General features: G+C 60.9%; 51 protein-coding genes (1 of these 51 running past the window's edge). 16 read left to right on the top strand and 35 right to left on the bottom strand.

Going from position 1 to position 57,671, the window contains the following annotated elements; genetic code table 11:
* The 10 genes from ACZ25R_RS00290 to pcaD all read right to left on the bottom strand — a co-directional run.
* Positions 1–444: the 5' portion of an ABC transporter ATP-binding protein gene (locus tag ACZ25R_RS00290; protein ID WP_472459619.1), read on the bottom strand. 276 nt of this gene lie to the left of the window's left edge; 444 of the gene's 720 nt are visible here — the first part of the coding sequence; its start codon is at positions 442–444; its stop codon lies off the left edge, out of view.
* The gene (locus tag ACZ25R_RS00285) at positions 425–1,189 is read right to left on the bottom strand and encodes an ABC transporter ATP-binding protein (RefSeq protein WP_472459618.1); all 765 of its coding nucleotides are present in this window, start codon (positions 1,187–1,189) and stop codon (positions 425–427) included. The genes ACZ25R_RS00290 and ACZ25R_RS00285 overlap by 20 nt, the downstream gene beginning before the upstream one ends.
* The gene (locus tag ACZ25R_RS00280) at positions 1,186–2,193 is read right to left on the bottom strand and encodes a branched-chain amino acid ABC transporter permease (RefSeq protein WP_472459617.1); all 1,008 of its coding nucleotides are present in this window, start codon (positions 2,191–2,193) and stop codon (positions 1,186–1,188) included. The genes ACZ25R_RS00285 and ACZ25R_RS00280 overlap by 4 nt, the downstream gene beginning before the upstream one ends.
* Position 2,194: 1 nt before the next feature.
* Positions 2,195–3,058, bottom strand: a complete 864-nt coding sequence (locus ACZ25R_RS00275) for a branched-chain amino acid ABC transporter permease (protein ID WP_223615893.1) — start codon at positions 3,056–3,058, stop codon at positions 2,195–2,197.
* 225 nt (positions 3,059–3,283) lie between these two features.
* Positions 3,284–4,456: an ABC transporter substrate-binding protein gene (locus tag ACZ25R_RS00270; protein ID WP_472459616.1), complete on the bottom strand. Its 1,173-nt coding sequence runs from the start codon at positions 4,454–4,456 to the stop codon at positions 3,284–3,286.
* Positions 4,457–4,586: 130 nt separating this feature from the next.
* On the bottom strand, positions 4,587–5,660 hold the full coding sequence (locus tag ACZ25R_RS00265; protein ID WP_472459615.1) for a 3-carboxy-cis,cis-muconate cycloisomerase: 1,074 nt from the start codon (positions 5,658–5,660) through the stop codon (positions 4,587–4,589).
* Positions 5,661–5,663: 3 nt separating this feature from the next.
* Complete coding sequence (pcaG, locus tag ACZ25R_RS00260) at positions 5,664–6,278, bottom strand: protocatechuate 3,4-dioxygenase subunit alpha (protein WP_472459614.1); 615 nt, start codon at positions 6,276–6,278, stop codon at positions 5,664–5,666.
* Positions 6,278–7,018, bottom strand: coding sequence for a protocatechuate 3,4-dioxygenase subunit beta (gene pcaH, locus ACZ25R_RS00255; RefSeq protein ID WP_472459613.1), 741 nt, complete (start codon positions 7,016–7,018; stop codon positions 6,278–6,280). The genes pcaG and pcaH overlap by 1 nt, the downstream gene beginning before the upstream one ends.
* Before the next feature lie 12 nt (positions 7,019–7,030).
* The gene (gene pcaC / locus ACZ25R_RS00250; RefSeq protein ID WP_472459612.1) at positions 7,031–7,435 is read right to left on the bottom strand and encodes a 4-carboxymuconolactone decarboxylase; all 405 of its coding nucleotides are present in this window, start codon (positions 7,433–7,435) and stop codon (positions 7,031–7,033) included.
* A complete protein-coding gene (gene pcaD, locus ACZ25R_RS00245) occupies positions 7,432–8,238 on the bottom strand; it encodes a 3-oxoadipate enol-lactonase (RefSeq protein ID WP_472459611.1) in 807 nt (268 codons plus the stop codon). The genes pcaC and pcaD overlap by 4 nt, the downstream gene beginning before the upstream one ends.
* 99 nt (positions 8,239–8,337) lie before the next feature.
* Here pcaD and pcaQ point away from each other — a divergent pair, with 99 nt between their 5' ends.
* Positions 8,338–9,285 carry a pca operon transcription factor PcaQ gene (pcaQ, locus tag ACZ25R_RS00240; protein WP_223615900.1) on the top strand — a complete coding sequence of 316 codons (948 nt, stop codon included), beginning with the start codon at positions 8,338–8,340 and terminating at the stop codon, positions 9,283–9,285.
* Here pcaQ and ACZ25R_RS00235 read toward each other — a convergent pair.
* Complete coding sequence (locus tag ACZ25R_RS00235) at positions 9,258–10,031, bottom strand: APH(3')-II family aminoglycoside O-phosphotransferase (protein ID WP_472459796.1); 774 nt, start codon at positions 10,029–10,031, stop codon at positions 9,258–9,260. The two genes, pcaQ and ACZ25R_RS00235, sit on opposite strands and share 28 nt — an antisense overlap.
* A gap of 97 nt (positions 10,032–10,128) precedes the next feature.
* Positions 10,129–11,301 (bottom strand): 4-hydroxybenzoate 3-monooxygenase, encoded by a 1,173-nt coding sequence (gene pobA / locus ACZ25R_RS00230; RefSeq protein ID WP_472459610.1) that lies wholly within the window; start codon positions 11,299–11,301, stop codon positions 10,129–10,131.
* Between the two features lie 112 nt (positions 11,302–11,413).
* Here pobA and ACZ25R_RS00225 point away from each other — a divergent pair, with 112 nt between their 5' ends.
* Positions 11,414–12,292, top strand: coding sequence for a helix-turn-helix domain-containing protein (locus tag ACZ25R_RS00225; protein WP_472459609.1), 879 nt, complete (start codon positions 11,414–11,416; stop codon positions 12,290–12,292).
* 12 nt (positions 12,293–12,304) lie between these two features.
* Here ACZ25R_RS00225 and ACZ25R_RS00220 read toward each other — a convergent pair whose 3' ends face one another.
* A complete protein-coding gene (locus tag ACZ25R_RS00220) occupies positions 12,305–13,060 on the bottom strand; it encodes an IclR family transcriptional regulator domain-containing protein (protein ID WP_472459608.1) in 756 nt (251 codons plus the stop codon).
* A gap of 180 nt (positions 13,061–13,240) precedes the next feature.
* Between ACZ25R_RS00220 and ACZ25R_RS00215 the strand changes: the two genes are divergently transcribed.
* Genes ACZ25R_RS00215 through pcaF form a run of 3 tightly spaced genes read left to right on the top strand, consistent with a single transcriptional unit; the run spans position 13,241 to position 16,091 of the window.
* Positions 13,241–14,101: a CoA transferase subunit A gene (locus ACZ25R_RS00215; protein WP_472459607.1), complete on the top strand. Its 861-nt coding sequence runs from the start codon at positions 13,241–13,243 to the stop codon at positions 14,099–14,101.
* An 11-nt stretch (positions 14,102–14,112) separates the two neighbouring features.
* A complete protein-coding gene (locus ACZ25R_RS00210; RefSeq protein WP_472459606.1) occupies positions 14,113–14,886 on the top strand; it encodes a CoA-transferase subunit beta in 774 nt (257 codons plus the stop codon).
* Positions 14,886–16,091 carry a 3-oxoadipyl-CoA thiolase gene (gene pcaF, locus ACZ25R_RS00205; RefSeq protein ID WP_472459605.1) on the top strand — a complete coding sequence of 402 codons (1,206 nt, stop codon included), beginning with the start codon at positions 14,886–14,888 and terminating at the stop codon, positions 16,089–16,091. Before ACZ25R_RS00210 ends, pcaF begins: the two co-directional genes overlap by 1 nt.
* A 22-nt stretch (positions 16,092–16,113) precedes the next feature.
* On the opposite strand, the gene galE is transcribed toward pcaF, so the two are convergent.
* The 11 genes from galE to ACZ25R_RS00150 form a co-directional block, all read right to left on the bottom strand.
* The gene (gene galE, locus ACZ25R_RS00200; protein WP_472459604.1) at positions 16,114–17,133 is read right to left on the bottom strand and encodes a UDP-glucose 4-epimerase GalE; all 1,020 of its coding nucleotides are present in this window, start codon (positions 17,131–17,133) and stop codon (positions 16,114–16,116) included.
* A 130-nt stretch (positions 17,134–17,263) separates the two neighbouring features.
* Entirely contained in the window at positions 17,264–18,451 is a 1,188-nt protein-coding gene (locus ACZ25R_RS00195; RefSeq protein ID WP_464664312.1) for a polysaccharide pyruvyl transferase family protein, read from the bottom strand.
* Between the two features lie 38 nt (positions 18,452–18,489).
* Positions 18,490–19,818, bottom strand: a complete 1,329-nt coding sequence (locus ACZ25R_RS00190) for a glycosyltransferase family 4 protein (protein ID WP_464664314.1) — start codon at positions 19,816–19,818, stop codon at positions 18,490–18,492.
* Positions 19,815–22,058 carry a hypothetical protein gene (locus ACZ25R_RS00185; protein ID WP_472459603.1) on the bottom strand — a complete coding sequence of 748 codons (2,244 nt, stop codon included), beginning with the start codon at positions 22,056–22,058 and terminating at the stop codon, positions 19,815–19,817. The genes ACZ25R_RS00190 and ACZ25R_RS00185 overlap by 4 nt, the downstream gene beginning before the upstream one ends.
* An 11-nt stretch (positions 22,059–22,069) precedes the next feature.
* Positions 22,070–22,858: a hypothetical protein gene (locus tag ACZ25R_RS00180; RefSeq protein ID WP_464664317.1), complete on the bottom strand. Its 789-nt coding sequence runs from the start codon at positions 22,856–22,858 to the stop codon at positions 22,070–22,072.
* A gap of 21 nt (positions 22,859–22,879) precedes the next feature.
* A complete protein-coding gene (locus tag ACZ25R_RS00175) occupies positions 22,880–24,142 on the bottom strand; it encodes a glycosyltransferase family 4 protein (protein ID WP_472459795.1) in 1,263 nt (420 codons plus the stop codon).
* A complete protein-coding gene (locus tag ACZ25R_RS00170; protein WP_472459602.1) occupies positions 24,139–24,981 on the bottom strand; it encodes a class I SAM-dependent methyltransferase in 843 nt (280 codons plus the stop codon). Before ACZ25R_RS00170 ends, ACZ25R_RS00175 begins: the two co-directional genes overlap by 4 nt.
* The gene (locus ACZ25R_RS00165; RefSeq protein ID WP_472459794.1) at positions 24,978–27,239 is read right to left on the bottom strand and encodes a glycosyltransferase family 2 protein; all 2,262 of its coding nucleotides are present in this window, start codon (positions 27,237–27,239) and stop codon (positions 24,978–24,980) included. The genes ACZ25R_RS00170 and ACZ25R_RS00165 overlap by 4 nt, the downstream gene beginning before the upstream one ends.
* Before the next feature lie 76 nt (positions 27,240–27,315).
* Positions 27,316–28,029, bottom strand: coding sequence for a calcium-binding protein (locus ACZ25R_RS00160; protein ID WP_464664321.1), 714 nt, complete (start codon positions 28,027–28,029; stop codon positions 27,316–27,318).
* A gap of 291 nt (positions 28,030–28,320) precedes the next feature.
* Entirely contained in the window at positions 28,321–29,739 is a 1,419-nt protein-coding gene (locus ACZ25R_RS00155; RefSeq protein ID WP_464664323.1) for an HlyD family type I secretion periplasmic adaptor subunit, read from the bottom strand.
* The gene (locus ACZ25R_RS00150; RefSeq protein ID WP_223615917.1) at positions 29,736–31,505 is read right to left on the bottom strand and encodes a type I secretion system permease/ATPase; all 1,770 of its coding nucleotides are present in this window, start codon (positions 31,503–31,505) and stop codon (positions 29,736–29,738) included. Before ACZ25R_RS00150 ends, ACZ25R_RS00155 begins: the two co-directional genes overlap by 4 nt.
* Positions 31,506–31,705: 200 nt before the next feature.
* On the opposite strand from ACZ25R_RS00150, the gene ACZ25R_RS00145 reads away from it, so the two are divergent.
* From ACZ25R_RS00145 to ACZ25R_RS00105, 9 genes are all read left to right on the top strand, one after another.
* Positions 31,706–32,275, top strand: coding sequence for a MarR family transcriptional regulator (locus ACZ25R_RS00145; RefSeq protein ID WP_223615929.1), 570 nt, complete (start codon positions 31,706–31,708; stop codon positions 32,273–32,275).
* Between the two features lie 41 nt (positions 32,276–32,316).
* A complete protein-coding gene (locus tag ACZ25R_RS00140; protein WP_346308361.1) occupies positions 32,317–33,537 on the top strand; it encodes a glycosyltransferase family 4 protein in 1,221 nt (406 codons plus the stop codon).
* A gap of 264 nt (positions 33,538–33,801) precedes the next feature.
* Entirely contained in the window at positions 33,802–35,307 is a 1,506-nt protein-coding gene (locus ACZ25R_RS00135) for a DUF6212 domain-containing protein (protein WP_472459601.1), read from the top strand.
* Positions 35,297–37,984 carry a glycosyltransferase gene (locus ACZ25R_RS00130; RefSeq protein ID WP_472459600.1) on the top strand — a complete coding sequence of 896 codons (2,688 nt, stop codon included), beginning with the start codon at positions 35,297–35,299 and terminating at the stop codon, positions 37,982–37,984. The genes ACZ25R_RS00135 and ACZ25R_RS00130 overlap by 11 nt, the downstream gene beginning before the upstream one ends.
* A 28-nt stretch (positions 37,985–38,012) precedes the next feature.
* Entirely contained in the window at positions 38,013–39,188 is a 1,176-nt protein-coding gene (locus tag ACZ25R_RS00125) for a polysaccharide pyruvyl transferase family protein (RefSeq protein WP_223615921.1), read from the top strand.
* 46 nt (positions 39,189–39,234) lie between these two features.
* A complete protein-coding gene (locus ACZ25R_RS00120) occupies positions 39,235–40,410 on the top strand; it encodes a polysaccharide pyruvyl transferase family protein (protein ID WP_223615922.1) in 1,176 nt (391 codons plus the stop codon).
* Between the two features lie 62 nt (positions 40,411–40,472).
* Positions 40,473–41,570: a glycoside hydrolase gene (locus ACZ25R_RS00115; RefSeq protein WP_472459599.1), complete on the top strand. Its 1,098-nt coding sequence runs from the start codon at positions 40,473–40,475 to the stop codon at positions 41,568–41,570.
* Positions 41,567–42,751, top strand: a complete 1,185-nt coding sequence (locus tag ACZ25R_RS00110) for an SGNH/GDSL hydrolase family protein (RefSeq protein ID WP_464664332.1) — start codon at positions 41,567–41,569, stop codon at positions 42,749–42,751. The genes ACZ25R_RS00115 and ACZ25R_RS00110 overlap by 4 nt, the downstream gene beginning before the upstream one ends.
* Positions 42,752–42,824: 73 nt before the next feature.
* The gene (locus ACZ25R_RS00105) at positions 42,825–44,042 is read left to right on the top strand and encodes an adenylate/guanylate cyclase domain-containing protein (RefSeq protein WP_472459598.1); all 1,218 of its coding nucleotides are present in this window, start codon (positions 42,825–42,827) and stop codon (positions 44,040–44,042) included.
* Between the two features lie 62 nt (positions 44,043–44,104).
* Here the strand turns inward: ACZ25R_RS00105 and ACZ25R_RS00100 are convergent, their stop codons facing one another.
* The 6 genes from ACZ25R_RS00100 to ACZ25R_RS00075 all read right to left on the bottom strand — a co-directional run bounded on the left by ACZ25R_RS00100 (position 44,105) and on the right by ACZ25R_RS00075 (position 49,016).
* Positions 44,105–44,248, bottom strand: coding sequence for a hypothetical protein (locus tag ACZ25R_RS00100; protein WP_163364476.1), 144 nt, complete (start codon positions 44,246–44,248; stop codon positions 44,105–44,107).
* Positions 44,249–44,404: 156 nt separating this feature from the next.
* A complete protein-coding gene (locus ACZ25R_RS00095) occupies positions 44,405–45,241 on the bottom strand; it encodes an oxidoreductase (protein ID WP_472459597.1) in 837 nt (278 codons plus the stop codon).
* A gap of 160 nt (positions 45,242–45,401) precedes the next feature.
* Positions 45,402–46,412 carry an IS30 family transposase gene (locus ACZ25R_RS00090; protein ID WP_464664934.1) on the bottom strand — a complete coding sequence of 337 codons (1,011 nt, stop codon included), beginning with the start codon at positions 46,410–46,412 and terminating at the stop codon, positions 45,402–45,404.
* 128 nt (positions 46,413–46,540) lie between these two features.
* Positions 46,541–47,323: an SDR family oxidoreductase gene (locus tag ACZ25R_RS00085; RefSeq protein WP_472459596.1), complete on the bottom strand. Its 783-nt coding sequence runs from the start codon at positions 47,321–47,323 to the stop codon at positions 46,541–46,543.
* A 26-nt stretch (positions 47,324–47,349) separates the two neighbouring features.
* Entirely contained in the window at positions 47,350–48,543 is a 1,194-nt protein-coding gene (locus ACZ25R_RS00080) for an aminotransferase class V-fold PLP-dependent enzyme (protein ID WP_472459595.1), read from the bottom strand.
* 2 nt (positions 48,544–48,545) lie between these two features.
* Entirely contained in the window at positions 48,546–49,016 is a 471-nt protein-coding gene (locus ACZ25R_RS00075; RefSeq protein WP_472459594.1) for a RidA family protein, read from the bottom strand.
* Positions 49,017–49,158: 142 nt separating this feature from the next.
* On the opposite strand from ACZ25R_RS00075, the gene gcvA reads away from it, so the two are divergent.
* A complete protein-coding gene (gene gcvA / locus ACZ25R_RS00070; protein ID WP_472459593.1) occupies positions 49,159–50,088 on the top strand; it encodes a transcriptional regulator GcvA in 930 nt (309 codons plus the stop codon).
* Complete coding sequence (locus ACZ25R_RS00065) at positions 50,078–50,812, top strand: glutathione S-transferase (RefSeq protein ID WP_472459592.1); 735 nt, start codon at positions 50,078–50,080, stop codon at positions 50,810–50,812. Before gcvA ends, ACZ25R_RS00065 begins: the two co-directional genes overlap by 11 nt.
* Here ACZ25R_RS00065 and ACZ25R_RS00060 read toward each other — a convergent pair.
* The 5 genes from ACZ25R_RS00060 to ACZ25R_RS00040 form a co-directional block, all read right to left on the bottom strand.
* Positions 50,809–51,744, bottom strand: a complete 936-nt coding sequence (locus ACZ25R_RS00060) for a precorrin-2 dehydrogenase/sirohydrochlorin ferrochelatase family protein (protein WP_472459591.1) — start codon at positions 51,742–51,744, stop codon at positions 50,809–50,811. The two genes, ACZ25R_RS00065 and ACZ25R_RS00060, sit on opposite strands and share 4 nt — an antisense overlap.
* Positions 51,716–54,370 carry a nitrate reductase gene (locus ACZ25R_RS00055; protein WP_472459590.1) on the bottom strand — a complete coding sequence of 885 codons (2,655 nt, stop codon included), beginning with the start codon at positions 54,368–54,370 and terminating at the stop codon, positions 51,716–51,718. Before ACZ25R_RS00055 ends, ACZ25R_RS00060 begins: the two co-directional genes overlap by 29 nt.
* A 6-nt stretch (positions 54,371–54,376) precedes the next feature.
* Positions 54,377–54,706, bottom strand: coding sequence for a nitrite reductase small subunit NirD (gene nirD, locus ACZ25R_RS00050; protein WP_472459589.1), 330 nt, complete (start codon positions 54,704–54,706; stop codon positions 54,377–54,379).
* A gap of 4 nt (positions 54,707–54,710) precedes the next feature.
* A complete protein-coding gene (nirB, locus tag ACZ25R_RS00045) occupies positions 54,711–57,176 on the bottom strand; it encodes a nitrite reductase large subunit NirB (protein ID WP_472459588.1) in 2,466 nt (821 codons plus the stop codon).
* A 1-nt stretch (position 57,177) separates the two neighbouring features.
* A partial coding sequence (locus tag ACZ25R_RS00040) for an ABC transporter ATP-binding protein (protein WP_472459587.1) occupies positions 57,178–57,671 on the bottom strand: 494 nt, incomplete at its 5' end.

Genomic DNA, 57,671 nt, shown 5'->3' with positions numbered 1-57,671 from the left:
GATGGTGCGGGCCGTGGACAGCATCTGCTGTTCGCCGCCCGACAGTTTTGAGCCGGAATTGGCACGCCGTTCGTAAAGGCGCGGAAACATGTCATAGGCTTCCTGCAATGCGCTGCGCGGCCGGCCCTTCAGCCCGACGAACAGATTCTCCTCCACCGTCAGCGATGGGAAAATCGCCCGCGACTGCGGAACGAAACCGAGCCCGCTCCAGGCGCGCGCGGCGCTATCCAACGCGGTCAGGTCGCTGTTGCCGAGTTTGATGGTCCCGTCATAGCGCTTCGTCTGTCCGGCAAGCGTTGCGAACAGTGTCGTCTTGCCGACACCGTTGCGGCCGAGCACGGCCACGCGTGACCCCGCCGCTACCGTGAAAGAGATGTTCTCGATCACCCGCGTCGAGCCATAGCCCGCGCACAGGTTTTCCACTTCAAGCTGCGCTGCTGGCATGGGCATAGCTCCCCAGATAGGCTTCGCGCACCCGCGCATCTTCGGTCACGTCGCGCGGCGAACCATCGAAGATGACCGTCCCTGCGGCGAGCACCACGACCCGCTTGGCAAAGCGGAAAACGAGATCCATGTCATGCTCGATCATCAGCACCGCGAGATCGTCAGGCAGTTGCGCAAGCGCATTTTCGATCAGGAACGTATCGCTGTGCGGCACGCCCGCCGCCGGTTCATCCAGCAGCAGCACCTTCGGGCGTAGCGCCATCGCCAGGGCAATTTCCAGGAGGCGCTGCTGGCCATAGGCAATCGCGCCCACCGGCACGGATGCAAGCGCACCGAGATTGAGCGTTTCAAGGATGCCGCGCATTTCGCGCATGACCTGCGGCATGGCATGAAAATTCCCGGCCATGCGCCCGGATTTGCCCTCGCGCTGCAGGATGGCCAGCGCCACATGCTCCTCGGGGGTCATTTCCGAGAACAACCGGGTGACCTGAAAGGAACGCACGAGCCCGGCACGCACACGCCGCATCGGACTGAAGCGGGAGATATCCTCACCATCCATCAGCACCCGTCCGGAACTCGCCTGCAGGTGCCCGGTCACCAGATTGACGAAGGTGGTTTTTCCCGCGCCGTTCGGGCCGATCAGCGCCAGCCGGTCTCCCCGCGCCATGGACAGCGAAACATCCCGGGTGACATCCAGCCCGCCGAAGGATTTTTTCAGCCGTTCGACTGCAAAGACCGCACTCATGGATTGCTCCTTGCAAAACGTCTGGCGAGATCTGCCGCCGTGCCATAGAGCCCCTTCGGTGCGAAGAGCACCACGGCAATCAGCAGGGCGCCGACAATGGTCAGCCAGTGGAACGGGTTGGCGGCGGAGACCACGTGTTCGAACCACATGAACACGACCGTGCCGGCAAGCGCGCCAAAGAGCGAGCCCGCGCCGCCCAGCACCAGCATGACCAGCGCCTCGGCCGAGTTGGTGAAGCTCAGGCTGTCGAGCCCGACGACCTGCGTTGACACCGCATTGAGCGCACCGCCAATGCCGGCAACGGCGCCCGATATCACATACATCCTGATCAGGCTCGCCTTGACCGAAGCGCCCATGGCGCTGACGCGGACAGGGTCCTGGCGGATACCGCGGCACAACATGCCGAAGGGCGCGCGCACGAGGATACGCAGGAGAACAAAGACAGCGATGAGCAGGACGATACCGAAGACGTAGGCCGTCCGCCCCCAGAGATCGAAGGCAAAGAGCCCAAGCAGCGGATCGGGTGCGATGCCGGAAAGGCCGTCGCTGCCGCCGGTATAGGTGGACGCCTTGTTGGCCGCTTCATGGAAGAGGTGAATGACCGCAATGGACAGGACCAGTTGGGCAAGGCCATGGCCGCGCAGGATAACGACGCCGGAGACAAGACCGGCTACGGCTCCGGCGATCGCGCCAATACCGATCATGCTCAGCGGTTCGGTGATGCCAAAGGTGACGGCAGCAATGCCTGCCGCATAGGCGCCCGCACCGAACAATGCAGCGTGGCCGAGGGTTGCAACACCGCAATAACCCGTGACGAGGTCAAGCGACAGCACCAGCAGCATGATGGCAATGATACGCGTCAGCAGCGCCAGATTGTCCGGAAACAGGACGTAGCCGCCGATAGCAGCCAGGAGGATGACGGCAACGCCGATAAGATCACGCTGCCATGGCCTGCCCGTGCGGACAGCCGGAGCGGCGGACGGGGAGATGTCGGTGGCACTCATGTCATTTCGCCCTTCCGAGAAGGCCGCGCGGAAACACCCAGACGATGGCAATCACCGCGAGATAGAAGAAGAATTCGCCATATTCGGGCACGAGATAGCGCCCTGTCGTGTCGATGGCGCCAAGCAGAAGGCAGGCAATGAGGGCGCCCGGAATGGAACCGGCACCGCCGACCGAAACGACAACGAGGAAGGTCACCATATAGCGCAGCGCATAATAGGGCTCGACGGGCAAAAGTTCCGCACCGATCACGCCACCGAAGGCAGCAAGCCCCACGGCGAGGGCAAAGCTTGCGGCATAAACGATCCGCGTGCGCACGCCGAGCGAAGCGGCCATGGCGGTGTTGTCGACGGAGGCGCGCAGCTTGACCCCAAACGAGGTGCGCTCGATGAGGAACCACAGGCCGAGCGCCACGGCGACGCCGCAAGCAATGGCAAACAGCTTGTGCGCGGCAATGGTACGGAAGCCGAGATTGACCGGACCCTGCAGGTCGGCCGGAAGGGGAATGGTTTTCAATGTCGGGCCAAAGACATAATTGGCAAGGCCGATGACGCAGAAGGTGATGCCGATGGTCATCAGCACCTGCGTCAGTTCCGGCGCGCCATAGATGCGGCGATAGAGGAAGCGCTCCAGCGGAATGGCGATGACGATCGTGCCGATGACGGCGAGAATGATGGCAAAACCGTAGCCGAGCCCCAGATCGCGCGCCGCATAGGACGCGATATAACCGCCGATCATGGCGAAGGCGCCATGGGCGAGGTTGACGACGCGCATCAGGCCCATGGTCACGGACAGGCCGATGGAGATGATGAAAAGCACCATCCCGTAGGCAAGCGCATCGACGCCTATGCTGAAGAAAACCTGCATCAGATCATCCCGGTCACGGAAAGAAGGCTATCACCCCCCTCTGGGCTTCCGCCCATCTCCCCCACAAGGGGGGAGATCACATCGGCATCTGCACTTGTACTGACTTTGCGATGTCTCAGAACTGACTGAAACAGTGATGCAGGCTGATCTCCCCCCTTGTGGGGGAGATGTCCGGCAGGACAGAGGGGGGTGCCTGAATCAGATAGATTTCGCATCGGCTATCGCCTACTTGGCCACAGCCAGACCGGGGTCGGGCTGTTTCTCGAATGTCTTGATTTCCTTGTTGTAATAGGCGCCGTCGCTGCCCTTGGCGACTTCGCGCAGATAGATATTCTGCGTGATGTGCCGGGTTTCCGGATCGATGGACACCGGCCCGCGCGGGCTTTCCCAGGCAAGACCCTTCACCGCATCGACTGCCTTCTTGGCATCCTGCTTGCCGCCGGTGGCTTCGATCATCTTGTAGATGACATGCATGCCGTCATAGGCGCCGACTGAAGGGAATGAAAGTTCCGCCGGATTGCCGATGGCCTTGCGCGCCGCCTCGACAAAGGCCCTGTTCTCGGGCGAGTCATGCGCAATGGCATAGTGGAACGTGGTGAGGATACCGAGCGCCGCATCGCCAAGCGCCGGCAGATCGGATTCCTGCGTCAGATCGCCGGGCGCAAGAAACTGCACACCCGCTTCCTTCAGGCCGTTCTCATTATAGGCTTTGACAAAACCCAGCGTCGTCGGACCCGATGGCAGGAAAGCAAAGACGGCCTGCGCCCCGGAATTGCGCACGCGCTGCATGACCGGGCTGAAATCATTGGTCGACAGCGGCATGCGGATGGATTCGACGACCTTGCCGCCCTCCTTCTCGAAGGTGGTCTTGAACGCGTTTTCCGCATCCACGCCCGGCCCGTAGTCGCTGACCACGGTGATGGCTTTCTCGATACCGCGCTCGCGGGCGATTTTGGCCATGGGTGCGGACGTCTGCCAGGTGGTGAACGACGTGCGCACCACATAGGGGCTCTTGGTGACAATGGCCGATGTCGCCGCATTCATAACCACCAGCGGCACATTGGCCTGCTGCAGCAGCGGCGTGACAGCCATGGCATCGGGGGTGAAATAGAAACCCGCGAGATATTGCACGCCCTCCTTCACCACCAGTTCCTGTGCCAGCGCCTTTGATTGCGCGGGATCGGCCTGCGGCACGTCGCGGTACAGCACTTCGATGGTGTCATTGCCGATCTTGTTGCCATGGGTAGCGATATAGGCGTCAATGCCGGCCTTGAAGTTCTTGCCCTGAATGGCGAACGGGCCCGAGAACGGGCCGACCACGCCAATCTTGATCACATCGGCATAGGCCACACCGCCAAGCAGGACGGCTGCCGCTGCAGCCAGAATAAGCTTTTTCATCATTCCTCCCTTTGATCCCCTGCCGGCCAGATCATTCTCCTCATCTGGTCCGTTTGGAATGTTTCGTTCAATGTCTCATACCGGTTGGTAATGTAAAATGAAAACTATGCGCTATTGCATAATCCCTGAGTTATGATTGTTCCGGCGACTTGCCGTTTCCGAGCCCCGTTATGGAAGACAACACGCTGCTCGTCGCCTGCAGCGATGTCGCTGATGCCATGACCATGGACGGCAGGATCATCCACTCCAGTGTCCACGCCGCGCCGGACCGCTCCTGCTCGTGCACCAGCGCCTGGTGCATGCCGGAAAGCTGCGTGGCGTTGTAGCGGGCGAGTGTGACAAGCAGTTCAGCCTGAACAGGATTCTGCTTGTGCGGCATCGCCGATGAACTTCCACCGCCACGAAGGCTGATCTCGCCGCCGGATTGTGCAAGCAAGGCAATATCCTGCCCGATTTTCCCCAGACTGCCCGTCACGAGCGAAAGGAAACCGGCGAAATCGGCGATACGGTCGCGCTGGCTGTGCCACTGCGGCGCGTTATGCAGGCCAAGCGCCGCGGCAAGGCGCTGTCGAACGGCGTTCGCCTTATCGCCAAGCTTATCCAGCGTGCCCGCTGCGCCCCCCAGTTGAATGACCGGAAAAGCCCGGGTGAGAAAGGTTAGCCGTTCCCTGTCGCGAAACAAGGGTGCCCGCCACGCGTCGATGCGATCATGCACCGTGATGGGCATAGCCGCCTGCATGCGTGTATGCCCCATCAGGCTGTTGGCGCCAAAGGCAGCCTCGAGCCGATGCAACCCCGCAATCACGTCGTCCATCCCCTCGGCAAGACCGGCAATGGCAGGCTTCAGCCGGATCATCAGGCTCGTATCGATGACATCCTGACTGGTTGCGCCGAAATGCAGGGCGTTCCGATGTTCCTCGGGAATGACAGCCCGCAGCTGCCGCATCAGCTCCGGCACGACGACACCGTCGCGGGCGGTCGCGGCCTTCAAAGCCATCATATCAGGCACGAAAGACCGGCAGGCTGTTGCAATTGCCCGCGCGGCATCGGCGGAGATGACCGCTTCATCCGCCTGTGCCTGCGCCAGTGCCGCCTCGAAATCGAGCATCGCGGCAATATCGGCGCTGGCGGAAAACCAGTCCGCCGCCGCCTGCGCGCCGAGAAGGCCGGAGAGAAACGGATGATCGAAGGGCGAGATACTCATCAGTCAGATATCGAAGAAGACAGTTTCCTTCTCCCCCTGCAGATGGATATCGAAATGATAGGCCGATCCTTCCCGGCGTGCGAGAAGCGTCGGCACGCGGTTGCGGTGCTCGATGCGCTGCAGCACCGGGTCTTCGGCGTTCGCGGCCTCCTCGTCGGCAAAATAGAGCCGGGTCTGCAGGCCGATATTGATGCCGCGCGCCACGATCCACAGCGTCACGTGCGGTGCCATCAGCCTGCCGTCCTTATAGGGCACACGGCCGGGCCTGATCGTCTCGAACACATATTCGCCGGTTTCCATATCCGTCGGGCAGCGGCCCCATCCGGTGAAATTCACATCGGCTGTACCGCGCATTTCCGAGGGGCTGTTGTACAGTCCCGCAGCATCCGCCTGCCAGATTTCCACCAGCGCATCGCGCAGCGGTGTTCCGGTTCCGTCAAAAATCCGGCCGCGCAGCGTGATACGTTCGCCCAGCGTCCGGTCATTGACCATGGCAACGCCAAGATCCATGTCGTAAACGCCCGTGATACCCGAGAAATTCGGCGTGCAGCCGATATGCACATAGGGTCCGGCGGTCTGCGACGGCGTTTCCTTGAGAAAACCCAGCGACTGAACCATCAATTGCCCTCCATCCGGTTCTCGAACAGCGTGGAACGGCGCCCGCGCAGCACGATATCAAACTTGTAGGCCCGCGCATCCATGGGGATGGTGTTCTGGCGGTCGAGCGCAGCGATCAATTGTTCGATGGCCGCCTTGTCGGGGATCGATTTGACGATGGGGCATTGCCAGATCATCGGATCGCCCTCGAAATACATTTGCGTGATCAGCCGCTGGGCAAATCCGTGCCCGAAAACGGAAAAATGGATATGGGCCGGACGCCAGTCATTGACGCCGTTCGGCCAGGGATAGGCGCCGGGCTTGACCGTGCGAAACCGGTAATAGCCATCCTCGTCCGTGATGGTCCGGCCGCAGCCGCCAAAGTTCGAATCGAGCGCCGCGAGATAACCTTCGCGCTTGTGGCGGTAGCGTCCGCCGGCATTGGCCTGCCAGAATTCGAGCAGCGCACCCGCCACGCCGACACCGCGTTCGTCCACCACACGGCCATGCACGATGATACGCTGACCGATGGCGCTTTCACCCGGCCGGGCAAAATTGTGGATCAGGTCCGCATCCAGTTCGCCGAGCAGCGCATGCCCGAACACCGGACCGGTGATTTCCGACAGTGTATTGTCGAGCGACAACAGCGCTCGTTGCGGCGAGCGGACAACACTTGTCTTGTAATCCGGCGTATAGGCAGGCGGATGCCATTGCCTGTCGCGCTGGAAGAATGCTCCGGTTTCCGGTTTTCTATTGGACACAGTTGCCTCCCGTCACGCGGCCCGTTCGGCCTCGAGTTCCTTATAGACCTGCTTTGCCAGCTTGATGGCATGGTTTGCCGCCGGAACACCCGCATAAATTGCAACATGCAGCAGGACTTCGCAAATATCGTCCTGTGTCGCGCCCGTATTGGCCGTCGCGCGGATATGCATGGTCAATTCGTCATCCTGGCCGAGCGCAGCCAAAAGCGCGATGGTGACAATCGAGCGTTCGCGCTTCGTCCAGCCGGGCCGCGACCAGACATGCCCCCACGCTGCCTCGGTGATCAGTTCCTGGAAGGGCTGATCGAAATCGGTCTTGGTGGTTTCCACCCGGTTGACATGCTCTTCGCCCAGCACGACGCGGCGCGTGGCCATGCCCTGCAGATAACGACGCGATGGGGCAGCCGTATCCGTCATGATTTCCCTCCAAGCTTGAATTCATCGACAAAGGCCCTGATCACGGCGACCAGCGTTTCCGGCTGTTCGACACAGGGAATATGGCCGGCATCCTTGATCACTTCGTAACGCGCACGCGGGATGAGCTTTGCCAGTTCGAGCACCAGATCCGGCGGTGTCGAGCCGTCCTGGTCCCCGACAATGCAGATGGCCGGCACCGCGATGCGCTTTGCCGCTTCGGTGAAATCCGCATCGCGCAGCGCCGCGCATGTACCGCCATAACCGTCGGCCGACTGGCGGATAAGCATGTTGCGGTAGCCGGTCAGATCATTGGCCCGCTCCTGGTGGAAGGCCGGGGTGAACCAGCGCTGCAGGATCGTATCGGCAATGGATGCGATGCCATTCCGGGTCACGGCATCGATGCGCGCATTCCAGAATTCGGCCGTACCGATCCTGTGCGCGGTATCGCACAGGACCAGAGCCTGCACCAGTTCCGGTCGTTTCGCATAAAGTCCCTGCGCCACGAGCCCGCCGACGGACAGACCGCAGATGACGGCATCCTTGACCGAGAGGTAGTCGAGCAATCCCGCGAGATCACCGACATGATCATCGATGCTGTAAGGAGACGCTCCCAGATCGGAAAGGCCATGTCCGCGCATGTCATAGGTGACGACGGCAAACTCTCCGACCAGACGCACGATCACGTCACGCCAGATGCGAAAATCCGTACCGAGGGAATTGGCGAAAACCAGCACGGGCTTGCCTGCGGGCGCGCTGATCAACTGGTAATGCAGCGTGACGCCATTGATGTGAGCAAATTGCACCGAAATCCTCCCGGTCAGTTATGTCGATAATGGATTATGCATTTGGTTCAGTAAAATGATATCTTGCCGCATTCGCTTAACCCCGGGGTTATGAAATATATGATCGACGGCCGTATCAAGTTTCGCCACCTGCAGACTTTTCTCGAAGTTGCCCGCCAGAAAAGCGTGATGAAGGCCGCGGCGATCCTTCATATCAGCCAACCGGCCGTCACCAAAACCATTCGAGAAATGGAAGAGGTGCTCGGGGTTGCCATGTTCGAGCGTGACGGGCGCGGCATCCGCATCACCCGGTTCGGCGAGGTTTTCCTGCGCTATGCCGGAGCGGCGATCACCGCGCTGCGGCAGGGCATCGATTCCGTCAGCAACGAGCAGTCGGGCGAGGGGATTCCCGTCCGGGTGGGTGCCTTGCCGACGGTTTCCACCCGCATCATGCCGCAGGCCATCAGCCTGTTCCTGCAGGAGAAGACACAGAGCCGGCTGAAAATCGTCACCGGCGAAAATGCCGTGCTGCTCGAACAATTGCGGCTCGGCGATCTTGATCTCGTGGTCGGACGGCTGGCGGCGCCGGAAAAAATGACCGGCTTTTCCTTCGAACATCTCTATTCCGAACAGGTGGTGTTTGCCGTCAGTGCCCGCCATCCGCTGCTCAATGCCAGCGAGGACATTTTCAACCGCCTTGCCGAATTCCCGGTGCTGATGCCGACGCGGGCATCGATCATCCGGCCCTTCGTCGACCGGTTCCTGATTGCCAATGGCGTGGCCAAGCTGCCGCATCAAATCGAGACGGTCTCCGACGCTTTTGGCCGGGCTTTCGTCCGCTCCCATCAGGCGGTGTGGATCATTTCCGCGGGGGTGGTTGCCGGGGACGTCGCCGACGGGGCGCTTGCGCTGCTGCCCATCGACACGACCGAGACAAAGGGACCGGTTGGCTTGACAACCCGCGCGGACGTTACCCCGTCATTGCCGCTGATGATCCTGATGCAGACCATCCGCGAGGCGGCAGGGGAGATGAAACCGGATCAGAAAAACTCGTCGAGCAGCCGGTAATAAGCCAGCCTTGCCGGATCGGGCTGCATCAGGCCGTAGCAATCCAGAAAAAGCTCCACCCTTTCGTCGCCGAAATTATCCGCAATGCTGCGGCACGCCAGCGCAATATCCTGGTAGCGATCGGCAAGACCAAGCCGGCCACAGTCGATATAGCCGGTAAAGATGCCATTCCCGGCCATGAAATTCGGCAGGCAGGCATCGCCGTGGGTCACAACGACATCCGCGGTCTCGGGCCTTTCCGCCACAAGCCGGCTGAAAAGTTCGGATGCCGTCTTTCCCAGCATATCGTCGTCGAAATCCGTCTCGTCCACCAGCCCGGCCTGCATGCGGGCCCGCGCCGCTTCAATGCGCCCGTCAAGCCGGTGATCGAACGGACAGGTCGCGGGATCAAGCGCATGCAACTGGCGCAGCGCTCCGGCAAAAATCCGGATGCGCGTTTCGATGGACAAAGAACCGGCCGAGGCAAGATCTTCACCGGAAACCCCGCTCATCAGCAGCCAGAAGCGGCCCGCATGGGCGCCCTCGAAGAGAACATCGGGGCAGGGCATATCGCGGGAAGACAGCCAGCGAAGCCGCGCCGCCTCATCGGGCAACTCACCGTAAGGGCTAACGGCTTCGACCTTGATGAAGAGCCGGGGTAAGCCTTCGCCTTGCAGCATGAAAACCTGCGCATCGGAACAGCCGAGCGCATCGCGGTTCCAGCTGTAGCCCGCGACGAGAGCCTGCAGTTGTGGCGGCACAAGCATCGCGTCCGGCGGATTTGTTGTCGCGGTCATGGGAATTTCCGGTTTCAGGCGTATTCTTCAGGCACGCATATGCGGGCGGTGGAACCGAAGCAATAACCTAAAACGGCAGTCCCACATAGTTCTCGGCAAGCGCGGTCGACGCAGCCCGGGAGTGGGTGAGATAATCGAGTTCGGCCTCCTGTATTTTCTGGCCGAATGCGCCGGTATCGGGAAAGCGATGCATCAGCATCGTCATCGACCAGGAAAACCGGACGGCTTTCCACACGCGCAAGAGTGCACGGCGCGAATAGTCGTCAAGGGTCGCCGTGCTCCTATCGGCATAATAGTCGCGCAGGCCTTCAAAGAGATAATGCACGTCACTGGCCGCCAGATTGAGACCCTTTGCCCCCGTCGGCGGCACGATGTGGGCGGCATCGCCAGCCAGGAACAGGCGGCCGAAGCGCATGGGTTCGGCCACGAACGAGCGAAGCGGCGCGATGGACTTTTCAAATGACGGGCCTGTTGTGACAGCAGCCGCATCCTCTTCCGGCAGCCGGCGCCGCAACTCGTCCCAGAACCGGTCGTCGGACCAGTCCTCCACCCTGTCGTCCAGCGGGCACTGCACGTAATAGCGGCTGCGCGTCAGGGAGCGCATCGAGCACAGTGCAAAGCCGCGTGGATGGTTGGCATAGATCAGCTCATGTGCCGCCGGGGGCACCTCTGCCAGAACACCGAGCCAGCCAAAGGGGTAGGTGCGTTCGAACGTCCGGATCGCCTCCGCCGGCACGGACCGGCGGCTGACCCCATGGAATCCGTCGCACCCGGCAATGAAGTCGCAATCGATGCGGTAAGGTTTGCCGTCCTTTTCGAAGGTGACGAACGGCTTTTCCCGGTCGAAATCATGGATGGCAACGTTCTGCGCCCCGTAAAATGCCGGCGCACCGGTCGCCTCGCGCTGCTGCATCAGATCCCGCGTCATCTCGGTCTGCCCGTACACCGTCACCCGCTTGCCGCCCGTCAGGTCGAACAGATCGATACGATGATTGCGCCCGTCGAACGCCAGCGAAAAGCCGTCATGCGGCAGGCCTTCTGCATGCAAACGGGCGCCGGCGCCTGCCTCGTCGAGCAGCCGCACCGTGCCTTCTTCCAGCACTCCGGCGCGCACGCGCCCCAGAATATGCTCCTTGCCCGACCAGTCGAGGAGGATGTTGTCGATACCGGCCCGGGTCAGAAGCTGACCGAGCAGAAGCCCGGCAGGTCCAGACCCGATGATAGCCACGTGCGTGCGCATGATGCCTCCCAGCATGAAATAATTGCGCAAGGCTAGCGGCAGCACGCATCTGAACAATGGACTTCTCAGGCAAAAAACAGGACAATCTGAACATTGGGGACGGGAGGAACCGATGAGCGGCGCAGTACCAACCTATGATCTCTACGGCGAAAACCATCCGAAACGGCCGGATTTCTGGCTGCATTGGGAGACAATCGCCTCCAGAAGCCAATTGCACAATTGGGAGATCAAAACCCATCGCCATGCGGCATTCTTTCAGATTTTGTACTTTCGCGGCGGAACCGGCGATGCGGTTTTCGGCGCGCACAGCCATCCCATACAACCACCGGTCATGATCACCGTGCCGCCGCAATGCGAGCATGGCTTCCGGTTTTCCCGGGATATGGATGGCATGGTCATCACCATGCTGGCCGCGCGCTTCGGGTCTTCCGGCCGCACCATCTGCGACGCCGGCATGCGGCCGCGATTGATTTCGCTCGTACCCGATCACGCCGATGCAGCATTTCTGACGCACAGTCTCGAACGCCTGTGCGCCGAGCTGGTATCGGGCGGCGCCTTTCACGACGATCTGGTGGAATCCTATCTCAAATCCATCGTTCTTCTCGCGGCGCGCATGACGGCCCCGGAACTGCCGCCCGGCGGTGAAAGCTCCGGTACGGAGGAGCGCCTGAAACTGCTGAACATCATGGTCAACCGGCATTTCCGCGAACATCGCCCGGCGGAATTCTATGCCGGACACCTCGGTTTGTCGGCAACCCATCTCAACCGCATCGTCAAGGCGGCGACGGGGCAAAGCACCAATGGCCTGCTGGCACGCCGCCTTGCAGATCAGGCGAAGCGCGATCTGGTGTTCACCTCCGCCAGTATCAAGCAGATCGCCTATGATCTCGGCTTTGCCGATCCGGCTTATTTCACCCGGTTTTTCACCCGGGAGACCGGCACGACACCCCGGCAGTACCGCACCGAGCAAAGCGCCAGAATGGCTGTCTGAACCGACGGCCTGTCATACCAGCACTGCGGCGATGGTATCGCGGGTCGATTGCATGACCGGCAGATAACGCTCGATCATTTCCGCGATCGCCACGCGTGGTGCCTGCGCGCCGACATTGATGGCGGCGATGGTCATGCCGCGCGTGTTGCGCACGGGAACCGCGATGGAGCACAGCCCGATCTCCAGTTCCTGGTCGATCACCGCGTAGCCCTGCGCCCTGACGGTGCGCACTTCATCCATCAGGTCCGGCAGCGCGGTCTTCGTGCGCGGCGTGTTCGCCGGGCGGTTGCTGCCTGCAAGGATTCGCAGTGCGTCGTCATCGCTCATCGCCGCGAGCAGGACCCGGCCCATGGAGGAACAATAGGCGGGAAGGCGGCTGCCGGGATTGAGATTGATCGACATCACACGCTTGTGCGAGGCACGCGCGATGTAGACGATCTCGTTGCCGTCGAGCACCGAAGCCGAGGCGCTTTCACCGGTTTTTTCCGACAGCTGGTCGAGAAAGGGCTGCATCAGCCGGGGCAGGGGTGTCGATGACAGGTAGGAATGGCCAAGACGCAGGATGCGCGGCGTCAGCGTGAAGAATTTTCCGTCATACTCCGCATAGCCAAGCTGTGTGAGCGTCAGCAGGCAGCGGCGGGCCGTGGCGCGCTCCAGCCCGGTCATCCGCGCAATATCCGTGATCGACAGGCGTGTATTGACCGCATCAAAGGCCTCGATGACGGAGAGCCCCTTGGCAAAACCACTGATGAAATCCGTTTCACGCATCCACACCTGCCTTATCCGCTGCATTTCCGCACAATTTGTGCGATATACGAACAAATGTCAAATAACGCACAAAATCATTGACGGGCGGAACGCGACGGGACTACGCCATGGGGACAGATGGAGGTTTGCATCGGATGCCGGCGATCGCCGTGCTTCGGGAACAGCGACAGGGAGAGAGACGTGGCAAAAATCTGCACGCTTGCCGAAGCCATAGGGGACAATGTCAGGGATGGCGATACACTCGCCATGGAAGGGTTTACCCACCTCATTCCCTATGCCGCCGGACACGAGATCATCCGGCAGGGCCGCAAGGAGCTCTTCCTCGTGCGCATGACGCCCGACCTCATCTACGACCAGCTGATCGGTGTCGGCGCGGCACGCGGCATGAAGTTCTCCTGGGGCGGCAATCCCGGTGTGGGTTCGCTGCACCGCTTCCGCGACGCGGTGGAAAACCAGTGGCCGCGGCCGCTTGAGATCGAGGAACATTCGCACGCGGCCATGGCCAATGCCTATGAGGCGGGTGCGGCCAATCTGCCGTTCGCCGTGCTGCGCGGCTATATCGGCGCTGACCTTGCCAAGGTCAATCCGAACATCCGGTCGGTCACCTGTCCCTTCACCGGTGAGGTGCTGGCCGCCGTTCCCTCCATCCGTCCAGACGTGTCGATCATCCACGCCCAGCGTGCCGACCGGCAGGGCAATGTGCTGATCGAGGGCATCTCGGGCGTGCAGAAGGAGGCGGTGCTGGCGGCCAGCCGTTCCATCGTGACGGTGGAGGAAATCGTCGACGAGTTGAACCCGCCATCGCCCAATGCAGTCGTCCTGCCCCGATGGGCCATCAATGCCGTCGTGCATGTGCCGGGCGGCGCCTACCCCTCCTATGCGCATGGTTACTACCAGCGCTCCAATGCCTTCTACATCGCCTGGGACAAGATCGCCCGCGACCGCGACAGCTTTACCGCGTGGATCAGCGAGAACGTTCTTGCCGGCAAGCCGGAAGATTTTGCCCGCCACGCCGTCCGGCGTGCGGCGAATGCAGCGTGAGGAGCAAGACCATGACCCAGGATTTCACCCCCACGGAAATGATGACCATCGCGGCTGCCCGCGCGCTGAGCAATGATGATGTCTGCTTTGTCGGGATCGGCGCACCCTCCGCCGCCTGCAATGTGGCGCGGCTGACCCATGCGCCTGACATCACGCTGATCTACGAAAGCGGCACCATCGGCACCAAGCCGGATGTGCTCCCGCTTTCCATCGGCGACGGCGAACTCTGCGACACCGCCTTGTTCACCGTGTCGGTACCGGAAATGTTCCGCTACTGGCTGCAGGGCGGGCGCATCACCACCGGATTTCTCGGTGGCGCGCAGATCGACCGCTTTGCCAATCTCAACACGACGGTGGTCGGCCCTTATGATGCACCGAAAGTGCGGCTGCCCGGCGGCGGCGGCGCACCGGAAATAGCCAGCAATTGCGGCCAGATTTTCATCACCATGGCGCTGACCAATCGCGGCTTTGTCGATCATCTCGATTTCATCACCTCGATGGGGCATGGCGAGGGCGGCGATCATCGCGCACGCCTCGGCATGAAAACCAGAGGGCCGACCCGGGTCATCACCGACCTGTGCATTTTCGAGCCTGATCCGGTCACCAAGGAGCTGACCGTGGTGTCGATCCACAGGGGTGTGACACGCGGACAGATCGAAGAGAATTGCGGCTGGCCCGTCCGGTTTGCTAAGGAGATCGTGGAAACGCCAGTCCCCACTGCAACCGAACTTTCCGTGCTGCGCGATATCAATGCGCGTACGAAACGCGCTCACGAGGCCGCCTGATGTCTGAAGCCTATATCTGCGACTATATCCGCACGCCCATCGGCCGCTTCGGCGGCGCCTTAGCCTCCGTCCGCACCGACGATCTGGGCGCCATTCCGCTGAAAGCCCTGATAGAGCGCAATCCCTCCGTCGACTGGGAAGCCATCGGTGAAGTCATCTATGGTTGCGCCAATCAGGCGGGCGAGGACAACCGCAACGTTGCACGCATGTCCCTGCTTCTGGCAGGCCTGCCGGTGACGGTGCCGGGCACGACGATGAACCGCCTGTGCGGTTCGGGGATGGATGCGGTGATCACGGCGGCCCGCGCCATCAAGGCCGGGGAAATCGAGATTGCCATTGCCGGCGGCGTCGAATCCATGTCGCGCGCGCCCTTCGTTCTGCCGAAAGCCGAAGGCGCGTTTTCGCGCCACGCGGAAATTCACGACACCACCATCGGCTGGCGCTTCGTCAACCCGCTGATGCAGCAGCAATACGGCATCGATTCCATGCCGGAGACCGGCGAGAATGTCGCCGAGGAGTTTCATGTCTCGCGTGCCGATCAGGATGCTTTCGCCGTGCGCTCCCAGCAAAGGGCAGGGGCGGCCATGGACAATGGCCGGCTTGCCCGGGAAATCACGCCCGTCATCATCCCCCAGCGCAAGGGTGACCCGGTGATCGTCGACCGTGACGAGCATCCGCGCCCGCAGACAACGCGCGAGCAGCTGGCCAAACTGCCGACGCCCTTCAGGAAGGGCGGATCGGTGACAGCGGGCAATGCCTCGGGTGTCAATGATGGTGCGGCGGCGCTGATCATCGCATCGGAAGCGGCTGCGCGGAAATACGGTCTGACCCCCATCGCCCGCATCATCGGCGGTGCGACCGCCGGTGTTCCACCGCGCATCATGGGGATCGGCCCTGTCGCCGCCACTGAGAAACTCTGCGCGCGGCTTGGCCTGACGCCGCAGGATTTCGGCGTGATCGAGCTCAACGAAGCCTTCGCCTCGCAGGGCCTTGCCACCCTGCGCGCACTCGGGCTTGCGGACGATGCCGACCACGTCAATGCCAATGGCGGGGCGATTGCCCTCGGCCATCCGCTGGGCATGTCCGGCGCACGCATCACCGGAACCGCGGCACTCGAACTCAGCGTCAGGCATGCCCGCTATGCGCTGGCCACCATGTGCATCGGTGTCGGCCAGGGCATCGCGGTTGCCCTGGAACGGGTCTGATCAGGCGAAGTGCCGGGACTAACTACACGGCGATGCGCGCTTCCGACTGTTCGAGCGCCTTCCTGATGGCGAGCTGCCGCTCCCAGGCCAGGGCGTCGCCGACGATCAGGTCGAGATCGGCGCGTTTCGGCTCAAAACCGAATACGGTGCGCACACGTTCGTTCCCTGCCACCAGCACTGCCGGATCGCCCGCACGCCTCGGGGCGGTCCGGACCTCGAAATCGACGCCCGACACGCGCTTGACCGCGTCGATGATGTCAAGAACGGAATAGCCGTAGCCGTAGCCGCAATTGGCGGCGGTGCTGGCTCCTCCGGCCTCCAGATAGTTCAGGGCGCACAGATGCGCCTGCGCCAGATCGCTGACATGAATATAGTCGCGGATGCAGGTGCCGTCGGCTGTCGGATAGTCCGTTCCATACACCTCGATATGTGAGCGCTCGCCCGTCGCCGCCTGGCTGGCGATCTTGATGAGGTGCGTGGCGCGCGGGAACGACTGCCCCGAGCGCAATTGCGGGTCGGCACCCGCCACGTTGAAATAGCGCAGCGCCACATAGTTGAATTCCGGATGGGCCACGGCCGCATCGCGCAGCATCCACTCGGTCATCAGCTTGGACGTACCGTAGGGCGAGATCGGCTGATGCGGCATATCTTCGCTGATCGGCGTTCGCTCCGGTTCCCCATAAATTGCGGCGGTCGACGAGAAAATGAAATGCCTGATGCCTTCGGCAATGGCCGCTTCCATCAGGGAACGCGATTGCACGGTATTGTTGCGGTAATAAGAAAGCGGATCGCGCACGGAATCGGGAACGACGATCGAACCGGCGAAATGCAGGATCGCCGTCACATTGTGCCGGCGGATCAGATCGCGCACCAGCGCCTGATCGCCGATATCACCCTGCACGAACGGCACATCATCCGGCACCAGCCAGGCGAAACCGCAACTCAGATCGTCAAGGACCACGACCGGCCGGCCGGCATCCTTGAGGGCAAGCACCATGTGGATGCCGATATAGCCGGCGCCACCAGTAACAAGAACAGTCATGGGGAGGAACTCCTGCAACTTTGTTTGAGAGATTGATAGGGTGGAGCGGCGTGTGCCATGTCGATAGCCTGTCTTACACTTCCTTTCCTACGGATTGCTTTCCTCCCGGGAAATTCTGATTGTTTGTTGTCTAAGCGACTCGTCGAGCAGAGTCCGATGCGCGCCTGCCCGTCTCGGTCATCTTGTGATCGACGCCGTTTTCGGTCAGGAAGACGTTCATCTCGCCATAGGTCTCGAACCAGGCGCGATTGTATTTATCGAAGAGCGATTGATCCCAATAATCCTCCAGCCTGAACGGCTTGCCGCCAAAGACGTCATAACTCGGGATCTTGTAGGTTTCGGCGAATTCGGCCGTGCGGCTGTCATAGGTGAAATAGATCGACGGCACACCGTTGGCCAGCGCCATGAGATTGCCGTGCAGGCGGTAGCCGAGAACCAGCTGATGCGCGCGAACAAGCGTTTCATAGTCCGCGACCACGTCGGAATAATACATACGCTCGCGGTAGAGCTTTTCCATTGCATCGTCGAAATACCAGTCCGAGACCCAACGGTTTGCCTTCAGCGCGGCGATGGCGTCTTCCTTCTGCTCGTCGGTGCCGAAGACCATTTTCTTTTCTTCCACTTCGCCCTGCGCCATCAGGGTGATGTCGAAGCGGTTCGCCATCGCCTTGATAAGGTCGCGGTGCAGGGTGAGATAGCGCTGGATATCCTGCGCATAGGTTGGCGAGACTTCACGCCGGACCGTCACACCCACCTTTTCCACGGTGTCCAGCTCGGGCAATTTGATGCGCAGATGCTGGTTGTTGCGCCGGAACGCCGTGGGGCAGCCGATGACGCGGACATTCTTGATGCCGATGTCGTTGAGAACCTGGGCGGAATAGGCGCCGCGAACGCCGACGGAGGTGGTCGAATCGGCAATGAGGCGCCAAACCGCCTTGGACTCCTCCGACAGTTCCAGCTGCCCCTTGACCGGCGCCTGCGCGCCGACACCGAAGGCGATGACGGGCAGCCCCAGGCGCTTGAGAACCGGGATGGTGTCGCGCCAGTTCATCTCCCTGTTGATGTAGTTGGACCCGCGCAGGATGACATAGTCATACTCCTCGCGCAGCTGGTCGATCTTCTCCATCGGCGGCCCGGCAATGGGAAGTTCTGCCACCTTCTCGTAGTTCATGAGCTTCAGGGATGATTCAAAGACGAAGGCATCACCGATATTGTGGTAGTGGTCGATGCTGCGCTGAATGTCGCTGTGCTGGTACCAGCGGACATTGTCGTGATCGTAAACTTCTCCGGCGGGGATCATTACGAGGACGCGTGCCATGAGGTATTCCTTCTTTTGGCGATGAAAGCTGGATAACCTCAGCTTGCTTGGGAAAGAACAACGTCAGTTCTTGCAGCGATCGTGAGTGGCTGCTGCCGGCTAGATTTAAGCAATTCACCATAGAGAGCAAGGTGTTCCTGAGCACAGTCGATATAGTTCACGGGTTTCCGGATGGTCTGATGCAAATGGTCCCAGATCGAGGTGTCGCTGAGGACTTCGGTGAAACGGTCGGCCAGGTCTTCGGCGCTGCGCACACGGAAGTGCAGGCCATCCAGCCCGTCCCGGACTTTTTCGGCCATGCCGCCGATATTGGAACAGATCACCGGGCGGCGATGGTGCAGGGCCTCCTGGATCACAATCGGCGAGTTCTCCCACCAGATCGACGGCATCACCACCCAATCGACGGGCTGCATGAGACGCGGCATTTCCGCATTCTGGTAAGCGCCGTAAAAGCGCACGCGCGACCCGGCTTCCTCGATCAGTTTTCGCATGCGATCCTGAAAATCGCGCGGCTGCTTCTCCAGATTGCCGCCAAAAATCATCAGGCGCGAATCCTCACCCCAGGTTTCCTCGGGCACACGCGACACCGCATCGATCAGGACATCGATGCCCTTGAACGGCGTTATCTGCCCGAAATAGGCGAAGCGGTTGCGCCGCGGCCTTGGGCCCGCCAGCTCGCGCGGCGGTGTCACGCTGTCGATGGCAATGCCATTCTCGATCACCCTCAGCTTGGCGGGATCAAGTCCCCACTCCTTGTACCTGCCGGCCAGGAATTCGCTGGGTGAAACAAAGGCATCGGCAAGCTCGAGCATGCCGCGGATGAAGCGCTCCCGCTTGAGAAAGCGGGCAGGGGGAACATCAGGAAAGCAGGCGTGGCAATCGATGGGCGAAGCCTCGTTGCACAGCTTGGCCGAGCTTGCCTTCACCATCTGCCCGTCATTGTTGCAGATCGACAGATATTCGTGAAAGGTCAGCAGGATGACCGCATCGGGCAGCGCCTCGCGGATGGCATAGAGCGTTTCCAGCCCGAGGCCGAGCACATGGTGGAAATGCACGACCTGCGGATTGAGATCGCGGACAAAACGCAGGAGATCGCGGCGGATTTCGTCGGTGTTCTTGTTCGACAGATAGAAGTGATCATATTCGTCGGCATGGAACAGGATTTCATCGCTGCTGCGCCGCATGCTCATCAGCGCCGTGGTGCCATGCCGCGGAATGGGATGTCCGGCCCGCGCCAGATACACCGACTGGACACCGGGCAGGCTGTTGAGCCCCTTGTGCAGATTGTAGGAGGCAATTTCGCCGCCTCCCAGGGAAATGCTGGGATGGGCATGGGAAATCACCAGAACCCGAAGCCGTTCGGTCATGCTGTTTCCTCCGCAGGCACACTGCGCTTGTTGGAAAGATTGTTGGCCCAGCGCGCGTCGAAAACCTGCCGGTCGATGCGTTCGATCAGGGCAATGGTCGAGGCCTTGTCGGACACGGATATGTCGTCTGACCCGAGCATCTGCGCCGACGGCAGCCAATAGGATTTCAGACCGGCCTGCTTGAGCTTGAGGCCAAGGTCGAGGCCCTTTTCGTGCGTGCCAAGATATCCACGGGTAAAACCGTTGACGGAGAACAAGGCCTTTCGCGGCAGGACACAGCACTCGAATGTCGCCGTTGCCACTTCCGTTGTTCCCATCCCCGCCACGGCATCGATGGGATAGCCGGCATAGCGGCTGATCAGGGCGCGGTCGGATTGCGCACCCGCCACCCATGTTCCGGCCCAGCGAATGGAATCATCCTCATAGGCGAGGGTCGGAGACAGCACGCATTCCTTGCGGGCGTCATAGGCCGCAAGCAGTTTCCGGAACCATCCCGTGCTGCGTGGCAGGAGTGAGGCGGCAAGAAAGACCACGCTTTCGGTGGACACCGCCCGCGCGCCGACTTCCAGCGCATCATACAGATCTTCGGATCCGCTGGCGGAGACAAGGCGGACGCGCAGCCCGTAGAAATCCGCCAGCCTGCGCAGTTGCACGCCGATGCGGTCGATAATATCCGTGGCAGCCGCAACGACAATCGGCGCCGCGCGCGTCTCCGGATCAAGCGCCAGCAGGGCGAGAAGCGGACCGATTTCCTCGACGCGCTCATCGACACCGATGATCAGTGCAGGTCCGGAAGCTTTTTCAAACGCGCCGAGATCGACAACCCCGAAAACCTCGGGCGCGGGCCGGCTGACGCCACGCAGCAGCGGAACAAGCTGCTGGTCAACGATATGGCGCAGTGCCCAGGCATTCGGATCGATGGCGCGAATCTGGCGAACGACCGCGTCGCGCGATGTGATCCGGGTTGGCGTCAAGGGCATGAAAGCCCGCCGGGAATCACTGAGTTCCAGCTCGATATAGAAGGGAGCCGTGCTGTCGCCCGTAAGCTCCGGGGCAAAGGCGACGAAACCGTGCGCATGGCGGTTGGGGTCCAGTCCGGCATTGAACGGCGGCTGGTTGTCGAACTCCCGCGTCACATCCGCCCGGTCCACCCGGGTCCAGTTGCCGTCCAGCTGGATTTCGCCGCGGTGGCGGCGCAACTTCACGCCCTGGACGTGATTGTCGGGGTCGAGCAGCCAGCCGGAGACAAGCAGGCCACTGCCTTCGACGCGAAACACATTGTCGATGCCCATGCGCACCGGAAAGGGCAGGCTGGATATCGTTTCCGTGCCGTCGAAGCGGTTGGCGGCAGAGCGAAGACGGAGCAGAATCTCCGTCGAACTTCGCATGTTCGGCAGAATGGCGCGGACGTGATTGGGGGTTTCGCGCGACCCGGCGAGCAGGCGGCGATCATACACCTCGATAAACCGCCAGCCGCGCCGGCCGCGAAACAACAGGCGCTCGATATCATTGGGCGAGATGGGTTCGTTCGCCAGCAGCAGCCCGGCAAAACCGGATGCCTGCTCGCTCACATCGGGGCGCGCGAAAACGCCGATGGCGCATTCGGCGAGAGATGGCGTACGGCCGCTGATCAACAGCCGCGTCACGGAGGGCGTCAGGTCCTGTGCCCAGCCCTGCACGAAAATCTCGCCCTCGTCGCTGCCGCCGATCAGCTCGATAACGCCATCGGAGCGGGCGCCGGCCTGCAGCAGAATGGTGATGGCCGACAGTTTCTTGCGGCTGATGGGGCCGGAAATCAGCCCTTCGACAAGCCCGTCGATCGCACCGGGCAAATTCGGTCCGGCAAGATCGGCGATCATGGCCGCAAGATCGCCGATAGCGGCGGCACGGGCGGCAAACGAATAGCGGGATACCTTTGCCTTGTGCTGAAACATGATGGTTTTGAGCTGCGCGCGGCGCAGCACGTTTGTCGGCACGATTGCGACAAATCCGTGCGTGCCGGCCGGCGACGGTGCCTTCAGCGGCCAGTTGATGAAGGTCGCTTTGACACTCATGGCGGGATCGCCGTTGAGAAAGACCGTGAGCTGTTCGGGCGTATTCCCGCCGATGCCCATGATGAGCACCAGCGTATCCTCGACCGGGCAGCCGACGACCATTTCGCCTTCCATGACAATGGAATTGCGCTCCGGCGCCTTGGCGCCCGACGGGACAGGCAGAAGTTTTTTGTCGTCGCGAGTCATCTATGCCACCCTCAACGGAGAACCCCGACGGTCATGAGCGCGCCCGCGGCAAACCCCACCAGAACAAACAACAGCAGAAACAGCGGTCTGGCATCGCCGCCGGCGCGCTTGTGCAAAAGCTCCAGGCGCTTCTCCAGCCCTGCCACGACACCGTCCATCCGCATCAGATGCACGTCGAGTTCCGTCATGCGCTGATTGAGGTCGCCGCGCAGCCCTTCGATCGCGCCGCTGACCTCGCCAAGATCGCCCGGCGTTGCCCCGCCTGTGCCGTCGATGGTGGCGGCGGGCCGCTGCAGCGAACGCTGGCTGACCTGCAGCTGCCGCTGGGCGGCCATGAGCATGTCGAGCTTGTCGAGAATGCGGGTCATCGGTGCGGCGATCAGCGCTTCGGCCGCCTGCTCATCCGGCTTCGGCACGCGCAGGGCCTGCTCGACACCTGCGCCGCTGATGGCGATAACGACCAGTTCACCGGCGCGCGCCGATGCAAACTGCGGCAGCATCACGTCAAAGGCATGAATACCATCGCCAACGCCGTTGCGCTTCAGGTCAGGACGTTCCTTGTCGGCCACCGCCTCGGCAATCGGCTTGCCGTCCAGCAGGACGCGAATGATCAACCGTGCGCCCGGCGCCTGCGGATCGAAAGCCCAGCCATACAGCCGACCGGCATCGACGGCATCCACGCGGCCCTTCAGGGGCTCGCCGCGCACCGGCTCGGGCTTGGCGGGTCGTGCGTTATCCTGTTCCGGGATGGCGGTCGGCTTCACAGAGGCCTGCGTCGGTACTTTGGTCACTATGGACATGGGAGAGTCCTTTCTGATTGATCAGGCAGCCTCGACACGTTCGGGCCGCAGCGTCTCGATCAGATCAAGATACCGTCCGGCTGTCGTGTCGATGGTATCGGGGTGGCGTGCCCCAAGGGAAAGATGCGCGCGCAGATCGGCATCTTCGGCGATGCGCCGCATGGCAGCTGCCAGTGCCAGCGGATCGTTCGGGGGGACGGTCAGGCCATTGACGCCGTTCTCGATCATTTCGGCCATACCGCCAATATTGCTGGTGATGACAGGGCAATCCTGGCCCTGCGCCTCCTGAATCACCAGCGGCGCATTCTCCCACCAGATTGACGGCATGATCGCGCAATCGACCGCCGCAATGAGATTGCCGATATCCTCACGCCGATAGGCGCCGCGCCGTTGCACAAAGGGCGCGGTTTCGGCAAAGAGCCTGTCGATATCGGCGACAAAGGTTTCACTCTGGAACGGCGCCGCACCATGGACACGCAGCTCGAAATCAAAGCCTTCCGCGATGAGCTGCTTGGCCGCCTCCAGAAGGACGGTCGTGCCCTTCCACGGGTTGAGGTTGCCGAAATAGCCGAAAACAGGCTTGCTGCGGGCCGGCGCAGCCGGCTTTGCCACAAGCGCCCGCGCGGGCTGCCCATTGGGGATCACGTTGATCAGTTCCTCGGCAATTCCCCAGTCCACATAGCGCTGCTTGAGAAATTCACTGGGGGAGACGAAGGCATCGACCACGCTCAGAAGCGATTTGAGATGACGCTCGCGCAGGACGAACTTGTCGAGTGCGATGTCCTTGAAACAGCTGTGGCAGCGGTCCGGGCTGGCGCCGTAGCAGAGTTCCTTGCCGCTTGTCCGCACCATCAGGCCATCGTGATGGCAGATGGGGTAATAATCGTGCAGGGTCAGGACAATCCGGCATTCCGGCAATGTCTGGCGCACGATATGCGGGAATTCCGCGCCCAGCAGCAGCAGGTGATGCAGGTGGACGACATCCGGCCTGAAATCCCGCAGCAGTTCGACAATGTCGGGAACAATGCCGTAGAGGTCGACCTGACTCATGAAGAACCGGTCGAAATGGCCGGACCACAGCAGGATTTCATCGCCCTTGTCGCCGATGCTCTGAAAGCTCGTACCGGGTCTGGCTTCCCGGTGAATGTGATTGGTCGCACCGAGAAACAGCGCTTCACATCCCGCCCGCTGATAGGCGCGGAAAAGATCGTGCGCGAAGATTTCCGTGCCGCCGGGATGCAGGGACGGATGATTGTGGGCCGCAACGAGAACACGGGCCATTATCTGTCGCCTCCGGGACCGGCAATGAAGAGGTCCTGATAATGGTCGGCGGGAACACCGCGCCAGTGCCCGAGCGACTTGCTGAAAACCTGCAGCCCGGCCCGCGTCAGGGCGCGATCCAGAAACCCGTCGTCGAAGCCGACGGCGGCAAGGGGCGGCAGTTCCGGCACGAACCAGCACGGCCCCTCGTCATAACGCTGGAAACCCAGGCGCCTGTCGCGCTTGCCCAGCGGATTGTCGGCAGCCGTCTTGTCGACGACGAACGCCGTCATGAACAGGCGCCCGCCGGGCGCAAGCACCCGCGCCACTTCCTGCAGGTAGACGCTGACTTCCTCATCGGGAAGATGGGTGACGACCGAGGTCATGATGACGAAATCGAACTGCTTGTCCTCGAAGGGCAAACGGAGCATAAGGCCGTCGATCGCTCCCTTCGGATTGTACAGGGAGTGGGCGATATCCATGTAGCGGAACTCGAAATTCGGATAGACCGGGGTGATCTTCTGCTGGCACCAGTTGATGCCGCCGGACACCGGATCGATGCCGCAATAGCTGCCCTTGGCCGGATCGATATATTGCGTGAGCGGCACCGCCATGCGGCCGATGCCGCTGCCGATATCAAGCACGCGGCTGTCCGGCCGCAATCCGCCCTTGCGGATGAAATGGCCGAGAAACTCCGAACCAACCGCCTGAAAGTCGCCGTCGCCGACAAACACGCTGTCCGGATCTGGGCAGGGCAGGAACCGGTTGCGCATGACGGCTTCCATCAGCCAGTCGACATACTCTTCGTTCACGGGGCTTATCGGCTCGCCCTGGGTTTTCTTGAGTGCGATAACGTCGGTCAAGCAGCGCTCCTTTCAGACTTTGCCGCAATGAAGGGCGCAACCGTGTCTTCCGCCGCTTCGTCCCGGTACGTCGTCATCAATTCTGTAATGTCATCGTTCCAGCGCTGGGTGTGCAGCCATGAATTGTACTGGCTTGCCAACCCCCGCATGTAATCGGCACTGCGGCGGATGGACCGCCGCTCGAAATGGTAGAGGGACACATCAGGCGCGTAGGCGATGTGGAAGCCGATCTGGCGAATTTTCAGGCACAGATCGCTGTCCTCGTAGTCCCCGATGATATAGTCCTCGGTGAAACCGCCGACGAGATCGTAGATGTCCTTGCGTGTCACCAGGCAGGCCCCGGTCACGCCCGGCACGGTGCGGGAAACCCGCGCCGGCGCATAGGCGCCCGGCATGCCCTTGTAGAAATGATGGTTGAGCCAGATGCCTTTCTGGTCGCGGGCGAAATAAAGCCCGGCGTGCTGCAGCGAACCATCCTCGAACAACAGGCGCGGTCCGATGGCGCCCAGTTTCTTCTGGTCGAGCAGCGGCTGCGTCAGGGCCTGGAGCCAGCCATTGGCACAGGGCACCACATCGGAATTCAGCATGACCAGCATGGTCCCGTTGGCGAAACCCGCTCCGGCGTTGCAGGCACGGGCATAGCCGCTGTTGCGGTTCATCGTCACCAGCCGGAAAGGCAGGCCGTGCAGGATATGCAGCCCGCCCAGCATGTGCTCGGTATCATCCTGGATTTCGGGGGAATCCAGAACGAAGATCAGCTCCGCATTGGCAACGAGCCACGGATCGGTGGCCATCGCCGAAAACTGGAAGCGCAGGAAATCCAGGTTGCGATAGAGCGGAATGACGATCGACACGGCAGGCGCATCCGGCAGGACGCCGTATTCCTTGGTGTCAGCCACCTTCACCGTCTTGCCGAGCTTGTGCTCGACCTCCTGCAGGGCAGGGGCGAGAATATTCTCGAAGACCTGATCGCGCGCGTGCTGCGGCGGCACCGCCCGCAGAATGCGGTTGCGCTGGGCCGACGCTTCGAATGGCTGCAGCGGCGGCACCAGCGCGGCCGTCGCGCCGGAAGCCAGCCGCATCTGGAAACGCGGCTGCAGCAGCGGCCCAAGGTTCTTGCTCTGGGGAAGCCAGGCGGCAAAACCGGTCACATCCGCGCCGAACCCGTCTTCCCGTTCCCCCGTCTTGCCGGGAAACTTGTAGAAATTGGGCTGTAGCGGCAAGGCGCCGTTGCTGCCGGAAAGATATTCGATGCCCGCCAGCATGGCCGCGGGATCGTGGCTCCAGCCGCCCACCAGCAGCCCGCCCTGAAGCGCGAGGGCAAGATCGATTTCTGCGGCGGGATGGGTTGCGGACTTTGCAATCTGGCGCACCGTCAATGGCGCGCGCGTCTGCATGTCGATGGCCGTGGCAAGCCCGGGCCCGGTCGCCTGCGCCATTTCCCGGATGAGAAACTCGCGCAGATCCATATCCCCATGACGCTTCGCCCACCACTTTTCAAAATCGGCGGGCTGGCCGTCCCCTTCGGAGAGCTTGCGCACGGCAACGCCGTTGCGGCCGGAAAACACCAGATGCAAGGACTGCGGCAGCGGACGGACGGATTCAACCAGAAGGTGACACGGCTGCCCGCCGCGTTTCGACTGGGTTCCCATGACAAGCCGTGTTGGCAGGATTGTCACCGCGCTTGGGCTGATTGCATAGATCGTGGTGATTTCGCCCAGGACCGGATCAATCGCCGTTTCCAGCAGATATTGACCGTCGACGGGTTGGCCGCACAGGCGCGCCGGGCGCGGCTCGGGTGCCAGCGCCAGCATGACTTCACGCGCCACGCTGGCAAAGATCTGGTTTTGCGAAAGCCGGAACGTGCTGCGCCATGTGCTCAAAATATTGTTGAGCAGCTTGATATGGCCGGCAGCGGACAGATTGGCGACAGCGCTGTTGACGTCAAAGGATACCAGTTCATCGGCGGGATACAGAATGGTCTGCGCCGTTGGCCCGAGCGATCCGGCAGACAGGGTCAAACTGACGGGTTCGTCCTTGGTGCGCATGACCCAAAGGATGCGCTGGCCGCCAGTTTCGAGCGGAATGTTGAGGCTGACGAGGGGAACCAGCTGTTCCGGCGCTTCAAGCGTGCATTTTGTCGAGGCCCGCACCGCGCCGGGAATATCCCAGATCACGACAGCGACATCACCGCACAGGCGCGAGATGGAAATATTCTCCGTATCGCCTGCAATATCCGTCGAATGGTCGAGGTTCAACACGTTGCCCTTTCATCCACAGCGGAAAGAAAAACGTGCCCGGCCGGAAAGCTGGGCACGCCAATTTTTGCAAAAATCAATGTACGACGAAATACTGGTCAGGATGTGCCTGCACATCGTCATAGCTGGTGTTTACGAGGGTGACGCTGTCGCCATGGCCGAGATCGACCACGACATTATTGCCAACCTGCGTAACACGATCGGCCAGATCCTCGGGAGAATGGATCTGGAGACCGTTGATATCCTTGGAAATCTGAAGGATGTCTTCACCTGGGGTAAAGTCCAGGATGACGTCGTTGCCGCCGCCACCGCCGAAGTGGAAGATATCGTTGCCGGCACCGCCTGAGAGGATGTCGTTGCCAGCACCGCCGTCGAGATAGTCATTACCGGCACCGCCCTGAAGAACGTCGTTGCCAGCACCGCCGAACAGAATGTCATTGCCATTTCCGCCCTGCAGGATGTCATTGCCAGCGTCGCCGAACAGAATATCGTTTCCGTCGCCGCCGCTCAGGATGTCATTGCCTGTGCCGCCGTGAAGGATGTCATCACCTTCACCGCCGTACAGGATGTCATTGCCTTGATCGCCGAAAAGAATGTCATTGCCCGTACCGCCGAACAGGGTGTCGTTACCGTGTCCACCGAAAAGGATGTCATTGCCCTCATCGCCGAAGATTATATCGTTTCCGTTTCCGCCAAAGACGAGATCATCACCACCATGGGCGTGAATGAAATCGTCAAAACGCGAGCCAAACAAAACGTCGTCGTAGGCGCCGCCTTCTAAAGTGGCCATCTGCTTCTCCTTCTGTCTGCTTTGAGTTTCGACCAGCTGGAAATGTTCCAGCCATCGATGCTTTGACGATTGTGCGCTGCACCAAATCGAAATGCAACCTAGACTAAGAGTATAAATGCGGCATTCGCGAGTAACAAATTATTACGAATGCGTATTACTCAACATTTTGAAAAAGAACTATAATTTATATTTACCTATACAATACTTCATCAATTGACGTTGTTTGATTGTATTTTATTTCAAAATTTGAAATATTACCAAAACCCCTTTGTTTAAGGGATTTTATTCCAATTAATCCTCTCTGAATGCTCGATTCAAGCTGTCGGAAATTGGCGAAATGATATAGTCGATCGCCTTGCGCGCCTTATGCACGATGATGACCTCGGCGGGCATTCCGGGATAAAGTTTGACTGACGGATTGGCCGCCAGCGACTTTGGCATGATTTCAGCGCGGGCAACGAAATAGGCGGTGTCGGTCTTTTCATCCAATATCTGGTCAGCCGCGATATAGCTGATCTTGCCATCCAGCGGCGTCAGCGAGCGCTGATTGTAGGCGGTCAGGCGAATCTGCGCCTGCGATCCCATCGAAACGCTGTCCACGTCACGCGGACTGATTTTCATTTCAACCACCAGGGGTTCGTTTTCAGGCACGATGTCCATCAGCGCTTCGCCGGCTGCCACGACGCCGCCTGGCGTACGCAGGCGAATATTGGCAACGACGCCCGCCTGCGGCGATCTGATTTCCACCCGGCGCATGACGTCCTTGGCTGCGACGATCCGCTCTTCCGTATCCGCAAGATCGGTCTGGTTGGTGGTGATCTCGCCGGCAATTTCGGATTGCAGGTCGCTTTCAATGCCGATCAAGCCAAACTCTGCACCGGCCTTCGCCTGCTCCGCCCTTGCCTTGTCGCCGGCATACTGGCCGCGATTGCCCGCCAGTTCGCTCAGCTTGGTATCGATCTCGGTCAACTTGGATTTCTGGGCAAAGCCCTTGGCGACCAGCCCAGCAATGGCATTGCGCTGTTCAGTGATCAGCTCGATCTGCCTGTCCGTCGCGGCGACCTGCGCCGCGGATGATTTTGCCTGTTCGGTATATTGCTCGATGGTTTTCTTCTGCACGTCCGTGCGGCTCATTTTCTGGGCCGAGCGTTTCTGGAAGAAGATGCGTTCCGCCTTGACGGCGTTCTCGGCAGCCACGTTGTCAGGCCCGCCGAAATGCTCGGGGAAGGTGATCTCCGCTGCACCCGCCTGTTCCGCACGCAACCGTGCAAGTTTGGCGATCAGCCCCGTGCGGCGGGACTGCAGCGACTGCAGTTCCGCCCGGGATTTCGTATCGTCCAGCCGGATCAGCGGTTGTCCGACCTTGACCTCGTCGCCCTCCTGCACAAGCAGGCGGTCGAGGATGCCCCCCTCCAGATGGCTGATCGTCTTGCGTTTCGAATCGACGATGACCGTTCCCAGGGCAACGGCGGCGCTGCCGAGCTCGGCCGAATAGGCCCAGCCGAAGAAGCCGCCGAACGCGATGACGATCGTCATGATTCCGGCAATGATGAGCCGGCGCAGCGGCGACTTCGCATCCTCATTCTCAAGATCGATGACCCATTCCGGGCGCACGATTCCAAATTTGGTCAATGCCTGCTTCCCGCCCGACTCGGCGCGCGGCGCCAGCAATTGGGTGAAACGTTTGGGAACAATCGATTTGCCGGTCATGATCCTGTCGCTCCCATTTTGGGACCCGTGGGTGTGATGGAGGCCACGACGTCGGTGCGCGGGCCAAACTGGGTGATTCGGCCGTTTTCCAGCACGAGCAGCTTGTCCGCCACCTGCATGATGGTCGGGCGATGCGCGATCATGACGACGATGGCGCCGTCATCGCGCGCCTGTTCGATGGCGCGCATCAGGGCTCTTTCGCCGACGGCGTCGAGATTGGCATTCGGCTCGTCCAGCACGATCAGGCGCGGGCGGTTGTAGAGGCAGCGTGCGAGGCCGATCCGCTGGCGCTGGCCGCCGGACAGCGTCAGGCGCCCGTCGCCGACCGGCGTGTCGTAGCCCAGCGGCAGGCGGCCGACCATCTCATGCACATCGGCAAGGCGTGCGGCCTCCAGAACGCGATGCGGGTCGCTTTCACCCATCCGGGCGATGTTGTCCTTGATGGTACCGTCAAGCAGCGCCACCGACTGGGGCAGGTAGCCGGCGATTTCACCAAACGAGCTGCGCTCCCACAGATAGACGTTGTTGCCGTCGAGAAAGACACCGCCCGAGGTTGGCTTGACGATACCGATCATCAGCCGGGCCAGCGTCGATTTACCCGCCGCGGACGGCCCGACAATACCAAGCACTTCGCCCGGCGAAAGGGAAAACGAAATGCCCTTGATGATCGGCATTTCGACGCCCGGCGCCGCGTAGACAAGCTTGTCGATGATCAGATCGCCATGGGGCCGCGGCGTCGGCATCGTCTGGCGGACGGCGAGGTTTTGCGCAAGCAGGGCCTGGATCCGCTGCCAGTTTCCGATGGCGTTCACCCATTGGCGCCACGTCTCCACCACATGGTCGAACGGCGCGAGAAGGCGGCCGACGATGATCGTCGTGGCAATCATCGCACCGGCCGTGATTTCCTGCTGCATCGCCAGAAGCGTACCGGCGCCCAGGGCGCCAATCTGGATCATGAACCGCAAGGTGCGGGCGATGGTCCCCATGGCCCGGCTGCGCGCGCCGCCTGCATCCATCAAATCCAGAGCGCTCATCTGCGCCGTACGCCAGCGCCGGGCCAATGCCGGCAGCATGCCCATGGCCTCGATCACTTCCGCATGGCGCAACGTGCTGCCGATTTTCGAGACGGCTTCGATGTTCGCCTGATTCGCGTCCTTCACCAGGCTTCGCGTCAAAATGTCCGTGATGACACCGCAGGCGACGAGCACGATGACCGAGACAACGCCGATAATGCCGAAAACCGGGTGGAGAAGAAAAAGCACGGTCAGGAAGATGGGGGACCAGGCAGCATCAAGCGGCGCACTGACCGCTGACGAGGTGAGGAATGTCCGCAGCTCCGTCAGATCCCGCAGTGCCTGCGTGGCTTTGGGCAGCCCCTGATCGACCGACGCCTGAACTGCAGCGGTCAGAATCGGCAGATTGAGCCGGCGCACAAGCGCGCTGCCCATGGCCTGGAACGACATGGCCCGGATGAATTCGAGAATACCGAAAACGATCAGGGCGCCTGCCGCCAGGATGCTCAGCATGACCAGCGTGTCCGTGCTCCGGCTGTTCAAAACCCTGTCATGCACCTGCAGCATATACAGCGGTACGGTGAGCTGCAGAAGGTTGATGCAGGCACTCAGCAGAACGGCATAAAGGAGGCCCGACAAGAACACCCGGCGTGCGCGCAGAATGAGGGTCCGAGGTGCCGGAACCGTATGCGTCGTCGCATTTTTTCCAACATTGCTCTTGCCATTTGCATTGTTTTGACGAGTATCACTCATGTGTAATCTGCCTTGGAAATGACACAGCTGCCCGTTAGCCCGATTGAACTTGGTCTATAGCTTTAGACTAGTAAAGTAATACCGTGCAGAATGTGACAGAAAAAAGTTCATATGGTGGGGAAAAAAGCAAAGGAGACCTTGGAATATACTTGTAACTTACTTCAAATTTTGAAGTAAAATTGATGATGGAGACAAAGATGATACAAAAACTTCTACACGAAGGAGTGGAAGTCGAAACATCTATTGACGGTTATGATGCCGCCGATTTTCCTGAAATTACAGCGGAAAAACAGGGACATAGACATCCAGTTCACACCGTTGTGGTGACACACTTCGAGCTGGCCAGAATGATTGAGAGAGTAAATCGTCGGTTCGCCAGTCTGCTGAGGACTGAACTGACGAAGTTGGGGATCGAAGACGTTGGCCCAGCCCAGGCGATGGTTCTCCTGGCGATTGGCGACGTCGAACTTTCTGTTGGGGAGCTCTTGGACCGGGGTCACTATATCGGCTCCAATATCTCCTACTATCTGAAGCAGCTCGCCGATGGGGGATACATCGACAGGGTTGCCTCCCAGCGCGACAAGCGGTCCGCAAGGATCCGCTTGACCGACAAGGGCGAACAGCTTTGCGCCAATCTGCGCAATGCAGGCGGAGCTTACAACCGCGTACTCGCCCGGGATGATGACGATCTTCGCAATCTGGAAATCGCATTCCAGACATTGCACAGACTCGAACTGGTTTGGGGCAATGCCGCACGTTACGGCATCTGAGCCCCTGTCAATTCGTGTTCTGATGTCTGGAAAGGACTGACATGCATGTGGCTTTCGTTCACAGGCGCGGCCTGGGTCAATTTGCTGCCCTGGCCGAACATCTTGCGGCAAGCGGGCATGATGTCAGCCTTATCTGTGAAACAGTGGACCGGCGCCTCCCATCGGTCCGCGTGATCAGACACAGAATGGAACCTGGCCCTCGGGCGGACAGCCAGATGGCCAGGTATCTCGGCATTCCCGATCACCACGTGCGGATCGGGCACCGCGTTGCCGAAACACTCGATTCCATGACGCGCCAGGGCGAACGCCCCGACATTGTCATCGGTCATATCGGCTGGGGCAGCATGATGTTCGTCAAGGATGTCCTGCCGCAAGTTCCGGCCCTCGGCTATTGCGAATTCTTCTATCGGGCCGAAGGCGCCGATGTCGGATTTGCGCCGGATGACAATCCGGATGCCGAAACCCGCAAAAGATTAAGGCTGCGCAACATTGCGCAGCTGATTTCCCTTGAGGCAATGAACGGCGGCATCAGCCCGACGTTCTGGCAGAAGAGCCTGTATCCGGCCGCCGCACAGAAACGCATTGCCGTCTGCCACGAAGGCGTCGACACCCGGATTTTCCGCCCCGACGCGCACGCAGCGCTGAAATTGCCCGATGGCCGCATTCTCAGGGCGGGCGATCCGCCTGTAATCACCTTTGTTGCCCGCGACCTCGAGCCCTATCGCGGCTTCCCGCAGGCACTCGAAGCGGCGGCAAAGGTCATCCGGAAAAATGCCGACGCCCTGTTCGTCTTTGTCGGCGGCGACGGGGTGAGCTATGGCACGCCGCCGCCCGGTGGCGGCTCGTGGAAAGACGCACTGCTTTCCAAGTATGATTTGCCGCCCGACAGGATCCTGTTTCCGGGTGCGATTTCGCACGATCTCCTGCGCCAGCTCTATCAGATATCGACGGCGCATATCTACCTGACCTACCCCTTCGTTCTGTCCTGGTCCGTTATCGAGGCTATGGCATGCGGCGCGCTGGTGATCGGTTCGGATACCAGGCCCGTTCAGGAAATCATCCGGTCGGGCCAGAATGGCCTGCTTGTTCCCTTCTATGATACGGACGCGCTCGCCGACACCATTTTGCGCGTGCTTGCCGGGCCGAACGATTTCATGCCGCTGCGTGCGGCAGCACGCCGCACGATCGAGCACCGTTTCCGGCTGACCGATTGTCTTGCGCGGCAAAAATCTCTGATCGACGCGGTCTTGCGAGCTGCCTGAACGGCGCTGTCTTCACCCTCCAATACCACCCACGCCGTGAGCGCGCACCCGCAGAACCTGCAGGAAATGCTGGGGTTTTGCCGCGCGATTGAAAGTATAAATAAAATATTTCGATTTTTGAAACAATTACAACTTATATCTGTATTACATTTTACTATAGACCGCGAAGATATTCTGTTGACATTACTCGGTTGATATTTTCTCTTAACGGGAGACGCAGTTCGCATCTGCACAATCGACCAACTACACTGCCAAAGATACGGGATGTCTATTTTGAACACATCACTGCCCGCAGCCGTTCATCGACAACCTCGCCGAAGCCGCTACGCCATCGCTTCCAGCCATGATCAGGCGCTGCTCGAAGCTTCGCCCCTGGCCGATTTCATCGTCTTCGTGGAACCGGACGCGGATCAGCTCCGGCTGCTGAATGCCTTTCCGCTGATCGGCGTGGCCGTTTCGGATACCGGCGCGGCGGAGCTGCAGAACGCATTGAAGCGCATCTACCGGTTCAGGACCGTTCCCGAAGTGCCGATTGTCCGGCTGGATGCATCGACGGTTGCCACACAGGCCGCGCTTGTTGCGCAGGTGCTTGAATGCGGGCTGGACCGCCTCACCAGCCACGTGACCAAGGTACACGGCGAGCTTGTCATGCTGCGGCGCGAACGGGAGACGCTCTTCGAGAACTACCGCGCCATCGAAAATGCCTTCCACGCCAGGAACTGGGATTCCGTCACCGAGATTTTCGGCCACACGCCATGCATCGACCCGAAGGATGAAGGCTTTGCCAACCTTCTGCGGGAATCGGAAATCGAACAGCTTTTCCCGGTATCGAGCTATGCGGTCTCCGGCTTTGCCCTGCATTTTCGCGGCCTGCCCACGGGTCGGTCCGGACAGCTGATTGTCACGCTCGATTACGTTGAGAATGGCGAAGGCATCGCGGAATGGCTGGTTCCCTATGCCAGCGTAGCTGCGGACTGGAATTTCTTCTCCCTGCCCAAGGCCTGCGACGGCGGCCATCGCACGCTGCGGCTGCGGGTCTCCGCAACCGGCGGCGTGCCGCCGGAGCTTTCCCTCGGCAACGCCATCACCAATGAACGCTATGCGGCCAGGGCACGCATACCGCATGCCGATCTCGACATGCGCCCATTGGCTTTCCGCGTCTTTACCGGTCTGCCCGGGGTGCGCCCGACCTCCCTCAGCAACGTCTTCGTGCCGACATCGCTGATCGCCGGGCGGCGCGTCGAAGATTACCGGCTGCCGGTGGAAATGCTGCGCAGCGTCGTCAATGTTTCCGTCAATACCGTCACGCCCGATTTCCCAACGGTGCGCTTTCTGGAACACGAAGACGCCATTGTCTGCCATCCCCTGAACGAGGGCATAACGGCCGGTGCGATCCGCCGCGTCATATCGCCGGGAACAGTTCGCATCTCGGCACGCGCGATCATCGATCATCCCGAAGGCCAGCCCGGCGCGGTCGGCTTCCTGCTGACAAACCTGTCGGCGGATATCAAGGGCGAGATCGGTGCATTGGGCCGCGCCACGGAAAAGCGGCCGACTGCGCTGTTCAGCGGCTGGACCGACATCACCGCGGCACAGCCCGTGGACATCAATTTCATGCTGGACGCGGCGACCACCCGCGCCATGGATCTTGTCATTCTCAGCAAGGCGACCACCGGTTCGGTCGATTTCTCCTGGCTCAAGGTGTTCAACTTCAGGCTTGTCAAGCATATCGAGGCGCGCCCGGCCCAGGAGATGGCCAATGCCCGATAAATCGCAGGACCTGATCGCCATCGCCATGCCGCTTTACGGCCATGCGGCCCTCGTTCCCGAAGCGCTTGAATCGGCACTCGCATCGATAACGAAATTCCGCGTCGCCATCGTTGTCTCCGTCGACGGCGACCCGCGCCATGAAGTGTTCGATCAGTTGGCGCTCTATGCGGCAGCCCATCCGTCAATACACGTGATCTTCGGCGCGAATGCCGGGCCGGGCGGCGCGCGCAATCGGGCGATTGAATACATTCTGGAAGAATTACCCGAAGCAAAGGCAGTATATTTTCTGGATGCTGACAATCGCGTTCAACCCTATACTGTGGATACACTTTACCGCCGTCTTTCCTCCAGCAAGACAGGGTGGATTTACACGAATATCGATACATTCTCGGTGAACTGGCGCGCCCATTACGGCGACAGCTATTCGCGGCTGATCCACTGCATCACGGACAATATCTGCGACACGGGATCGATGATTTCGATCGACGTCTTCAACAGCGGCGTGCGCTTCGATGACGACCGCCAGAATGGCTTCGAGGACTGGGAATTCTGGTTGTCGGCGATCGAGGCCGGCTTTACCGGGCAGCCGTGCCATGACACCGGCTTCGAATACCGTCTGCGTGCGGAAAGCCGCTTCAAGGAAGCCAACCGCGACCGGTCGTCATCGATCAACTTCCTGCGCAAACGGCACAAGGCCCTGTTCCGCCGACCGACCCTGGTCGGTTTCGAACACGAGGAATGTCCCCGCTACGCGCTGATCCGGACAGGCGAGGGGACGCTCAGCACCTTCACCGACCCCACACGCACACCCGGTGAGATCGGCTTTGACGACGCGATCCGCGCCTATTGGGGCAGCGTCGGCGAACCCGACAATTTCCATTTCCCGCCCTTTGTCGCCGCATGCAGCAACGAAACCTTGAAGCTGTTGAACCGCTCGCGGCTGTTTCCGAACATCCTCTGCCATCTCGAGCGTCTGGCGGAAAAATCCAACATCGTCTTCGTCGAGTTCGGCAATGTGGATTCGGAGCGGCGCATCGAATCCGAGATCATGCCCTCCGGCACGCATCAGGGCCCGGCCGACCTGATCTTCGTTTCGACCAAGCTTATCCAGAACGTCATCGACAATGACGCGCTCGACTGGTTTTCGTCCATCGGCAGCCAGCAGCTGTGGCCGACATCATCGCGCCTGAAAATCCGCTTTCCGTTCCCCAAGGCACGGCAGCGCCGCTCGCTGGCACGGCCGGAGCAGGCATTGCTCAACCTTGTAACAGCCATTGCAACCAGCCCGCTCAAGCAGACGGCATCCACACGCTGGACGTGGCGTCCGCGCCGCCTGCCGGCCCTGTCGGACATGTATCAGGTCTTGAGGAAGGAACTCGGCGGATCGCCGGTGCTGCCGCTCGCCCATAATACCGCCGGAAAAAAGACCGCGGCAGTGCTGGTTCCCAATGCCTCGTTCGGCGGCGCCGAGAAGGTCGCCTATGCCGCCGGCCGCGAATTGAAACAGGAGGGGTTTGAAACCCATCTGTTCGTACTCGGTTCAAGCCGCATGGACGTGCTCGACGAGTTCGACCAGGCCTTCGACTACATCCATTTCTGGAAGGACGGCATACCGGCCTGGGGTGACACCAACCGTTTCCTCGGGCAGGATTTCATCACCGAAGATCATCCTCTCGACTGGGAAGCGCTGCGCGGCCAGCTCTCCGGCTTCGACCTGATCGTCAACAACCATGTGATGGCCGCCCATCCGCTGATGGGCAAACTCCGCTCGGAAGGCACGCGCACGGCCTGCTATCTCCACGTGGTGGATGAAACTGTCTTCCGCCGCCGCGCCGGGCAGCCCTATGCCGCCATTGCATTCGAACATGCCTATGACGCGTTTCTCACCTGTTCCGAGCAGCTGAAAACCTACCTGCACAGCTTTGGCGTGCCATTCGAGAAAATCTTCGCCGTCCCGAACGCCGCCAGCTTTTCCATTGATGCAAAGCTGCGCGCCCAGGTCACCGGTGCCCGCAAGACGCCGCAGCCGGCCGAACCGCTGCGCATCCTCTACATGGGTCGGCTGGACCGCCAGAAGGGCATTGACCGCTTGCACGATGCCATCATCAAACTGCGCGAACGCGGCATCGCCTTCGAAGCCCAGGCCATTGGCGGCGAGATTCTCTCCGACGATCCGAGTTCTTCATGGATGGCGCGCCTCAAGGACGCCGGTGTCCGCGTTTCGCCGCCGGTTTTCAGCGGCAAGGACATCGCCGCCCAACTCGCCTGGGCCGACGTGCTGCTGATGCCGTCGCGCTGGGAAGGCGCGCCCCTGATGATTGCCGAAGCGCAGCAGCTTGGTTGCGTCCCGGTGGCGACTGCCGTCGGTGCGGTCGATGAGCTGATCATCCACGGCCAGGACGGCATCCTGATCAAGAATGGCAATGATGCGCAGATCGTATCGGATATCGCCCGGCTGCTGACCATTCTCGCCCAGGACCGCACGGCGCTGGCCCGCACGGCGGAAGGCGCACTTGCCACGGCTGCCGAGCGCTCCTGGACCTCATCCTTTGCCAGCTTCATTCACTGGAGCAACACCATCGAACCGGCCCTTCCTCTCGAACGGAATGCGGATGCGCCGGAAATCATCCCAGAATTCGATGCCACCGCCGTGCTTTCCGGCCGTGCTGTCGCGTGACGATCACCAGAAAGGTTTTGTGACCCCCATGAGCCCCAGAATTCTCCTTACAGGCATCCCAGGCCACCTGACACGCCTTATCCAGCGCGCTGAAGACGCCCGGGTCTTTTACTCGGAGAAACAGCCGCAGCCGGAAAGCAAGGATGCTTACCTGCGCGAACTCAAGAACATCAGCAACACAGGCAATTACCTGATCGGGGAGGGCGCCTTGCGCGCATTGTCCCCGGATGCCACCCATATTCCGTTCTGGCATCTCTACAATGCCGTCAACAATGGCACCGGTCTCGATTCCATCAACAAGCAGTTCGATATCTGCGTGTTCACCTGCGCCAATCTCCTGCGCAAAAGCCTGTCGGCCGATGCGGAAGCGCAGGTCTTGTCCAAGCTCGACATGCCCGTGGTCATGCTGGGCATCGGCATCCAGAACCGCCCCGATCTTGAGGAGTCCTTGCCCGAAGGCACCCAGCGCCTGCTGCAGGTGCTGAAGGAAAAGGAACACTATTTCCTTACCCGCGGCGATGAAACCGCCTCCTATCTCAAGGATCAGGGGTTCTCGTTCGTGCGGCCCGTCGGCTGCCCGTCGATGTATTTCATGCCCGCCAATGTGCGCAAGGCCATTCGCCGTCTGCCTGATGTCAAGGTGGGCGAGGGGCGGACCGTGTTCACCGGCTATATGGGTGCCGCGCTGGATACGATCGGCGACATGAACGCGCTGTCGTCCGATGACGGCCGGTCGGCCTATGTCATCCAGGACGAGCCCCTGCATTTCGACATGCAGGTCGAGCCCAACGAGGATGGCCGCGTCTACGATTCAACCTCGGGCGAGATGATCGGCGACCTGACGTTCAAGGGCTCCGGCGAACTGAAGAAGAAGATCAAGGTTCACACATTTTTCGACACCAACCAGTGGCGCGCCTGGACGTCCTCGATGGACTTCTCCTTCGGCCGGCGCTTTCACGGCAACATCATTGCGCTCCAGTCCGGCGTGCCAAGCCTGATCGTGGCCGTCGATGACCGCATGCGCGAAATGCTGAACTTTTCCGGATTGCCGAAAGTCGAGGCCAACGACCTCAATTCTGCAAATGACCGCTCGGCTTTCATCTCCGACCATCTGGCGCAGATGAACATCCCGCAGGTCATCGAAAAATACTCTGACCGTGAACGCAGCTTCCGCTCGGTCCTGACCGAGATCGGCATCGGATAACTCCCATATCCGGTGCTCCGGAAGCTCCAACCCAAGATGGACGAACATGCGAATAATGATCACAGGCATCCCATCATATCTGATGCGGACAGTCGACAGCGTTTCCGGGGCAACGGTCAAGCACCGTCCCTATTTCGAGAACATCCGGACGAAGAAGGATGTCATCGACCAGGTCAAGCGGATTGCCAATACCGGCAATTATCTCATCGGTGAAGGCGCGGCCAACAGCGTGCGCGGCCACGACGTCACCTATATTCCATTCTGGCATCTGGCCAACAGCATCCATTCGCCCGAGACCTATGCGCGGCTGAACGAGAGCTTTGATCTGTGCCTGTTTGCATCGGCCAACCTGCTCCGGCCCGGCTATGCAGCGGCGACGGAATCCCATGTGTTCGAGCGTCTCAACATGCCGATCGTCGTCATGGGCATCGGCATCCAGAAGAAGGAAAACCTGAAAGCCGAACTGCCGGAAGGCACGCAGCGCTTTCTCAACGTCTTGAAGAAGAAGGAAACGTTCTTCCTCACCCGCGGGCACTTCACGGCGGAATTCCTGAAGGCCGAGGGCATGAAATATGTGCGCCCGACCGGTTGCCCCTCCCTCTATTACGACCCGGCCCAGATGAAGCGCTCGCTCAGCCGCCTGGCCGATCCGGGCCTGGCGGAATCGCAGAAGATCGCCTTTGGCGGTTATCTCGGCAGCGTTCCCGACACCATCGTCGATGCCCATGCGCTGCTGCACAAGGACAGCACGGCAAGCTATGTCATCCAGGACGAAGTCATCGTCTACAACATGAACATGGTGGGCGATGAGGGCACTGAAGCCTATGATCCGGCGGCCAGCCGCATCACTGCGCCGACCGAGTACAAGCATGCGGAGAAATGGCAGCGCAAGCGCGACTATCTCGTATTCTTCGACACGCACAAGTGGCGCAGCTGGGTTTCCGGCCAGGATTTCTGCTTTGGCCGCCGGTTCCATGGTTCGATCATCGGCATGCAGTCGGGCATTCCGGCGCTGATGATCGCCGTCGACGACCGGATGCGCGAAATGCTCGACTTTGTCGGCTTCCCCCATATCGAGGCATCCGTCTGGAATCGCGAGCCGCAAAAGAAGGCCTTCCTGCAGGACTTCCTGTCGAAGATCGACGTTCCCGCTGCTATCCACCGCTATTCCGCCTGCGAAGCCAATTTCAACGCCGCGTTGAAAGATATTGGAATCCGGTGATCGGTGCTTGTCCCGGCGTCCACCTTATGAGGAGGCATGAAACCATGGGCTGGAAAGTGCGCATGCGTAAGTTGGCCGCCGGCGCTGCCGGTATCGTGGCAGCGATTGTTATCGGCTTTCAGCCGGTAACACCGGCACATGCGGCGGGCGATACCCGCTTTGGCGTCAACCGGGTCAATCTGGCCTGGCTTTCGTCCGCCGAACGGGAGAAGCTTCTTGATCTCATGGTCAAGAACGGCGTCGTGGCGGTGCGCCTGTCCCTGACAAAACCGATCGACCAGAGCATTGACGCGGTCCGCGTTGCTCACGCCAAGGGCCTCGCCATCCTCCTGGAAATATCGCTCAACAATCCGGCCTTCTATCCCGAAGGCACGCAACCCCGTTCCGGCCTTGGCCGGATATGGGACATGTACCGGCTTTCCGATATTTCGCCGGATCAGTTCCGTTCCGTCGTCGGCGATGCCCTGCGCAAGATCGATGCGCTCAAGATTCCGCTTGTTGCCGTGGAGGCCGGAAACGAGATCAACTGGGGCGCCTATAATGGCGATCTGGAAGTGAAGGCGAAGGCCAAAAGCCGCACCGCCCGCTCGCTGGCGGATCTCGACAATTTGCCGGCCGTCGAACAGGGCGCAGCCCGGTATGTCCAGCTTGCCGCCGTGGTCCGTAAGGAATTGCAATCAACGCAATACAGCCGCAACGCCAAGGTCATTTCGGCGGGGCTGTCCGATATCCCGGTCGCCGACGCCGACCGGCGCGGCATCGACAGCATCGATCCCGCCAGTTTTACCAATCTCATGCGCAAGCATGGGCTGGACAAGGTCGTGGATGGCTACGGCATCCACATCTACCCCGGCAGCAACGGCACGGCAGCAGCCCGCGCAGCGCATGTCAGCCAGGCGCTGTCCATCTGCCGCTCGGAACCGGACGGCAAACCGTGCTGGATCACCGAATGGGGCTTTTCCAACACGGCGACCACATGCCCGGCCAATGACGGCTCACGGGAACAGCTGGTCGAGGCGGCACGCAGCCGCTTCGCCGAACTGATGGGAACAGGCCGGGTGGCGGCCGCCTACTACTTCGATTGGGATGCAAAGGGATATGGGGTCTGGCGCTGCGGGGGACTCTCTCCCGCGGGCCGGGCAGCAGTGGTGACACCATGAAACTGAAAACCGTCATCATCGGTGGCTCCAATACCGTCATGCTGCCCGGCTACCTGCCGTCGCTTCTGGCGACCATGGCCCGGCGCGGGATCGACCTCGACATTGCCGCCGACCTGGCCGTGGGCGGGACGACCAGCGCCTTCGGCCTCTACCAGCTCAAGACCTATGACAAGCTTGCCGATTGCGATCTGCTGCTGATCGAGTACGCACTCAATGATGCCTTTGTCTATGGCGACGAGCGGCGGCCTTTCCGCCACTGGGCACGGTTTTACGAGGGGATCATCCGCTATGCCCTCGAGCAGAACCCCAACCTGCGCATCGCCACCCTTGTCTTCGGCGCCCGCAACGGCTCCTTCCTCAGCGCCGTGCCATCCATCGATGCGGGGATCAACTACATTTCGCAGTGGTACGGCACCATCTGCGTCGACGTTTCGCGCCACCTGATGCAGCGGCTGGGCCGCGATGTCGTCGGCCATCCCAGTTTCTATTCCGACCAGGGGCATTATGCGCGGCCGGTCGCGACGACCGTTGTCGCCAACCTCATTGCCGATGAACTGGAGCCGGCATTGCAGCGCCCGCACAAGGCGGCTGCCCTGCAGCCGCCCATCGACCCCGACCATTTTGCCGGCGCGCGCGCGCTCGATGGCGTGCAGCTGGGCAAGCGGCTGGGCCGATTGCCGGTCGAATACAGCAACCGGCGATTTTCCGTCTCGGCCCTTGATCTTGGCCGCGACCGTCTGAAGTTCGAAGTGGACAAGGGGCAGCTCCTGGCCATGGCCTATGTCTGCGAGCCGCGCATTCCGCCACTCGATGTGCGCATGGGCGAGGAGACGCACCGCGCCGCCCTGCTCAAGGGCGGTGTGCGCGACGGCACCTACAAGTTCCTGGTGTCGATGCTGAGCTTCGAGTTCCTGTATGGCGTCACGCTGCTGCAGACCCAGCCATCCCTCGCGCTCACCCTCGGGGGCGGCGGCGAAGACGGCGAACACAAGCTGCATGTGCCGAAGGACAGCATCAGGCATGAAACATTCCCGGCCGAACCGGCACTGCCGATCAGCGGCATTCTCTTCACCGGCAACCTGAAGGTCTGCGCCATCGAGAAGGCCGGAAGCGCGGCCAATGGCTCTGCCGCTGCCGCACAACCGGCGGCCAAAGTGGAAGCACCGGCGCCAAGCGCCTGAGTTCCCGCCACTGCCATCTTTGTCAAACGGCACGGACGTGATACCCGTTCAGACGGACAAGTGAGCGGGAATCATGACGGAAGCCGACATAGTTGCGATTGAAGAATGGCTCGACGCGCAAGGATTGGCCGGCGCCAGCGAAACCGAACTGCTGAACGGTTTCTGTGTGCGGTGCTGCGGCCTTGGCATCACGCTCGAACGCGCCTTGACCTTTGTCGATACGCTGCATCCCATCTACGAGGGCAGGGCGTTCCACTGGCGCCAGCGCGAGGAGGTGGAAAAGCCGGTGATCGAGTATGGCTCGAGCACCCAGGGCCCCGGCGCCGAAAGCTGGCAGCGGACCACATTCTACCACCTGCTGCAGTCCGGCGAGGATTCGCTCCGCCGCCGCATCGGCGAAATGGACGAACCGGGCTTTCTGCATCTGGAAAACCTCAAGGCCGAAGGGCTCACCGATTATCTCGCGCTGGTCCACCGCTTTTCGACGCAGGGCAGCATTGGCGAAATGGACTGTTTCTATTCGCAATGGTCCACGGCGCACGCCGACGGCTTCGAGGACCGCGACATTGCAATCCTGAAACGTCTGGCGCGGGGGCTGGCGCTTGCGATCAAATGCTCCTCACTGGCGCGGATCGTGCGCACGGTGGCCGAGGTCTATCTCGGCCACGATGCGGGCGAACGCGTGCTGGCCGGGCGCATCAATCGCGGCGCGGCCGACCGGATCGAAGCGGTTCTCTGGTATTCGGACCTGCGCGACTATACGCGTATTTCCGACGCGGCAGGACCGGATGCCATAATCCCGATGCTGAACGACTATGCCGATGCGGTCATCTCGTCGATCCAGGAAGCGGGCGGCGATGTGCTGAAGCTCATCGGCGACGGCACCCTGGCCATCTTCACCGAAGGCGGGTCGCAGACGGCCTGCACCGCGGCGCTGAAGGCCCAAGCTCTCCTGCGCAAGCGGCTCATCGTGCTCAACGAGCGGCGCGCCGCCGAGAAACAGCCGATCACCAATGTCTATCTCGGCATGCATGTGGGCGAGGTGTTCTTTGGCAATATCGGCAGCGACACGCGGCTGGATTTTACCGTCGTCGGACCGGCCGTCAATGAAGTCAGCCGCATCGCATCTATGTGCCGGTCCGTCGATCAGGATGTCCTGATCTCGGATCGCTTCGCCGCATTCCTGCCGGAAGAACTTCGCTCCAAACTGGTTTGCGTCGGGCGTTTCGCCTTGCGCGGTGTCGGGCGGGCGCAAGAACTGTTCACCCTCGACCCCGCCGAAAAACGTTGAAACCCGCAATGCCGGGCATTGCGGGTTTCCTGTGCTTTCACAAGCGCGTCAAAAGGCGCTGATTATCCGTTTAAATATCGCTTTGCCAGTTCCGCCATATCACGATCCTTCTTGGTCTTGATCGGATGCAGCACACGCGAAAGAAGTTTCAGCGTTGAAAAGCCCGGCTTGAGATACGGTGAAAGGGTGGGGAGTTGGATGTTCATTGCAAATATCCCTTTCTTTTTAAGTTATTTGAATAGCGGGGGTTTATTCCCAGTCTGAATATCGCATGGCGGAAGGGCGAGGCGGTATACCGATCCACCGAGGTGATTGCCTATTTCTCCGGGAAGATCGTGTTGATCTCTGGGCAGAAAAGCGGCTCAAAAATTACCATCCGTGGAAATCGACAGGGATCGCCATTTGTTGATTTCCGCGTGAACCGAATCCAGCTTCGTCGCGATGCCCTGGACCGCATCGGAACCGGCGGCATAACGCAGGGGTGGCTCCTGCGAGGCGGCAAGTTCAATCAATGCAGACCCGAGCTTTGCCGGATCGCCCGCCTGCTTGTAGCTGTACCCGTCATAGGTCGTGCGTGTTTCACGCGAGGCTTCGGCATAGTCATCAATGCTTTTATTGCCATAGCGAACCGAACTTTCGTCGAGAAAATCCGTACGGAAGAACCCCGGCTCGACGATGGTCACATGGATACCGAAGCGGGCCACTTCCATGGCCAGCGATTCCGAGAATCCTTCAACGGCAAATTTCGTCGAACAATAGACGGAAGCACCGGCAAACCCGACCATGCCGCCTATGGAGGAGAAATTGAAGATCCGCCCCGATCTTTGCCAGCGCATCACAGGCAGAACCGCGCGGGTCACGTGCAACAGGCCGAATACATTGGTGGCGAATTGCCGTTCGATGTCGTCGGCACCATTTTCTTCGAACTGACCCAGCTGGCCGTAGCCGGCATTGTTGACGAGAACGTCGATGCCGCCGAAATGGGTGACGGCAGCATCCACCGCCTGATCCGCATGCTCGGGCCGCGTTACATCCAGCTCGACGATCAGCAATTGCCCCTCGACGCCCGCGAACGCTTGCTGCACCTGCTTGCGATTGCGGCCGGTCGCGACCACATTGTCACCGGCTGCCAGCGCAGCCTTGGCAACTTCCGCGCCGATACCCCGTCCGGCACCGGTGATAAACCATGTCTTGCTCATCCTGCATTTCCTTGTCGTCCTGAAACAGAGCCCCTTGGGGCCACGACGCGAAAATAGGATGGAAGGCGGCAAAGCACGTAGACCGGAACTCCGGATGAATTGCCTGATCCTCCGGATTTCTGTGAGTTCTCGCTGAAGCGCGACTTGCACGCTTTTGAAGCTAACCCGCACGCCGTCTCTGCGCGAGTAGTTTTTGCCGGAAGACTTCTGCTGGCGTTTTGTAGCCAAGGCATTTGCGCGGTGTGGAATTCAGCCTGTTGCAGATTTCCGTGAGATCACGGTCGCTGATCGACAGCGGATCAACCTCTCTCGACAGCCATTTCCTGGCCCGTCTGTTGGTGTTCTCGACAGTGCCTTTCTGCCAGGGCGACTGCGGATCGCAAAACCATGTTTGCGTTCCGATGCCGGCCTGCAGGTAGGGCCAGTCAGTGAACTCGGTGCCGCGGTCGAAGGTGATGGAGCGGCGGGCAAAATGGGGCAGGGACTGCAGTGCTTGGATCAGACCGTCCATGACAGGTTTCGACTGCCGATCGTTGTTGCGTAGAAACACGGCAAACCGGCTGACGCGTTCGACCAGAGACGTCACATTGGCTTTTCCGAATTTCTTGCGAAATTGGATGAGGTCACATTCCCAATGCCCAAACTGTTTGCGCGTCGCCACGACATCCGGGCGGTGCAGGATATTGACGTCCGGGCTGAACCTGCGGCCATGACGCCGTCTGGCATGCCTCGGCCGCCGCCGGGCACGGTGTTCCGGCAGGTGCCGCCAAAGCTTGATCGCATGGCCGTCCGGTGAATAGGCGAACTTGTAGATCGTCTCGTGGCTCACACAAATCGGATGCTGCTCCAGCTGCATCCGACCGGCTATCTGTTGCGGTGACCAGCCATGAATAATGCGCTCGATCACGGATTGGCGCAGATGCGCGAACCGTGCCAGTTTGCGGAGCTTGGCACGTCGTTCACGTGCCATGTCGTTCGCCGTCACACAGTAATACCCGTTAAGTTCGGGCATTTGCACGTCGGTGAAGGTATTACGCCTGAGCTCACGAAAAATCGTCGAGCGATGACGCCCAAGTTTTTCAGCAATGATGTCGACCTTGACGCCTGCCGTTCGCCAGTGAGCGATCTTGCGGCGTTCATCCATGTCAATCTGGGAGTAGGTGCGTTCCACGGGCGATTCCTTGCATTGGATAAACCATTGTTATCTATTGCAAGTCGCGCTTCATCCTTGAACCCACCTTCACGATGCCGTGAGTTGCATAAGTTTAATTATGGAACTCACGGCATCGATGCAGGCTTTCACCCCAGTGTCGAGTTGAAGGCGCCGCCATCGAGCAGAAGGTTCTGCCCGACGATGAAGCCGGCATACTGACTGCACAGGAAGGCGGCCGCTGCGCCGAATTCCTCCTTGGTGCCGAAACGGCCGGTCGGATTGGCGGCATGGGCTTCGGCGCGCGCCTGTTCGATGGAGATGCCCTTGGTTTCCGAAGTCTTTTCCAGAAATCCCTTGATCCGGTCGGTCTCGTGCGAGCCCGGCAAGAGGTTGTTGATGATCACGCCGTGGCGCGCCACCTGCCGGGCTGTTCCGGCGACAAAACCGGTAAGGCCGCTGCGCGCGGCATTCGACAGGCCAAGCTGGGCAATGGGGGATTTCACCGAGCCGGACGTGATATTGACCACGCGGCCCCATTTGCGCTCGATCATGCCGGGCAGGATCGCGTTCATCAGGTAGATCGGTGTCAGCATATTGGCATTGACCGCCTTCAACCACTCCTCCTCGTGCCAGTCTGACCACAGACCAGCCGGCGGCCCGCCGGCATTGTTGACGAGAATATCCGGTTGCGGTTCGGCGGCCAGCAATTCCTTGCGGCCGTCCTCCGTCGTCACATCTGCCGCAACGATCTGCACCTTGACGCCGTAGGTATCGGCGATTTCCTTTGCCGTCTCGCGCAACACCGCTTCCGTGCGGGCATTCAGCGTCAGGTCGACACCTGCTTCCGCCAGCTTCTCCGCAACGCCGCGGCCGAGCCCTTTTGAACTCGCGCAGACGATTGCCCGCTTACCCCTGATTCCCAGATCCATTCTGTCCTCACCTGTCCTTCGTTCCGTCAAGCGGCCTGCCGAGCAAGAGCGGCAACATTATCGCAGAGACGGTCAATTTCATCCGTTGTGTTCAGATAGCTGACTGACGCCCGCGCAATCTCGTTGAGGCCGCGCGCCGTCATGTCGAGCGGTGTGTAAGGTATCCCATTTGCCGCGATTGTAATCCGCTTTTCCGCAAGTTTGCCCCGCAAAGCCTGCGGCGCAATGCCCGCCACCGTAAAAGAGACCAATCCGGATTTCTCCGTGCCAAGGTCATGAATCGCAACACCGGGAACCGCAGCCAGCTGATCGCGCAATTGCCCGGAAAGTTCCCTGATCCGCTGGCGGATTGCATCCACGCCGAGGCTGCGCGCCTGTTTCAGCGCCGCTCCCAGTCCCAGCAGCAGGGCGATGGGCTTCTCACTTGTCTCGAAACGCTGCGCATCCGCCCGCATATGTGGACCGTCCTCGCCCCATGTCGAGGAAAGGACATCGAGATAGGCTGGTTCGAGTGTTTCGAGAAAGGCCTTGCGCAGATAGAGGATGGCCGCGCCGCGCGGGCCACGCAGAAATTTCCTGCCGGACCCCTTCAGCATATCACAGCCGATGGCGCTGACATCCACGGGAAGCTGGCCGAGCGCCTGCGCCGCATCGATGAAATAGGGAATGCCCGCCGCACGCGTCACCCGGCCGATGGCCGCGGCATCGTTGATAAGCCCGCCATTGGCGGGAAGCCATGTCAAAGCAACAAGGCGAACGCGGTCATCGATCATGGCAGCAAGCGCATTGGCATCCACGCTGCCGTCCTCATTCACAGGGATGGTCTCGATGCCCGCACCCGCTCTTTTCGCCGCCGCCTGCATCGTCGACAGATTGCCGCCCCATTCCTGACGGCCGACCAGAATGCGATCTCCTGCCGCAAGCGGCGACAGGGCAGCAAAGGCCAGTCCCCAGGCGGCGGAACCGCTGCTGGAGAAGGCAATCTCGGCAGGCGCCGCACCGATGAGACCGGCGGCATCCGCCCGCGCTTCGTCGATCAGGCCCGCCGCATTGGCCGCAGCTTCCATGGGGCCATAGAGCGATTCACGCTGGAGATGTTCCGTCACCGCCGCCAATACCGTGTTTGACGGCAGCGAAGAGCCGGAATGGTTGAAATGGGTGCTGATCGCACACCCCGGCGTCTGCGCGCGCAGCTGTTCGATGTCGAGCGTTTGGGTCACCGTCAGCCCTCCAGTTCCACCAGCGCGTCCACCTCGACAGCAACGCCGCGCGGCAATGAGCTGACGCCGACGGCGGCACGGCTGTGACGCCCCGCATCGCCGAACACGGCAACCATCAGGTCCGATGCGCCATTGGCCACCTGCGGATGCTGGGTGAAGTCAGGTGTCGCCGCCACGAAGACGCCGAGCCGAACGATGCGGCGCACGCTGGCAATCGTCCCGCCGGTGGCCGCGGCAATCTGCGACAGCACGTTGAGCGCCGCGATCTCGGCTGCCCTGCGGCCTTCCTCAAGTGAAACAGACGCACCGACAACACCGAGGACGGCGTTCCCGTCATCGATACGGCTGATCTGCCCCGATATGCTCAACAGGGTGCCCGCGCGCACGACCGATACATAATTGGCAACAGGCACGGACGCGACCGGCAGGTCGTGACCGAGGGTTGCAAGCTTCTCTGCTATGGTGGCTGACATCATCATCTCCGGCTGATTATGTCCCATCATCAACGGCCCTGCTCCGCAGGTCCAATTCAAAACACTGGTGTCACTGATCGATCTGGCTAATGTCTGGAAACCCGGATAAGCTGATGACACGCAATCGAAAGCATGAGGCGAAATGCGCTCCTCCACCACCTTGCCGCCGTTGCAGGCACTTCGAGCCTTCGAGGCCGTCGCGCGACTGATGAGTTTTCGCCGGGCGGGCGAGGAACTGCTCATCACGCAAAGTGCCGTCAGCCATCATATCCGCCAGCTGGAAGAGTTTCTCGGCCTGCCGCTGTTTGTCCGCAAGGCGCGCAGCATCGCCTTGACACCGGAGGGCGAGGACTATCGCGCCCGCACCACCGATGCATTCCGCCTCATCGCCGCCGCCACCGCAGACCTGCGCGGCAGGAACAAACGCACAGTGGTCCGCATCAGCCTGCTGCCCTCCTTTGCCGCCAACTGGCTCGTCTCGCGCCTGCACGGTTTTCAATCGCTGCACCCCGACATCGGCCTCGAACTCGATCCCACCCTGCGCAGCGCGGACATTGCCGCCGGGGAGGCCGACATTGCCATCCGCTATGGCGACGGAAACTGGCCCGGGGTCGATGTGCGCCTGCTCATGGCCGAACAGCTCAGCCCGGTTATCAGCCCGGCACGTCTGCAATCGGACAAAGCCATCGAGACGCCGGAGGACTTGCTGCGCCACACATTGCTGTTCGCCAGGAAGCCCGTCGACTGGCAGGTCTGGGCCGATGCGGTGGGCCTTGATCTGTCCGGTGCCCGCACCATCCAGCTGACGGACTACAACATCACCCTGCAGGCCGCGCTGGACGGTCAGGGCATTGCCATCGGCCGCATGCTGCTTATCCGCGATCACCTGCGGACCGGGCGTCTGGTGCAGCCATGCGCGCAGACGATCACCTCCACCCGAACCGCCCATTGGCTGGTGACACCCAAAGGGGCCAGAAGTGCTCCGGCGGCCCAAATATTTATCGATTGGCTGATCGCGGAAACCGCAAAGGCATCCAATCCGAACAATGGAGAAACCGGCAATGCCCTATGAACTCTATTACTGGGACGGCATACAGGGACGCGGCGAGTTCATCCGGCTGGCGCTGGAAGAAGCCGGGACGGCCTATGTCGACATTACCCGCGAAACCGGCAGCGGGCGCGGCACATCCGCAATGATGCGGATGCTGAAAGGCGCAGATACCTCGCACACGCCGTTCGCACCGCCCTTTCTGAAAGACGGCGAACTGCTTGTTTCGCACGTCGCCAATATTCTCTTCTATCTCGGACCCAAACTCGGTCTGGTGCCGGAGAATGAAGGATTGCGCTATGCCGCCAATGGCCTGCAACTGACCATCACCGACTTTGTCTGCGAGGTGCACGACACGCATCATCCGATTGCCACCGAGCTTTACTACGAGGATCAGAAGGAAGCAGCGAAGGCACGTTCGGCCAGCTTCATCGAGCACCGCATCCCGAAATATCTCGGCTATTTCGAGCGTAACCTTGCCAATAATCCGGACGGTGACAGGCACAGCGTCGGCAACGGGCTCAGCTATGTCGACCTCTCGCTGTTTCAGGTGATCGAAGGGCTGAGATATGCCTTTCCCCGCGCCGCGCGGTTGTTTGATCGCCAGTATCCCCTACTGGTTGCATTGCATGATCGGATCCGGGAGCGGCCCAACATTGCCCGCTATCTCGCCTCGCCCCGGCGTATTCCCTTCAACGAGTCAGGCATTTTCCGTCATTACCCGGAACTCGATCAGGACGCCGTCTAGGCGCGTTTGAGAACAACAACGTTCTTGCCGTCGGCGCAAAGACGCTGCGCAGCAGCGTCGTGAAACGGTTCATCGATCAGGGGAATGCGCCTGGCCTCCCGCCGCGCCAGCTGCAGAATGGCAGGCGCAATATCCCTGCCATAAAAGATCGCATCGGCCATTTGCAATAGGCGCATGGCCTTGAGTGTCAGAAGCTCGGGGTCATTACTCTCGACCGGGATGAGAGTCACGGTGCCGGTTCGGGAATTCCGGGCATTGGCGATCTTCATCGCCTGTGCCTGCAGTTTGGCCTCTTCGTCGGGCAACGGGTCCACGCCAAAGGCGCGATTGACGAAATCCTCCCAGAACAGCCTTCGCTGGCGGCCAGGCTGCAGCGTTTGCGCAATATAGCAGCGCAACTGTTGTGCCAGTCGCGCCCATACTGCCAATGATGCGGGCAGGACTGTCTCGATCCGCCGGCGGATCGCCTGCCCCAGAATAGGTGCTGCGCCATCGGTCGATATGCCGACCACCACGGGCGAACGATTGACGATGGTGCCAAACTGAAACGCGCAGAATGCCGGTTTGTCGATGACATTGCACGGCACACCAGCTTGCGTCGCCGCATGCAGGAATGCTTCAGCCTCCTGTTCCGTCGCGACGTCGGCAATGGCGATGGCAGCACCGTGCAAATCCGTTGCCGACCACCTGCGCGCATGATGAACGAACGGTCCTGCCGCAATCAGGGCGAACATTTCCTCGCTCATGGCTTCGGCGCAGACATGAACCTCGGCGCCCGCCGCTGCCAGCAGTTCGGCTTTCCATGCGGCGGCGGCCGTCCCGCCCGCAACCACGCCGCGCTTGCCCGCAAGGCTGAAAAACACCGGCAGCACTGCCAGTTGCCCGATACTGCCGGGGCGTGGGCTATTCTGCGGCCTGGACAAGATTTGCATCGACAATCCCCCTGATTTCGGCGCGGCAGGAGCCGCAATTCGTTCCGGCCTTCAAAGCCTCGCCGATGGCGGCAACGGTCCGGCAGCCGCCGCGCACGGCGCCGGCGATTTCGTTGCGGCCGACGGAAAAGCAGGAGCAGACAATCGCGCCCTTGTCGGGCATATCCCCGCCGGGCCGTCCCGCCAGAAGCTGGAAACGGTTCTGCGCTGCAGGAAAGTGCTGCGACAGCTGCTCGCTGGCCCAACTGCGCGACACGGCAACGGGCTGGCGCGCGATATAGAGCGCGCCGATCAGGGCATCACCGGCAAAGGCAGCCATGCGGTGCTGGCCATTCCTAGCATCGTGATAACGCAGCAGCGGTGCCCCCTCGCCGCAACCGAACAATTCTCCGGCAAACATCGCCCAGTCATCGGGCTCGTGAAGACCGGCAAGTTCGATCCGGTATCCTCCATTGGACCTGGCAAGTGCCCAGTAATCCGCCGTAATCCTCCGGGGCCTGTCACGCAGGACCGCGAACCCGTACCAGAGAGCTTCGAAAGGCTGGATATCCACCCTTGCCATCTTCAGTGCAGGCTGGCCGGAGACCGGGTCGGTTCGCGATGTCACCAATGTGTCCACCCGGGCACTACCGGCAAACTGGTCGGTCCAGTGCATGGGCACGAACACACTGCCGCGCGCCTGTCTGTCCGTCAGCAGGGCTCGGACGATGATGCCGCCATGCGCGTTGTGCAACCGGACAAGGCTTGCATCGGCAATCCCCAGTCCCACGGCATCGAGCGGATGTATCTCAGCAAAGGGTTCAGCGAAATGCGCCGACAGGCGCGCGCTCTTTCCAGTGCGCGTCATCGTGTGCCAGTGATCGCGCACGCGCCCGGTATTGAGCGTGAATCGTTGATCGATCGCGCCGGTATCGGCTGGCGAGACCGCAATGAACCGTGCCCGGCGATCCCCGGTAAAGAAGCCGCCTTGTGCAAAAAAACGTCCGCCCGGTGTCGCAGGGTCCCGGCTTTGCGGCCATTGAAATGGGGCAAGGTTGTCATATCCGCTTACTGATATGCCGGCATGGGCAGCGATATCGAAATCGCGGCTGCCCTTGTTCTCCGCTCCCGACAAAGCGGCATGCTCGGCAAAAATCTGCGCGGGATTCTGATAGGCAAAGGCGGCGGCAAACCCCATGCGTTTCGCCACCTCGGTGATGATCCACCAGTCCGGCCTCGCCTGACCCGGCAGCGGCAGGAATGGCCGTTGCCGGCTGATGCGCCGTTCCGAATTGGTGACCGTTCCGTCCTTCTCGCCCCATCCGGCCGCCGGCAGAAGCACATGGGCATAGGCGGTCGTATCGGTTTCCGCGTTGATGTCGGAGACCACGACAAACGGGCAGGCTTTCAGCGCCTTCGCCACGCGATCGGCTTCCGGCATGGAATCGGCCGGGTTCGTCGCCATGATCCACAGCGCCTTGATCCTGCCGTCTCCCACCGCCTTGAACAGATCGACGGCCTTCAGCCCCGGCCTCGTTGCCATGGTCGGGGAGGCCCAGAAATCCTGAACCAGCCGCCGGTGCCCGGCATTTTCGATCTGCATATGGCCCGCCAGCATATTGGCAAGCCCGCCCACTTCGCGCCCGCCCATGGCATTGGGCTGCCCGGTGACCGAGAACGGCCCCATGCCGGGGCGGCCGAGGCGGCCCGTTGCCAGATGGCAGTTGATGATGGCATTGACCTTGTCCGTACCGGACGCCGACTGGTTGACGCCCTGGCTGTACACCGTCACGCATCGTTCGGTGCGGGCGAACAGCGCGAAAAAGGCGAGCAGTTGATCCGGCGCAATTCCGGTGTGCTGCGAAATCTCATCCAGATCGCAGGGATTGGCAAGGGCCAGCGCCGCCGCAAAGCCTGACGTATGCCGCTCGATATAGGCGCGATCCAAGGCCCCCTGCTCGGCCAGAAAACCGAGCAGCCCGACAAACAGCGCCGTATCCCCGTCGGCACGGATCGGCAGGTGCATGTCGGCGATATCGGCGGTCATGGTGCGGCGCGGATCGATGAGGACAATACGCATCTGCGGACGCTTCAGCTTGGCCGCCGCGATACGCTGATAGAGCACGGGATGGCACCAGGCGAGATTGGACCCGGTCAGCACGATGAGATCGGCGAGCTCAAGGTCTTCATAGGTTCCCGGCACGGTGTCCGACCCGAAGGCACGCATATGCCCCGCCACCGACGACGACATGCACAGCCGCGAGTTCGTATCGATGTTCGCCGAGCCGATGAAACCTTTCATCAGCTTGTTGGCAACGTAATAATCCTCTGTGAGAAGCTGGCCCGAAACGTAGAAAGCAACGCTATCCGGGCCATGTTCCCTGATCACAGCGCTGAAACGGCTGGCGACGAAATCAAGCGCCTTGTCCCAGCTCGCGGCCTTACCTTCGACCTGCGGCTCCAGCAACCGGCCATCCAGATGAACCGTTTCACCGAGCGCCGATCCCTTGGAACAGAGCCGCCCGAAATTGGCGGGATGATCGGGATCTCCGGCAATGGCAACCGTGCCGTCATTGCCGGGGGTCGCGAGCACGCCACATCCGACGCCGCAATAGGGGCAGGTGGTGCGAACTGCCGGGGTGTCCATGCCGCTCTACTCCGCCGCCATGGCGGCGAGCTCAAGTCCAGCCAGAATCCGGTCGCCATCCAGCCGGATCGCGATGGTTTTCACACTGCCTTCATCCGCGCCAAGTGCCTTGCCGGTCTCCAGCGAGATAACCCAATTGTGCAGCGGACAGGTCACCGAAGCGCCATGGACGATGCCCTGGCTGAGCGGCCCGCCCTTGTGCGGACAGTGATCGTCAATGGCAAAAATCTGGTCTTCCATGGTGCGGAAAACCGCGATCCTGCCCTCGGGCGTATTCACGCAGCGGGCGCCCCGGCGCGGAATGTCGTTGATTGTTCCAATCTCAACCCAGTTCATCACTCTACTCCGCTGCCTGCTGGTAGCCGATTTTGGCCATCGGCTGGAATTCATGCTTGTCGACGCCGGAAACCCGTTCGGACCACGGATCGACCTGCGCAAAGGTCTGGCTGAAGACGAACCGGTCGAAATAGCCGCGGCGCTTCGCCTCGTCCCGCATGATCTGGCGGCGGATTTCGTCGAGACCGACGCGTTTGGCCCATTTGTAGATGCGCTCGAGATAGCGGCCCTGTTCGCGGTACATCTGCGTCAGGGCCACCACATGTTCCAGCGCCTCGTCCTCGGTCTTGACCAGCCCCAGAACTTCCGTCCCCTTGATATCCAGCCCCGCCGCCCCGGCGAAATGGATTTCATATCCGGAATCGACACAGATGATGCCGACATCCTTGCAGGTGGCTTCGGCGCAATTGCGCGGACAGCCCGAAACCGCCATCTTGACCTTGGCGGGCGTCCACGATCCCCACATGAATTTTTCGATGCGAATGCCGAGCCCGGTCGAATCCTGCGTGCCGAACCGGCACCAGTCGGTCCCGACACAGGTTTTTACCGTGCGCAGACCCTTGGCATAGGCCTGCCCCGAGACGAACCCGGCCTTGCCGAGATCGGCCCAGACGGCAGGCAGATCTTCCTTCTTGACGCCCAGCATGTCGATGCGCTGGCCGCCTGTGACCTTGACAGCCGGAATGGCGAATTTGTCGACCACATCGGCGATCGCCCGCAATTCCCTTGAGTTGGTGACGCCGCCCCACATGCGCGGCACCACGGAATAGGTTCCGTCCTTCTGGATATTGGCATGCACCCGTTCGTTGATGAAGCGCGACTGGTAGTCGTCGGCATATTCATCCGGCCAGTCCGCAACGAGATAATAATTCAAGGCCGGGCGGCACTTGGCGCAGCCGCACGATGTCTTCCATTCGAGCTCCTGCATCACGGCCGGAATGGATTTCAGCTTCTTCGCCTTGATCAGCCGGCGGACATCGTCATGGCCAAGGTCGGTGCAACTGCACATGGGCGTCACGGCCGATGGATTGTAGGAATCGCCGAGTGTCAGCGCCAGCAGCTGTTCCACCAGACCGGTGCAGCTGCCGCAGGAGGCGGACGCCTTGGTATGGGCCCGCACATCGTCCAGCGAGGTCAACCCCTTGCCGGATATGGCACCGGTGATCTTGCCCTTGCATATGCCGTTGCAGCCGCAGATTTCCGCATCATCTGGCAAGGCTGCAACGGCCGCCATAGGGTCCAGCGGGGACCCTCCCTGATAGGACTGGCCGAAAATCAATGTGTCGCGCATCTCCGAAATGTCAGTGCGTTTTTTGGTCAGGTCATGGAACCAGGCCCCGTCGGATGTCTCGCCGTACAGCACCGTGCCGATGATGCGGTCATCCTTCAGCACCAGCCGCTTGTAGACACCGGCAGCCGCATCGCGCAGGACGATCTCCTGCCGGTCGTCGCCTTCGCCGAGATCGCCGACGGAAAACAGGTTGATGCCTGTGACCTTCAGTTTGGTCGGCGTCTCGCTGTGCACGAATTTTGCATCCGCATCATCTGCCAGTTGTGCCGACACAACCCGCGCCATCTCGTAGAGAGGCGCGACGAGCCCGTAGCATTGTCCGCCCACCTCGGCGCACTCGCCGATGGCGAAAATATCGGGATCGGAGGTCCGCATGCCGGCGTCGACAACGATGCCGCGATTGGTTGCAAGGCCCGCCTCCTTCGCAAGCAGGGCGTTGGGGCGGATACCCGCCGCCATGACCACCAGATCGGCAGGCAATGTTGTGCCATCGGCAAGCAGAACGCCTTCCACCCTGTTCTGACCGATGATCTCCTTGGTACTCGCTTTGGTCATCACGCGGATGCCACGCCCTTCCACCGCCTGTTCGAGCAGATAGCCCGCAGCGGGATCAAGCTGGCGCTCCATCAGCGTCGGCATGATATGGAGAACCGTGACATCCATGCCGCGTGATTTCAGGCCGGCAGCCGCCTCCAGACCCAGCAGCCCACCGCCGATCACCACGGCGCGCGCCCGGGACTGGGCCGCGAGCAGCATGGCATTCACATCGTCGAGATCGCGATAGGTCAGGACCCCCGGCAGGTTGTTGCCGGGAACAGGCAGAACGAAGGGGACCGAACCCGTCGCGATCAAAAGCTTGTCGTAGCTTTCGGTCGTTCCGGCATCGGAGGTGACCGTCTTTGCCTCCCGGTCAATCCCGATAACCTTGTGGCCCTTGTAGAGCGTGATGCCGTGCTTGATGTACCAGCCATCACCATGGATGATGATTTCCTCGAATTCCTTTTCGCCTGACAGCACCGGCGACAGCATGATCCGGTCGTAGTTGACGCGCGGCTCGGCATTGAAAATGGTCACGTCATAGGTATCGGGCGCCATCTCGAAGAGGTGTTCAAGCGCCCTGCCCGGCGCCATGCCATTGCCGATGACGACGAGTTTCTGTTTTTTCGCTGCTGTTTCCATCTTACGCGGCCTCCACAAGACGGTGCCGTTCGTAGAGGAATTTCAGCACGGATGAACGGCAACGGATATAGGTGGCATCGGCGGCAAGCTCGATGCGGCGGCGCGGGCGAACCAGCGGCACGTCGAGGATTTCGCCGATCCTGGCGGAAGGACCATTGGTCATCATGACGATGCGGTCGGAAAGCAGCACGGCTTCATCGACATCGTGAGTGATCATCAACACCGTATTGGCAAGCTCCGTATGGATCTGCATCACCTGATCCTGCAGATGCGCGCGGGTGAGCGCATCCAGCGCACCGAACGGCTCGTCCAGCAGCAGCACCTTGGGCTCCATGGCCAGCGCCCGGGCAATGCCGACCCGCTGCTTCATGCCGCCGGAGACTTCAGACGGGCGCTTGTCCCTGGCATGCACCATCTGCACCAGTTCGAGATTGCGCATGGTCCATTCATGCCGTTCCGCCCGGCTTTTGCTGGATGAGAAGACCTTGTCGACCG

It is taken from the genome of Phyllobacterium sp. RCAM01083 (genome assembly GCF_055685835.1).
The sequence above is the reverse complement of the archived record's forward strand: the minus strand, read 5'-3'. Positions and strand labels throughout refer to the sequence as shown.

Coding starts and splice junctions, on each gene's coding strand:
- ACZ25R_RS00285 (WP_472459618.1), bottom strand. CDS start 1,189: ATGAGTGCGGTCTTTGCAGTCGAACGGCTGAAAAAATCCTTCGGCGGG.
- ACZ25R_RS00280 (WP_472459617.1), bottom strand. CDS start 2,193: ATGAGTGCCACCGACATCTCCCCGTCCGCCGCTCCGGCTGTCCGCACG.
- ACZ25R_RS00275 (WP_223615893.1), bottom strand. CDS start 3,058: ATGCAGGTTTTCTTCAGCATAGGCGTCGATGCGCTTGCCTACGGGATG.
- ACZ25R_RS00270 (WP_472459616.1), bottom strand. CDS start 4,456: ATGAAAAAGCTTATTCTGGCTGCAGCGGCAGCCGTCCTGCTTGGCGGT.
- ACZ25R_RS00265 (WP_472459615.1), bottom strand. CDS start 5,660: ATGAGTATCTCGCCCTTCGATCATCCGTTTCTCTCCGGCCTTCTCGGC.
- pcaG (WP_472459614.1), bottom strand. CDS start 6,278: ATGGTTCAGTCGCTGGGTTTTCTCAAGGAAACGCCGTCGCAGACCGCC.
- pcaC (WP_472459612.1), bottom strand. CDS start 7,435: ATGACGGATACGGCTGCCCCATCGCGTCGTTATCTGCAGGGCATGGCC.
- pcaQ (WP_223615900.1), top strand. CDS start 8,338: ATGATCGACGGCCGTATCAAGTTTCGCCACCTGCAGACTTTTCTCGAA.
- ACZ25R_RS00235 (WP_472459796.1), bottom strand. CDS start 10,031: ATGCTTGTGCCGCCACAACTGCAGGCTCTCGTCGCGGGCTACAGCTGG.
- pobA (WP_472459610.1), bottom strand. CDS start 11,301: ATGCGCACGCACGTGGCTATCATCGGGTCTGGACCTGCCGGGCTTCTG.
- ACZ25R_RS00225 (WP_472459609.1), top strand. CDS start 11,414: ATGAGCGGCGCAGTACCAACCTATGATCTCTACGGCGAAAACCATCCG.
- ACZ25R_RS00220 (WP_472459608.1), bottom strand. CDS start 13,060: ATGCGTGAAACGGATTTCATCAGTGGTTTTGCCAAGGGGCTCTCCGTC.
- ACZ25R_RS00210 (WP_472459606.1), top strand. CDS start 14,113: ATGACCCAGGATTTCACCCCCACGGAAATGATGACCATCGCGGCTGCC.
- pcaF (WP_472459605.1), top strand. CDS start 14,886: ATGTCTGAAGCCTATATCTGCGACTATATCCGCACGCCCATCGGCCGC.
- galE (WP_472459604.1), bottom strand. CDS start 17,133: ATGACTGTTCTTGTTACTGGTGGCGCCGGCTATATCGGCATCCACATG.
- ACZ25R_RS00195 (WP_464664312.1), bottom strand. CDS start 18,451: ATGGCACGCGTCCTCGTAATGATCCCCGCCGGAGAAGTTTACGATCAC.
- ACZ25R_RS00190 (WP_464664314.1), bottom strand. CDS start 19,818: ATGACCGAACGGCTTCGGGTTCTGGTGATTTCCCATGCCCATCCCAGC.
- ACZ25R_RS00185 (WP_472459603.1), bottom strand. CDS start 22,058: ATGACTCGCGACGACAAAAAACTTCTGCCTGTCCCGTCGGGCGCCAAG.
- ACZ25R_RS00180 (WP_464664317.1), bottom strand. CDS start 22,858: ATGTCCATAGTGACCAAAGTACCGACGCAGGCCTCTGTGAAGCCGACC.
- ACZ25R_RS00160 (WP_464664321.1), bottom strand. CDS start 28,029: ATGGCCACTTTAGAAGGCGGCGCCTACGACGACGTTTTGTTTGGCTCG.
- ACZ25R_RS00155 (WP_464664323.1), bottom strand. CDS start 29,739: ATGACCGGCAAATCGATTGTTCCCAAACGTTTCACCCAATTGCTGGCG.
- ACZ25R_RS00150 (WP_223615917.1), bottom strand. CDS start 31,505: ATGAGTGATACTCGTCAAAACAATGCAAATGGCAAGAGCAATGTTGGA.
- ACZ25R_RS00140 (WP_346308361.1), top strand. CDS start 32,317: ATGCATGTGGCTTTCGTTCACAGGCGCGGCCTGGGTCAATTTGCTGCC.
- ACZ25R_RS00135 (WP_472459601.1), top strand. CDS start 33,802: ATGTCTATTTTGAACACATCACTGCCCGCAGCCGTTCATCGACAACCT.
- ACZ25R_RS00130 (WP_472459600.1), top strand. CDS start 35,297: ATGCCCGATAAATCGCAGGACCTGATCGCCATCGCCATGCCGCTTTAC.
- ACZ25R_RS00125 (WP_223615921.1), top strand. CDS start 38,013: ATGAGCCCCAGAATTCTCCTTACAGGCATCCCAGGCCACCTGACACGC.
- ACZ25R_RS00120 (WP_223615922.1), top strand. CDS start 39,235: ATGCGAATAATGATCACAGGCATCCCATCATATCTGATGCGGACAGTC.
- ACZ25R_RS00115 (WP_472459599.1), top strand. CDS start 40,473: ATGCGTAAGTTGGCCGCCGGCGCTGCCGGTATCGTGGCAGCGATTGTT.
- ACZ25R_RS00110 (WP_464664332.1), top strand. CDS start 41,567: ATGAAACTGAAAACCGTCATCATCGGTGGCTCCAATACCGTCATGCTG.
- ACZ25R_RS00105 (WP_472459598.1), top strand. CDS start 42,825: ATGACGGAAGCCGACATAGTTGCGATTGAAGAATGGCTCGACGCGCAA.
- ACZ25R_RS00100 (WP_163364476.1), bottom strand. CDS start 44,248: ATGAACATCCAACTCCCCACCCTTTCACCGTATCTCAAGCCGGGCTTT.
- ACZ25R_RS00095 (WP_472459597.1), bottom strand. CDS start 45,241: ATGAGCAAGACATGGTTTATCACCGGTGCCGGACGGGGTATCGGCGCG.
- ACZ25R_RS00085 (WP_472459596.1), bottom strand. CDS start 47,323: ATGGATCTGGGAATCAGGGGTAAGCGGGCAATCGTCTGCGCGAGTTCA.
- ACZ25R_RS00075 (WP_472459594.1), bottom strand. CDS start 49,016: ATGTCAGCCACCATAGCAGAGAAGCTTGCAACCCTCGGTCACGACCTG.
- gcvA (WP_472459593.1), top strand. CDS start 49,159: ATGCGCTCCTCCACCACCTTGCCGCCGTTGCAGGCACTTCGAGCCTTC.
- ACZ25R_RS00065 (WP_472459592.1), top strand. CDS start 50,078: ATGCCCTATGAACTCTATTACTGGGACGGCATACAGGGACGCGGCGAG.
- ACZ25R_RS00060 (WP_472459591.1), bottom strand. CDS start 51,744: ATGCAAATCTTGTCCAGGCCGCAGAATAGCCCACGCCCCGGCAGTATC.
- ACZ25R_RS00055 (WP_472459590.1), bottom strand. CDS start 54,370: ATGGACACCCCGGCAGTTCGCACCACCTGCCCCTATTGCGGCGTCGGA.
- nirD (WP_472459589.1), bottom strand. CDS start 54,706: ATGAACTGGGTTGAGATTGGAACAATCAACGACATTCCGCGCCGGGGC.
- nirB (WP_472459588.1), bottom strand. CDS start 57,176: ATGGAAACAGCAGCGAAAAAACAGAAACTCGTCGTCATCGGCAATGGC.